Below are 57,671 nucleotides of genomic sequence, written 5' to 3'. Positions count from 1 at the left end.
GCGGTCCGGATCGTCGAGCAGCTCGTTCATCGATCCGGACCGGAACGCCTCGACGGTGAGCGGCACGTCGGGGAATCCGGCCGCGCGGATGGCGGCGGCGAGCCCCTTGTCGGCGCGCGCCCGCTCCACGATGGGCGCGTCGACCTCAAGGCGGACGCCGTCACCCAGGTCACGGACCCGCAGGTCGACCACCCCGTGCGGGTCCAACAGGCGACGGGCGGCCAGCTCGGCCAGCTCCACCCTGGCCAGTCGGGCCGGCGAGATGGGCACCCCGAACGCGATCCGACTCGCCAGGCACGCGGCGGCCGGCTTGGCGGCCGTGTCGAGCCCCCAGAGCCCCGCTATCGCGCGTACCGCCGGCTTGTCGAGCCCGAGGTCCGCGAGCGGCGTGCGGGCCGCGCGCTCGGCCGCGGCGGCGATCCCGGGCCGGAAGCCGGCGGCCAGGTCCGAGGCGTTGGTGCCCGTCACCACTGTCGTGAATCCGAGCCGGTCGGCCAGCTCGCGCACGGTGTCGATGAGCGTGCTCTTGCAGAAGTAGCACCGGCGCGGGCCGTTCTCGCGGTAGCCCTCGACCTCCAACTCGCGGGTGCCGAGCACGTGGTGCGCCACGCCGAGCCGGGCGCAGAAGTCGCGGGCGGCGGCGACCTCGGCGGCAGGGACAGCGGCCGAAACCGCCGTCACCGCAGCGACATCGGCCGGTTCCAGAGCCCGCGCCGCCGCCGCCACGGCGACGCTGGAGTCCACGCCACCGGAGAATGCGACGAGCGTTTTGCCGTATCGTGTGAATTCCGCGACGAGCTGATCCGCGGCCCCCCAGGCCCATCCATCAGGTCTCACAGCTCGACAGTACTGGAAGGAGCGTGAGGTGTCCGCACCGGAATTCATCGACCTAGGATTCGCACGGATGGACGTGGACCGTCTGTCGCGCACCGGCGACCCCGAAGTGGTGTACGGCGCGGGCAAAACTCCTGAACAGGTGACGGGAGCGATGCGCGCGTTACGCGTCGCCCACCCGGACACCCCGATCCTCGCCACCCGGCTCACCGACGCCGCCATGGCCCGGTGCGTCGACGAGTTCGGCGCCGACGTGGTGGATCCGGTGTCCCGGACCGCGGTGGTGGGCCCCGAGCGCACGCCCGTGGGCACGGTCGCCATCGCCTGCGGCGGCACGAGTGACCTGCCGGTCGCCCGCGAGTGCGCGGCCACCGTGGCCGTCTTCGGGTCCCGGGCGGACCTCGTGGTCGACGTCGGGGTGGCCGGCCTGCACCGGTTGCTCGCCGAGCGGGACCGGATCGCCCGCGCCGACGTGGTGGTGGCCATCGCCGGGATGGAGGCCGCGCTGCCGTCCGTCCTCGGTGGACTGGTCGGCAGCCCGCTGATCGCGGTGCCCACCAGCGTCGGGTACGGCTGGCACCTGGACGGCCTGACGGCCTGGCTCGGCATGCTCAACTCGTGCGCCCCGGGCGTGCTCACCGTCAACGTGGACAACGGCTTCGGCGCGGGCGTCGCCGCCGCCAGGATCGCCCGCCGCACCCCGAGCTGCGCAGACGCGAATGGCTGAGCCGCAGGCGGTTCAGGCAGCACGGACCGCTCTCTGGGTCGACCCCAGCAACGGCGCCGCCGGCGACATGCTGCTGGCGGCGTTGCTCGACGCGGGCGCGAGCCTGTCCGTCGTCGAGCAGGGCGTGGCGCGACTCGCCGTGGAGCCGGTGACGCTGAAACTGGAGAGCGTACGCCGACACGGTCTGCGCGCCGCCCATCTGGTCGTCACGGCACCCGACAGCGGCACCCACCGCGACCTGGCCGCGGTGACCGCGATCATCGCCCGGGCGGCGCTCCCGTCGGCGGTGCACGACTTCGCGGTCGCCGCCTTCAGCACCCTCGCGCGGGCCGAGGCGCGGGTGCACGGCGTACCCCTGGCGGACATCCACTTCCACGAGGTCGGCGCCCTCGACGCGGTGGTCGACCTGGTCGGATGCGCGCTCGCGCTCGCCGACCTGGGGCTGCTCGACGCTCCGATCCGGATGGTCGGCCCGGTCGCGGTCGGCTCCGGCATGGTCCGCACCGAGCACGGCCCGATGCCGGTACCCGTGCCCGCCGTCCTGGAGATCCTCTCCGGCGCGGGCGCACCGATCGCCGCCCATCCGGCCGCGATGGAGCTGTGCACGCCGTCGGGCGCCGCCCTGCTCGCCACGCTGGCCACCGGCTGGGGGCCGCCACCGGCGTTGGTGCCCCACGCGGTCGGGGTCGGCGCCGGCACCCGGGACCCGGCCGGCCACCCGAACATCCTGCGGGTGCTGGTGGGCGCCTCGGCGGCCCCGGGCTCCGACGCCACGCCCTGGGAGGGCGAGCCGCTGCACCGGGTCGACACCACCATCGACGACGTGGACCCGCGGATCTGGCCGGATCTGCTGGAACGGTTGCGGGCCGTGGGCGCGGCGGACGCCTGGTGCACGCCGGTGTTGATGCGCAAGGGCCGACCCGGGCAACTGCTCAGCGTGCTGGCCGCACCGGCGCAGCTCGACCTGGTCTGCCGGCTGGTCTTCACCTACACGGGCACGCTCGGGGTACGGGTGTCCACCGTGCAGCGCCGCCGACTGCGCCGCGACCAGATCGCCATGCCGTACGGCGACACCGCCGTACGGGTCAAACGCGGCTACCTTGGTGACCGTCTGGTCAGCGTGCAACCGGAGTACGACGACGCCCTGGCGGTCGCCCAGCGCGCCGACGTGCCGGTCGCCCGGGTGCTCGACGAGGTACGCGCGGTGGCCCGCGGCGTCGGCCCGTCGCCGGATCCCGGTCCGCTCTCGGAGGCCGGCCCGCTACCGAAGGCGACGACCGCGTGATCTGTCTGATGCCGCACTGCGGCTTCCTCTCCGCCACCTCGCGCATGCTGGAGATCTACCGCGCGCTGCGCCAGCGCGGGGTGGCCGCCCGCATCGCCACGCACGGCGGCACCTACGAGCACGTGCTCCGCGACGTCGGCGTCCCGTACGACATCGTCGGTGAGCGGATGACGCCGCAGCGGTGCGAACGGTTCATCCGCGACGAGATCGGCATGGGCTACGTCGGTCAGAGCATGTACACCGACCGGGAGATGCGCGACTATGTCGCCGCCGAGACCGAGTACTTCCGCCAACACGACATCCGTACGGTCGTCACCGGTTTCACGCTGACCACCCTGCTGTCGACCCGGCTGGCCGGCGCCCGGCTGGTCACCGAGCACGCCGGCAGTTGGGTACCGCCGCTGTTCGAGCGCGGGATGCTGCCGGCGCCGAGCCAAGCGCACTTCGGCCTGCTGCCGTCGCCGCTGCTGCGGTGGTTGTCCAACTCCCTGCCGTCCCGGGTCGGCTTCTACTGCGGCGGGTTCAACCGGCTGGCGGCCGACCTGGGCGTGCCGCGCGTACCCAGCCTCGCCGCGCTCGTCCTCGGCGACCTGGCGCTCATCCCGGAGGTGCCGGAGGTGCTGGGCGTGTCCGCCACGGAGGTGGCCGACTGGCGGCCGGACGGTCGGTCCGGCTATCGGGCGGGCACCCGGCTGCGCTGCGTCGGGCCGCTCTACGCCCGGCTCGACCTGCCGTTGCCGGAGCGGGTCGCTCGTTTCCTCGCCGAGCCGGGGCCGATCGTCTACGTGGCGGTCAACTCGGCCGAGGTCGGCTTCGTGCGGCGGGTGGTGACGACCATCGCCACCCTCCCGGTGCGCGTGCTGGTCGCCGGCACCCACCACGACCTGCACGACATGGCCGGCGACCGGGTCATGGTCGGCGGCGTGCTGCCGAGCCACCTGATCATGCCGGAGGTGGACCTGGCGATCACCGCGGGCGGGCAGGGCAGCGTGCAGACCGCGATGGCCGGCGGCACGCCGGTGCTCGGTTTTCCGCTCCAACCGGAGCAGGACCTGAACCTCGCGCTGCTGGAACGGATCGGCGCGGCACGCCTGCTGGCGCCGAGGCACGTGGGCGCGAGGCTGGCGACGCTCGCCGCGGAGATGCTGGCCGACCCGTCCTACCGCGAGGCGGCCGAGCGGGTCCAGCGCTGGTACGCGGCCACCGACGGGCCCGCGAACGCGGCCGAGGCCATCCTCGCCCTGCACGATGCCGGCGAGGCCGACCCGATCGGCCCCGCCGGCGTCCTCGGTTGATCCCTAGGCGGCCGGCGGGGCGCCCGTGCCCGCCGGCCGGACGGCCGGTCCGGTCGACCACTGCTCCTCGTGGTCGGCCTTGCGCAGGAGTTCGTCGGCGCTGTGCGCGACCCGGGACATCGCCAGGCGCAGCAGCGGGGGCGCCATCATCGACGTGACGATGGCGACGAGGGCGATGATCGTGAAGGTGGCGATGTCCAGGACGCCGAGGCGCAGCCCCACCATGGCGACGACGATTTCGACGACGCCCCGGGCGTTCATGCCGGCGCCGACGGCCAGGGACTCCCAGTGGCCGAGCCGGCTGGACCGCGCACCGAGGTAGGCGCCCGTGAACTTGCCGAGGATCGCCGCCGCGAGGACCACGAAGGCGGCGATCGCCACGTCGCGGTCGAGCAGCACGCCGAGGTCCATCCGCAGGCCGGCGGAGGCCAGGAAGATCGGTGCCAGCACGGTGAGCACGACGGTCCGCAGGGGGGCCAGCACCGCCCGCCGATCCCGGATCGCCTGCCCGACGAGGATGCCGGCGACGAACGCGCCGAACACCGCCTCCATGTGCAGTGACTGGGTGATCGCCGCGCCGGCGAGGACGATGATCACGGCCGTGACGATTGTCGGCCCGGTCTCGGTGGACCGGCCGGCGAGCCGCAACGCTCCACTCACCAGCGGCCGGCCGACGACGATCGCGGCGACCACGAACGCCACCAGCAGCAGCAGGGACAGCGCGACCTGACCCGCGCGCACCCCGACGGTCGCCATGGCCGACACGACCGACAACAGGAACCAGCCCACGGCGTCGTCGACCATGCCGGACGTCATGATCAACTGCCCGACGTCGCGGTGGATGAGCTTCATGTCCGCAAGCGTCTTGGCGATCACGGGGATCGCCGTCACGCACATGGCGACGGCGAGGAACAGCGCGAACACCGGGCGTTCGGTGGTGTCCGGCACGAGGACGGCCGGTGCCAGGTAACCGATCAGGATGCCGAAGCCGATCGGGATGAGCAGACCGCCCAGACTGATCCGGAGAGCCGAGGTGCCACGGCGGCGCACGATCCGGGTGTCCAACTCGATGCCGGCCACCCCCACCAGCAGCAGGACGCCGATCTGGGCGACCGCGTCCAGCAGGTGCATCTGCGCCGGGTCGGCGGGGAACAGCCAGTCGTGGACCGCCGGAGCGGCGTGGCCGAGCAGCGACGGCCCGAGCACCACGCCGGCCATCAGCTCGCCGACGATCGGGGGCAGGCCGAACCGCGCCACCAACCGGCCCAGGCCGAGGCCGAGCAGGAGCAAGGACGCGATCTGGACGAGCAGGATCACGACCTGTCCGCCAGCCAGCGGCATGATGGGTGCGTTCATACCGGCCTCATCTCCGTGATCAGGGCCGCCAGTCGGTCGAGCCCCTGCTCGATCTGCGGTGGCTCCAGCAGGCTGACCGACAGGCGGAGCTGGTGACGTCCACCCCCGTCGGCGTAGAAGTGGTGCATCGGCGTCCACAACACACCGAAGTCGCGGGCGGAGCGCTCCAGCAGCGCGTCGTCCACCACGAACGGCACCGTCACCACGAGGAAGAAGCCGCCACCGGGGGTGTTCCAGGAAACGCCGGCACCCGGCCCGAAGCGCGCGGCCAGGCCGTCCAGCACGTGCCGCAGATTGCGCCGGTACGCGCCGGCCTCCCGCTCGTTGGCGCGTGCGAGGCTGCAGTCGTGCTCGAGCAGCTTGCCGGCGATGACCGCCTGCGCCAACGGCGAGGTGTTGACGGTCACCATACTCTTGATCTTGGAAAGCTCGTCGGCCAGCAGGCCTGTTCCTGCGGGGCCGGCCACCGGCTGATCGGCGACCACGTAACCCACCCGGGCGCCGGGCATTCCGGTCTTGGCGAACGAGCCGAGGTAGACGACCCGACACTCGTCGTCCATGGCCTTGAGCGTCGCGGGGCGGTCGCCGCCCGCGTGGAACAACCCGTACGGATTGTCCTCGATGATCAGCAGGTCGTGTTCGGCGGCCGCGCGCAGCACCGCCAGCCGGGTCTCGGTGTCCAGGCTCGCCCCGGCCGGATTGGCGAAGTCGGGCACAAGGTACAGCGCGCGGGGGCGCTGCCCCGCCGCCCGAGCGTCGCGCACGACCCGGGCAAGGTCGGCCAGGTCGATGCCGCGCGAGCCGTCCCGCACCGGCAGCGTGGTCATGTCGACGAGCGACGCGGCCCCGCGAATGCCCACGTAGTTCGGCGAGACGGCCAGCAGCACGTCGCGGGGGTCGGTCCGCAACGCCCGCAACACGAGGAACATGCCCTCCTGCGCGCCCACCGTCACCACGACGGACTCCGGGTCGACGTCCATCCCCTCGTCGACGGACAGGTTGCGGGCCACCAGGTCGTGCACGATGCCCTTGGTCCGCCCGTACTGCAACAGCGTGCGGTTCACCTGACGTTCGCTCAACCCGTGCTCGTCACGCAGGTGGTCGCAGTAGCGGCGCAGGTACCGATGCACCGCCTCGACCTCGAAGAACTCCTCGTAGGGCCGGCCGGCCGCGAACGACACCGCGTCCGGGAAGCGACCGGCGATCTCGTTGAGGAAGGTCATCGAGTCGAGCACCGGGTCGGCCAGCGAACCGTGCAGGTCGGCCAACGCGATCGGCGCTCGGGCGCCCACCGTGGTCGTCCCCGACCGGCCGGTCACGGGGACCATCCCGCGAGGGCGTCACCGGACGCCTGGCCCCGCCTCGTCGACACCGGCCCGCCACCGGCCACGGTGGTGCCGTGGCCCAGCGCCCGCAGGTCGGCGCAGCCCATCATCGCCATCGCATCCTCCAACTCGGCCCGCAGCAACGAGAGCACCCGGCGGGCCCCGGCCCGGCCACCCACCGCCAACCCCCAGAGAGCGGGCCGGCCCACCAGCACCGCGGACGCGCCGAGGGCCAGCGCCCGCGCCACGTCCACGCCGCTACGGACGCCGCTGTCCAGGAGCACCGCGCACCGGTCGGCCACGGCCGCGACCACCGGCTCCAGCGCCGCGATGCTGGGCACCGCGCCGTCGAGCTGGCGGCCGCCGTGGTTGGACACCACGACCGCGTCCGCTCCGAAGTCCGTCGCGCGCACCGCGTCGTCCGGGTGCAGGACGCCCTTCACGACGATCGGCAGACGCGTCCGTCGCCGCAGCCAGTCCAGATCCCGCCAGGACAGCCTCGGGTCGAACGCGAGACCGGTGTGCACCATCAGCGCCGAACTGTGCAGACCGCCGGAGTGCGCGGGCGCGCCGACCTCCGGCGGCAGGTTGGCGGCCACCACGTCGTCGGGCAGCGTGAACCCGGACCGCATGTCTCGCAACCGACGACCCATTCGGGGCACGTCGACCGTCAACATGAGAGCCCGGCAGCCAGCGGCCTCGGCGCGGGCCACCAGATCGGCGACCAGCCCTCGGTCGCGCAGCCAGTAGAGCTGCATCCAGACCTCCGCCTGCGTGGCGGCGATCCGCTCGACCGGCTCGCTGCTGAGCATGCTGGCGACGAAGACCGCGCCCTCGTCCCGGGCCGCCTCGGCGAGCGCCACCTCACCGTCCGGATGCAGGAGCCGCTGGTAGGCCATCGGCGCCACCCCGACGGGCAGACCCATCGGCGTGCCCAGCAACTCCGTGCCGAGGTCGCAGGTCTCCGTACCCACCAGGACCCGTGGGACCAGGTGCACCCGGTCGAACGCGTCCCGGTTGTCGCGCAGCGTCGACTCGGTGCCGCTGCCCCCGGCCACGTAGTCCCAGACGGGCTCGGTCAGCACCCGCCGCGCCGCCGACGCCACGTCGTCGAGGCAGAGCAGGCCGGCGAGGTCGGTTCCCTGGGCCGCGATGGTGGTCACAGGACGTCGTGGGTCTTGGTCCGCTCCGCCTCGACCGCCTCGTACAGCGCCCGGATGTTCCCGCTGCCGAAGGTGCGCGCACCCAGCCGCTCGATGACCTCGAAGAAGAACGTACGGCGCGGATGGGTGGACCTGGCGAAGATCTGGAACAGCTGGCCGTCGTGGTCCTCGTCGACGAGGATGTTGCGGGACCGCAGCTGGTCCACGTCGTACCGGGCGAGGTCGAGTCGCTGGCCGAGCAGGTCGTAGTAGGTCTCCGGCGTGCGCAGGAACTCCACGCCCCGATCGGTCAACGCCGAGATCGCCGACACGATGTCCGGCGAGCACAGCGCCACGTGCTGCACACCGGGGCCACCGTGCCCCTTGAGGAAGTCGTCGATCTGCCCGGCGGCGGCCGAGGAGTCCGGCTCGATGAGCGTGAGCGTGACCAACCGCGACGGGCTCTGCACCACCTTGGAGAACATCGCCTGGCTGCCGACGAGGATGTGCTCCTCGAACGTCATGTCGAAATCCAGCACGGTGCGGTAGAAGTCGACGGTCGTGTCGAGCGTGCCCGCCTCGAGACAGACGGCGAGGTGGTCGACCACGCCCAGCCCCAGAGCCGGCCCCGCCTCCGGCAGGTGCCCGTCCGGAAGACCGGGCGTCAGGCCGGGCAGCACCGGGCCGGCCGACCCCTCGGGTGGCTGGACGAACGTGTGCGTCACGTCGCCGAAGCCGCCGACCGTGGCCGTGACGAACCCGTCGCGGACGGTGGGTTCCACCACCGCCCGCGCGCCGCGGGACACCGCGACCTCGAACGCCGCCGTCGCGTCCGCGGTACGCATCGCCAGGTCGGCCACGCCGTCGCCGTGCTGCTGCACGTACAGGCTGGCCGGGTGCTCGTCGGTGAGCCCCTCGGTGACCACGAGAACTGTCGAGCCCTGCCGCAGTGCCACCGACACGTGGTCCTCGTCGCGGCGCGAACCGACGACGGCGAAGCCGTACTGGGCGGCGAGCTCGCGTGCGGCCCAGACCGCGTCGGTCACGTGGAATTCGACGTGGTGCACAGCCAGATCGCTGAACACACTGCTGCCCACGCTCACTGATGTCCCCCCTACCGGGGCCGCACGGCCCCCTTGTGGTCAGAAGATGGGAGCCGCCGTCGGAGCGGACAGCTCACCGAGATACGGATGCCAGAGGTGTTCGGGGTCCTGCTCAACGGCCCGGATGACGTTCCGCATCTCGACGAGCGCCTTGGGCTCGGCCTCGTCGTACATGTTGCCCTGCAACATCTTCAGCACGTCGAGGCGATACCGCGGGTCCTGGACGAACGCGGTGAACAGGATGTTGAGCCGGTAGTAGGCCGAGATGAACTCGTACCAGTTGCGGACGCCGCGCCGCAGCAGCATCTCGTAGGTGGCGAACCGCTCGCGCTTGAAGTCGCCCGCCTCGGCGGCGGCGATGATGTCGTTACAGGCCAGCCGGGCGCTGTTGAGCGCGATGCTGACGCCGGTGGAGAAGATGGGATCCACGAAGCGGGCGGCGTCCCCGATCATGACGAAGTTGTCGCCGCAGATCTGCTTCATCGCGTAGCTGTAGTCGCCCTCGGCCTTGAACGGCCGCACCTGCTTCGAGCTGCGCAGGGCAGCCTCCAGCTCGGGCCGGCTGCCCACGCACTCCCAGAAGAACCCTTCGAGATCCTCCCGGGCCGCCTCGGCGAACCGGCTCTTCTGGGTGACGACGCCGATCGACGTGACCGTCTCGGTGATGGGGATCTGCCACACCCAGCTGTCGGTCAGCGGCAGGAAGTGGATGAAGATGAAGTCCGACTTCGCCTGCTCGGCCGAGAGCGCCTGTCGATCGAAGCCGTCGAACCAGGTGTGGATCGCGTACTGGTTGAAGACCGAGTCGGCCACCTTCACCTTGAGCTGGCTGCCCAACGTGGTGTTCCGGCCACTGGCGTCGACCACCATGCGCACCGGCACCTCGCGTTGCCCGTCCGCGGACCGGGTGTGCAGCACGGGGTGTTCGCCCTCGAAGTCGACGCGGTTGACCCGCACGCCGTGGTGGACCTCCGCGCCGAGACTCGCCGCGTTCTCCAGCAGGATCTGGTCGAACTTGCCCCGGTCGACGTGGAATGTGTAATCGCGGTCGACGCCGGCCTGATCCCGCTCGTTGAACATGACCTCGGCGAGCCGGAAGTCGTGGGTGAGGTTGGAGAAGCCCATGTGGCTCACCGGTCGCGACTCGGCCGATGTCCACGCCGCGCCGAACTTGCGCGGGAAGCCGGCCGCCTCCACGGCTGCCATCGCCCCGGTCTCCAACAGCACCGGTGTGGTGGCTGGGACCAACGACTCGCCCACGTGCTCGCGGGGGAAGTGCGCGCTCTCGAAGACCACGACGGACAGCCCCGCCTTGGCCAGGTAGGCGGCGGCCGTGGACCCGGCGGGCCCGCCTCCGATGATGCCGATGTCCCACTCTGCTGGCTTGGTGTTCATGGCGCCTCCTCGGCGGGCCTGTCAGGCGCGCGGCAACGACAGGATCAGGTCGGTGATGGTGTCGAGACTGCGGAAGTGCCGGCCCGTGATGTGCGAGGGCGGCACGTCGACGTCGAGCTCCGCCCGGACGAACGCGATGAGCCGAGCCGTGTTCAACGAGTTCAGAACGCCCCACTCCAGCAGTGGCGAGTCGGGCCGCAGGTCGACTCCGGTGACCGCCTCGTCCTGGTCGCCAATCAGCTCGTGGCGCACGTACACCATCAGTTGGCCGAGTATCTCGTCGCGTTGGTCTGTCGGCACAAACCCCTCCCAGGTCGCCGGACGTGGTCTCCCCCGTGGGGCGTCACCCGGGAGGCCGGGAAACCCACCGGCTCTTCCCCCTCTGATGACATCCCTGTTCGATGAATTCTAGAAGCCCACGCGGGTTCGTCAAGGGGATGCCGTGCAGGGATCGACGTCGGCCACTGGCGCGACGACGGTGGAGCCCGCCCGCCGAGGGCGGACCGATCAGGCCAGGACGCCCGTGAGGTAGGTCTGGATGGCCTTGCCCGTGCCCGCGGCCAGAGCGGCGGCGCTGAGCTCGGCGATCGCCGGGACGCGGAAGACGTACCGGGTGGTGGCGAGACCGATCAGGTGCGAGCCGACCATGGCGGCGCGCAGCTCCGGCTGGGAGTGGCCCAGGGCCCGGGTCAGCGGGAGGATCACCTGGTCGCCGAGGAAGCTCCGGACGGCGTCCGCTGCCATGTCGTTGGCCGTCATCGACCGGAGGATGCCGCCGAGCCGAGCCGCCGTGTCGGGCTCGTCCCAGTGACTGAAGAACAGTTCGACAGCACGTCGGCCGACCTGGCCACGCGGGCCCTTCATCGCCCGCTCCACCAGATCCGGCGGCTGCAGGGCGCCACGCACCGCCGCCTCGAACAGGCCTTCCTTGGTGAGGAAGAAGTGGTGCACCAGCGCGCTGTCGACGCCCGCCTCCTGGGCGATGGTGCGCACCGTGGTGCCCTCGTAGCCCCGCTCGGCGAACTGGCCACGAGCGATCTCGAGGATGAGCTGGTGGCTCACCGTCGGCCCGACACGTCGCCCCGTCCGTCGTCGTGGAGCACCGTTCGGGGAGCCCTCCGCGCCCACAGATTCACCTTTCCCAGTTCATCGCATGCCCTATTCATCGTATGGGGGCAAACGCCATAGTATCGCCTTCCTACGTGCGGAAATACGGAGGTTCCACAGGCAGGCAACGACAACAGTACGTAACGATGCCTTGACATGGTGCCCCGCACGCGCCGTAGCATGGCGCAGTGCTACGAACACGGGCCGTCGTCGGAAGTCTCGTCTTCTTTTGCGCCGCGCCGGGCGTGGTTGCCGGCCTCGGTCCATGGTGGATTTCCGACTGGGAGGTCGAAACGCCGTTCGCCTACTACCAGCCGGTTCGAGTCCTCGGCGCGCTGATGCTGGTCGCCGCGGTGGCGTTTCTCCTACAGTCGTTCGTGCGCTTCGTCGTGGAGGGTCTGGGCACTCCGGCCCCGGTGGCGCCGACCGAACACCTGGTGATCGGCGGGCCCTACCGGTACGTCCGCAACCCGATGTACGTCGCGGTGGTGACGGCCATCCTCGGCCAGGCACTGATCTTCGGCCAGGCCGCGCTCCTGTGGTACGGGTTGGCCATCGCCCTCATCCAGGCCGCGTTCGTGCGGTTCTACGAGGAACCCGGTCTGCGCCGACGATACGGCGCCGCGTACGACACCTACCGCGCCGCGGTCCCGGCGTGGATTCCTCGCCTACGGCCGTGGCAGCAGGAGGCCAGCTCACCGCAGGCGTGACCCGATAACCCGCCTCACCAGCCGTGCGGCCGATCGAACGAGCCGCTGACCCGCGAAGGGGCTGCCATGTCGCCTACCCCCGAGGGCTGGTTGCCCTCCGCCCACGACGGAGGGCAACCAGCCGTCTAGGCGACCCGCTGCCGGGTGGGCAGTTCCGCCTGCGTCACCGATGCCTGGCAACTGGCCGTCAACACCGGCAGCCGCCCGGAGACCTCGGCGATCAACTCCCCGCGCAACAGGTCCTCGCCGGCGGGTTCCCCCCAGATGATGAGCCGGCAGTTCACCTGCTCCGCGCGCACCGATGCCGAGGCCGTCCAGATAATGGGCATACGGTGTCGTGCCGCTCCCAGCAATTCCACCGTGACGAACTCGGGAGCCGTCTTGTCGGTGCCGTCGCACTGTTGGAAGCCGACGTGCGCCGTAATCTCACCACTGCCTAGGTAACTTAATTGAAACATTACGCGGAACTCGTGCCCACCTACATCCGCCGGCAATAGTCCCGCTGTCAATAACAGCCCTTCCGGCTCGTAGAAGAGTACCTGGACATCCGTAACCGCCAGTGCTGATGACTTCATATCCCTGGTGGCCCCATCCCCCATTAGCGTACCGCCAGTTCATCGATGGATGTTATCCTGCCGACGGCCGCGCTGTCCCCCCCTAAATGGGTGGGCGATCACGCGGCACCGGTCGGGTTGCGGACCGTTACGGCCCGAATAGGTCTCATCGGGCATCAGGCGCCGGGCAGAGATGTCGCATACGAATGCGAGCACGGCAATCGGCCGCCACCGGCCAACCCGGTTGACGTGCGCCAATGCCGATGTAGCCCTCCACGACCCTGCGGTCCGCGCCGTGACGTCCCGGACCGGGCACGTCGAGCCGGCGCCCGCCGCCTCCGCGACGCAACCAGCTCCCACCATCGCGCCTGCCGACATTGCGACACGAGCTACCGGTGGTCAGCCACCTCACCATCGATGGATTCGATCGCGCCAAGCCCCCCTGGCGCGATCGAGGCCCCGACCGCAGGGCCGGGGCCTCGATTCCCGTGGACCTCTCAGGTCGGGGCGCCCGCCGTGAGGACCTCCTCCTCTTCCTCGACCGCGTGGCCGTGACCCTGTGTCCGCAGGTGCGGAATGAACAGGGCGATGACCGCGCCCGCGGCGAGCGCACAGGCGGCCACCAGGTGGGCCTCCTCCAGGCCGTTGACGAACGTGGCCACGGACTCGTAGCCGCCGTTCGCGCCGAGGATCGCGCCGCCCACCGACACGCCCATCACCGTGCCGGTCTGCCGGATCGCGTTGGACACACCGGACGCCACGCCCTCCAACTCGGCGGGTGCGAACCCGAAGGCCAGGCGGCCGATCGGCGCGAGGAAGATGCCCAGGCCGAGCCCGGTGATCACGAACGGCACCACCAGCTTCGAGTACGTCAGGTCGCCGACCACCGAGCCGATCCAGCCCACGCCGATCGCCTGCATCGTCAGGCCCAGGATCACCAGCGGCTTGCCGCCGATCTTGTCGGTCAGGATGCCCGAGATCGGTGCCGCGATCATCGGCATGGCCGTCCACGGCAGCGTGCGAACGCCAGCCTCCAGTGGGGAGTAGCCGAGAACGCTCTGCAGGTACTGAGTGCCGAGGAAGACGGCGCCGAAGACGCCGAACGGCATGATGATGGTCGCCACCATGGTCAGACTGAAGCCCCGGCTGCGGAACAACGACAGCGGCACCATCGGCGTGCGTGCCCGCGACTGCCAGAAGATGAACACGAGCACGAGGAGACCGCCGACGATGAACCCCGCCAGGATGGAGGGGCTGTCCCAGCCGGCGCTGTTGCCCCGTACGAGGCTGGACACGATGCCGAGCATGCCGGCGGTGACCAGGACGACGCCCACCGGGTCCAGGCGACCGTAGCCGCCACGGCTCTCGCGGACCCGCGTCATCACCGGCAGCAGCAGCAGACCGATGGGCACGTTGACCCAGAAGATCCACTGCCAGGACCAGGCTTCGGTCACCGCGCCGCCGATGACCGGCCCGAGGGCGATACCGAGACCCACCATCGCGCCCCACAACCCGAACGCGTGGCCGCGCTGACGTGCCGGCACCACACTGGCCAACAGCGTGAGGGTCAGCGGCAGGACGACCGCGGCACCCAGGCCCTGCACCGCGCGTGCGGCGATCAGGAATTCGATGTTGTCGGCGAGGCCCGCCAGCCCGGACGCAATGGTGAAGACCAGCAGCGCGATGGTGAAGACCTTGCGCCGGCCGAAGCGGTCACCGAGCGCCGCGCCGGTCAACAGAAAGACGGCGAAGGTGAGCGTGTACGCGTTGACGATCCATTCAAGATCTTCAAGGCTCGCGCCGAGCTCGGTACGGATGACCGGTAGCGTCGTCGTGACGACGAGGGTGTCGATTGCGACCATGAACACCGCGACCAGGGCCGCGACCCAGGTCCATGCGGCGCTGTGGGTCGCTGGTTGGTTCTTGTCCACTCTGTTTCCCTACTCGAGATGGATTGACTGGGAAGGATCGCTGGGACGCTGCCCGTTGCGCTCCTCTCGTCGGTAATGGGGGCGAGAGACCCGGACGTATGTCCCGCGCCAATACCCCAGCGGGAATCGGTCCGGCGCCGTCGCCCCGCCGACGAGACGGCCGAGCACGATGGCGTGATCACCAGCGGTGATCACGTCATGCAGCGCGCACTCGGTGAAGGCGACGGTCGGTTCCAGCCGTGGCATGCCGGCCACGTCGCCGGGACGCCAGGCCACATTGGCGAACTTGTCGCTGCTGTAGCTGGCGAACAGTTCGGAGACCTCGTGGCCGTCGGCGTCGAGGAAGTTGACGGCGAATCCGCCGGTCTCCCGGATCGCGTCCAGGGTCGAACTCACCTGCCGCACGCAGAACAGCAGCAGTGGCGGGTCCTTGGAGACGCTGCAGACCGACGACGAGGTCAGGCCGTGCGGCCGACCGGACGCGTCGATCGCGGTCACCACGCTGACGCCGCTGGCCAGCGAGCCCATGATCGCCAGGAACGTACTCGGTTCCACGTTGACTAGTTCGGTGCCAGTAATGGTCCACCTCCTTCGATCGCCGCCAGCAGCGCGGCTCGATCGGTCTTTCCGTTCGGGGTGAGCGGTAGGCTCGTGGCCGCCTGGACGGAGTCGACGATCATGTAGGTCGGCAGCTGCCCGGCGCACCAGCGCTTGATCTCCAGCAGGCCGGGCCGGCGATCGCCCGCCGGCACCACGACCGCGTGCAGCCGCGCGGCGAGCCCGACGCCGGCGACGACCACCGCGGCCGCCGCGACGTCCGGATGCGCGGCGAGGACGGCCTCGATCTCGCCGGGCTCCACCCGGTTGCCGCGCACCTTGGCCATGTCGTCGCGGCGGCCCAGGTACTCCAGCGTGCCGTCGGGCGACATCCGCCCGAGATCACCCGTTCGGTACGGTCCACGCTGCGGCTCCCGCCCCCAGTAGCCGAGCATCACCGTGGGCCCGTCCGCCACGATCTCGCCCTCCGGGCAGTCGCCACCACCAGCGGCACCTGCCCCGTCGAGGCTCGGCGGGGCCAGGGTCAGCACCGCGCCGCTGGCCGGTCGGCCGATCGGCAACGGGCGGTCGCGCCCCTCGTCGGCGTCGGTCACCTCGTACGACGCGCAGACGTTAGTCTCGGTGGGCCCGTACCAGTTGAGCAGCCGTACGCCCGGCCAGGCGGTACGGAGGTCGTGCACGTACCGGATCGGCATCACCTCACCGGCGAAGACGCAGGCCCGCAGGGCCGGCGGCGGCGGGCCGTCCAGCAACTCGCCGTCCCGGATCATCAGGGTCAGCGCGGACGGCACGGAGTACCAGATGGTGATGCCCTCGTCGCGCACGAACCGCGCCAGCTGCACCGGCGCGTAGGCCAGCTCGGCCGGGACCAGGTGCACCGACGCGCCCGCGCGGAACGCCGCGTAGAGGTCGAAGACCGACAGGTCGAAGTTGAACGGCGCGTGGTTGGCCAGCCGGTCCCGTGGCGACACGCCGAGCAGGTCACCGGCCCACTCGACGAACGCCGCCGCGTTGCGGTGGCTCAGGCAGACACCCTTCGGGGCTCCCGTCGACCCGGAGGTGTAGAGGATGTACGCGGGTTCGTCCGGGGCCGGTCGGTGCACCGGCGGCAGGTCACCCTCGGCTCCCAACCGCTGCAACTCGTCCAACGACACGAGCGGTGGCCCGTCCGGAACGCCGCCCTCGCGTGCGACCCGGTCCGCGGACGGACCGTCCGCCACGACGACGGTCGCCGCGCAGTCGGCCGCGATGCGCCACACCCGGGCGGGTGGGTTCGCCGCGGACACCGGAACGTACGGCGCCCCCAACGACAGCGCGGCCTGCATGACGGCCACCGCGTCGGCCCGCTTGTCGGACCAGAGCACCACCCGGTCGCCCGGGGACACCCCCGCGCGCGCCAGCCCCGCCGCCAGGCGCCGCGCTGCCGTCGCCAGCTCCGCGTACGAGAGCTGACCGTCGTCCGCGATCACCGCCGGCGCGTCCGGTGTACGCCGGGCCCACTCGGCCACGTAGCCGTGGATCCCCGCGCCACCCGGCACGTCGGACTGGTCCACGTCCCGCACGGTCGACACCTCCCTGGTCAAGCCGCGGCCCTCACAGGCCCAGTTCGCGGGCGATGAGCAGCCGTTGGACGTCCGACGTGCCGGAGAAGATCGTGCTGGGGACGGCGTCGCGCAGCATGGTCTCGATCCCGGTGTCGCGTAGGTATCCGAGTCCACCGAACAGGCGCACCGCGTCGAGCGCCCCGGCGACCGCCGCCTCCGAGACGGCCAGCTTCGACAACGCCACGTTGAGTTCCGAGCCGCCGCCGTTGTCCATCTCCCAGCAGCAGCGATAGAGCAACAGCCGCGCCGACTCGGTCCGCAGCTTCATCTCGACGATCCGGTTCGCGACCGCCTGGAAGTCGCTGATGCGCCGGCCGAACTGACGGCGCGAGGTCGCGTGCTCGACGCAGCGTTCCACCAGGCGGTCCAGCAGGCCGACGTATCCGGCGAACAGGCAGGCCCGCTCCCAGCGCATCGAGTGCTGGAAGATCGCGGCGCCCTGACCCGGCTCGCCGAGCACCCGCTGCGCCGGCACGAGACAGTCCTGAAAGGACACCCGACCGGCCGGCGCCGACACGAGGCCCATCTTGTCGAACGGCTCGCTGACCGTCAGGCCGGGAGTGTCCCGGTCCAGCACGAACGCGGTGACACCGAGATGGGCGGCCGCCGGATCGGTGGTCGCGTAGGTCACCAGCACGTCGGCCACCGGCCCGTTGGTCACGAACGTCTTCTCGCCGTTGAGCAGGTAGCCGTCCGCCGTCTCCGTCGCGCTGACGGCGAGCCGCGAGACGTCGGACCCCGCGCCCGCCTCGGTCATCGCGTTGCCGGCCACCACCTCGCCCGAACAGATCCGCGGTAGAAGACCCTTCTTCACCTCGGGTGTGCCGAACCCGGCGATCGGCACCGCGCACGCGAACTGGTGCGCGCTGGCCGCGAACACCAGACCCGTGTCCGCGCACCCCCGACCGAACGCCTCGACACGCAGCGCGGTGTCCAGGGCGCCCAGCCCGCCCCCGCCGTACTCCGCGGGAATGCACAGGCCGAGCAGGCCGAGCCGACCGAGACGCCGCCAGGCCTCGCGGTCGTGCAGCCGGCTGGCGTCGGCGGTGGGCGGGAACGCCCGCTCGGCGCTCGCGCGCACCTCGTCGTAAGCGTCCCGCTGTTCAGGCGTCCAGGCGAAGTCCACGGTGCCCCCTCGGCCGCGCCGTGAACCGGCGCGACGGAATGACCGGCTTGCAGGAGCAACCCGGACCGGACTGACATATCATCAAAGGTCTAGACTCAGGCATTTGATCGGGCCGTGCGCTCGGGCGTACGGGAACTCGTAAGAGGTTGCCTTGACGACGCAGCAGGGATTCGACGGTGGCAGCGGCATCCGGCAGGCGATCCTCGACGTCACCCGGCGGGAGATCTCCGAGTGCGGCCTGACCGGGGTGAGCATCCGCAGCGTCGCCCGACGCGTGGGTGTCGATCCGCGGCTCGTGCGGCACTACTACGGCTCCAAGGAGCAGCTCCTGCGGCACGCGGTGCAGGTCGACGGCAACCCCGTCGAGCTGGCCGAACAGCTGCTGGCCGGCAGCCGTCGCCGGCTGGGTCGGGCCACCGCGACCGCCCTGCTCACCCACTGGGACAGCCCTCGTACGACGATCTCCTACCGGGCCCGGCTGTCCGCCTCGCTGACCAGTGACGAGATCGCCGAGCTGATGCGCGACGAGTTCGTCCGGGCCTTCTTCGGCACGTTGGCCGAGGGCGTCAGCCCCGACCGACACGAGCTGCGGGCGGCGCTCGCCGCGTCCCAGGTGATCGGCCTGGCCCTGTGCCGCTACCTGATCGACGGCACCGAGCTGTCCCGGCACGACCGCGACGATCTGGCCCGGATGATGGGTCGCACGATCCAGCACTACCTCACCGCCGACCTGGCTGAGTGACGCCGGGCGCGTCGGCGGCCGAGCCGTCCGCGCGTTCGACGTCGTGGGCCGCCAGCCGTCCGTCGTCGACCGACGCCCGCCCCCGGGTCGGCGACGGCGCGTCATCCCGCCGGCCGGTCACGTTGTCCTTGGTGAGCAGCCGCTTGAAGTCCGCGGGCGCCACCGTCATGACCCAGGCCACCATGAGGAGCCGACGGGGCATCGTGAAGTGGTAGTACCGCGCGTTCGGGTCGCCGAACCGGTACAGCGGCGGCACGAACCGCGCCCGGCGCAGCTCGCGGAAGATCATGTCCGCCGCCTCGGCCTGCCGCAGCCCACCGGCCCGGACCCGGGCGAACACCTCGAAGAACCAGTCCAACATCTGGCGCAGACCGTCCGGGGTGCGGAACCACAGTCCGCCGTCGGCGAACCGCTCGACCGGATCCCAGCTCCCGGCGGCCAGGGCATCGTTGGTGGCCCGCTTCAACGACAGGTGGCCCAGGATCTGCCAGAGCAGCCAGACCCGGCTGTACGCGTTCCACAACGCGAAGCTCCCGGCGGCCGTGCGGGCAGCGGCCAGGATCTGGTCGTTGAACTCGATCAGGGCGTCCTGGAAGGCCGCCGCCTCGGCCAGCACCACGCCCGCCGCCGGCTCGTCGCGCAGCGCTCGCGGCAGCGCGGCCCCGAGCGCGTGGACCATCTCCGCCGTCATCGTCACGTCCCGGGACAGGAACTCGTCGGTACGGCAGGCCGACCGCTCCATCGCGAACCACCGTGGCCCGTGGGTCACCGCCGCACGGCGCTGCCAGTGGGGCGACGTGGTCCAGCCGCCCTCTGCCGTGGCGGACGCGAACTGCTCCGCCAGGCTCGGGAAGGGCGCGACCAGGGCCCGGAACGCGGCGTCCGGGTCCGCCGGCAGGTCGTCGAAGCGGTCGTGGTCCAGCCCCACCGTCACGCTGCACAGGTCGCTGGCCGCGTCGTCGTGGTTGCGGAAGTCCACCACCTGGATCCAGCCGCCGTCGAAGAGGTGGTGCACGGTCCCCCGCGACCAGGTCGTCGCCCGGTGGTAGTCGGCGAGCCGGCTGCAGTCCTCGAACGGCCGGACGCCGCGCAGGTGGGCGTGCATCATCTTCGACCGCAGCAACAGCGGCTTCGGATCACCCTCGGCGGTCGCCGCCGGCAGTGGCGTCTCCTGGTCGCGGGCGTCCACCACGAACCGCGCGGTCACCGTCCGTCCGGAGCCGAAGGTCAGGTGTACGGCCTCCGGGGCCAGCCGGACCTCGGTGGTGGACGCCCGTTCCGGCAGCACACTCGCGCCGTACCGCACGGCCAGCTCCCGGGCGTACCCGTCGACGACCGGCCGGTAGAGGTGCCACTCGCTGTGCTCGCCCGGCACGTGGAACTGCACGGCGTGCGCCGGGTCGTGCCGGCGGCCCGCCGTGTGGTGCAGGAAGGCGAGGCTCTTCTTGATCCCGCTGGTCTTGCGCACCGCGTCCGGCAGGTCCTCGAAGTGCGCGAAGGAGGCGATCTCCGGCACGTCGAACCGCTCGGCCAGCAGGTGCAGCACAGCGGTCGTGTACGGCACGGTGCTGTCGCCCGACGGCAGCACCGTGTCGTCGGGCGAGCCGACGAGCAGGACCCGCAGGTCCTGCCTGGCCAGTACCGTGGCGAGCAGGCCGGTCGCCAGATGGCTGCCCAGGATCACGACGTCGTACGACACCGGGGCGTCGGGTTCGATGGTGGTCATCCGGTCTCCTAGAAGATCTTCCGGCCCATGAGCTGCTCCTTGCCGGCCTCGCGCAGGAAGCCGAGCATCAGCCGTCGCACGTCCGGCGGCGCCTTGGTCGCGGCCCAGAGCATCGTCCGGCCGATCTTGAGCGGGGTCGGGTTGATGAACCGCAGGTGGCGGTCCTTCCAGCCCCAGTGGTCCGGTACGAAGGGCGCCCGGTTGAGGTGGTCGTAGAGAGCGTCCGCCGCCTCGTCGCCGGTGATCTTGCCGGCCTCGAAGTCACCGCACTGCTTGACCATGTCCTCGAACAGTTCGCCGTAGCCCTCGTGGTCGGACCAGTGCAGCCCCGGGTTCTTCACCTCTTCCAGCTCGTTCAGATGCCGCTCGTCCCCGGTGGAGCGCCACCGGCGGTACGCCTCGTGAGCCCGGAAGGTGCCGGCGTTCGAGCCCCACGCCCAGATCCGGAACACGGCCGTCCACAGCGAGTAGTGCTCGAACGAGGCGTACGCGGCGTTGACCAGCTTGTCGTTGCCGTCGAACAGCGCCTGCTGGCGGGTGTTCACCCCCTCGAACCGGTCGGCCGAGAAGTCGTCGTCCCCCACCGCCCGCAGGATCCGCCAGGCCAGCACGTTGACCGCCTCGCAGGTGTTGGACAGACCGCGGGAGAACAGCGGGTCGATGAACGCCGCGGCGTGGGCCAGCAGCACCCAGCGGTCACCGACGGTGGTCTTGGACGAGTACTGCACCCGGTCCGTGCCCACCCACTCCCGCATCGGTCGGGCGCCCTCGAACTGCGCCGCCATGCCGGGGAACCGCTGCATGTGCTTCCAGAAGTCCTCCTCCGGCGACATGCCGGGTGTCTTCGGGTACATCCGCGGGTCCATCGTGAGGCCCACGCTGCACAGCGGGTTCTTCGAGTCCTTGTGGTTGTTGAACGCGATCACCCACGACCAGCCGCGCGGGAACAGGTGGTGGACCGTGCCCTCGTAGAACGGCACCGGCGGCTTGTCCGCGCCGGTGCGCTGGAACACCTCGTCCGTGGTCTTGAGGTCGATCATGTGGTTCCAGACGGCCCGCGAGTGGTGCTTGTACCGGCACGGGTCCTCGCGCAGCCCGAACTTCTCGGCCAGCGGCGACCGGTAACCGCTGGCGTCCACCACGTACCGGCTGCGGAACTGCTCGCCCCGGGTCGAGCTGACCGTGACGCCGGAGTCGTCGAAGTCGACGTCGGCGATCGTGAAGTTCACCCGCGCCGTGCAGCCGTACTTGATCGCCGCGTGGAACAGGTACGCGTCGGTGTCCTGCCGGTACATGTGCGGTGTCTCGTGCAGCAGGCTCGGGAAGTTGAACATCGTGACCTGCTTCGGGTCCTGCGGCTTGCCTTCCTGGTGGTTGAGGAAGGCGAAGTGGTCCTTCTTGCCGTGCCAGGGCGAAATGATCTTCTGGCAGGCGGTCAGCGTCGCCAGGGTCATCAACTCCGGCACCTTGTACCGCTCGGACATGGTCCGCAGCGACACCAGCATGTTGGGGATGGTCGACTCCCCGATGGCGAACTTCGGGTGTGCCTTGGCATCGACCAGCAGCACCTTCGCGCCGTTGCGGGCCAGGATCGCGCCGAGCATCGAGCCGGCGAAACCCGCGCCGAGGATGGCGACGTCATAGGTGGCCTTCTCGGCCTCGATCAATTCACTCACCGTGTACTCCAATTTCCTCGGGTTACTTCGGCTCGGGGACGCGCAGCCGGGAGCCGAGCACCGGCCAGCCAGCGAGTTTCTGCTTGATCTCCTCGACCGGCTCGAACTCGCCCCGGGCGAAGCGCTTGCGCATGAAGAGGGTCAGACCCTCGTAGGTGAGCTCACCGATCGCCGGCGGCGCGTCCCGCTTCGCCCAGCGCAGGGTGCCGAGCACCTTGGCCGCGGACGCGCCGGTGATCCGGATCGCCGGGTCGGCCAGGCCGAACGCCGGCGGCACGAACCGCGCGCTGGCGAGCTGGTCGCGGATCTGCTTGGCGACGTCCTTCGGCTCCGCCTCCCCCGCGTCGACGGCGCGCATCATCCGGCTGACGCCGGCCAGGAACTCGAGCACCTCGGCGTGGTCCGGGTCGTCGACCTTCGACCGGTCGAACTCGCGCAGCTCCACCCGCCACCACGGCCGTTCCATCCGCCGCAGCACGGCGGGGTCACGGGTCTTGGAGTAGAGCGCGTAGCCCCGGTTGATCTCGAAGGTGGAGAGGATCTGGGTCAGCGCCCACACCCGGAACCAGGCATCCCACAGGTCCCAGTCCCGGAACGCGATGTACGCGTTGTTGACCAGATCGTCGTTGAAGTCGAGCTGACCCTGCTCGAGCTCCTGCACGTACTCGAACCGCTCGACGGCGAAGTCGTCGTCCTTGAGCGCGTCCAGCAGCCGCTGGGTCAGCGCGTTGATGATTTCCATGGTGTTCGACAGGCCACGCGAGAACAGCGCGTCGACGAAGCCCGCCGCGTGCGACATGAGGCACCAGCGGTAGCCGACCGTCTTCTTCGGCGAGTACTGCAGGCGGCCCGTGCGCACCCACTCGCGCACCGGGGTGGCGTTGGTGAACTGCTGCGCGATGCCCGGGTACCGGTCGAGGAACTGGCGGAACTCCTCCTCCGGCGAGCAGTCCGGCACCGGGTACCGGCGCGGGTCGAACTGCACGCCGACGCTGCACAGGTCATTGGTCGACCGGGGGTGGTTGTCGAACGGGATCACCCACATCCAGCCGCCCTCGAAGATGTGGTGCAGCGTCCCCTCGTGCCAGCGGGTCGGGTTGCCGTACGTGCCGCGCGGGGCGAAGTCGTCGAACGGCCGCACGCCGACCATGTGCGTGAACAGCGACCGCGAGTGGTGTTCCAGCCGGGTCGGCTCCTCCCGCAGGTCGAACTGCTCGGCCAGCGCCGAGCGGAAGCCGCTGGCGTCCACCAGGTAGCGGGCCCGAACGGGCGCGCCGGGGCCGACGTCGAGCGTCACGCCGTCGTCGTCGACCTGCACGCCCGCGATGCGCGTCTGCTGCCGGATCACGGCGCCGTACTTCGCCGCCACCGTGAGCATGAAGTTGTCGATGTCCTGCCGGAAGAAGTGGTTCTCGGTGTTCAGGATCTTCGGGATCTGGAACATGTTGGACTCTTCGGGCTGCTGCTTCTCACCCGGCCGCTGATAGACGAAGCCGAAGTTCCTCTTCACCCCACCGGTGGTGTTGATGTGCGCGTACACCGACTCGAAGGTGCTCAGGTACTTGATCTCCGGCACGCCGTACCGCTCGCTGATCAGCCGCATCGCCATCGACGTGTACGGAATCGTCGACTCGCCGACGGCGAAGCGGGGGTGCGTGCCGGCGTCGATCACCAGCGTGTACGCGCCGTTGGCGGCCAGGCACGCCGCCAGGGTGGAGCCCGCCAGCCCGGAGCCGATCACCACCACGTCGAACATCCCGTTGTGCGCGGCCGCACCTTCCATCATGGACTCCTTATCCATTGGATTCACTTCGGCGTCGGGACGCGGAGTCGCTTGCCGACCACGGGCCAGCGCGCGATGAGGTGCTTGAGTTCCTCGCCGACGGCGAACTCGCCGGGCGAGAAGCGCTTCTTCATGAAGAGCGTCAGGCCGTCGTAGGTGAGGTCGCCGACGGCCTTCGGCGCCTTCTTGCGAGCCCAGCGCAGGGTCTTGCCGATCTCGAAGAAGTTGGCGTCGGTCCACTGGTTGTCCGGGTCGGCCAGGCCCCACGCGGGCGGCACGAAGTCCGCCTCACGCAGCAGCCGCAGCAGCTCGGCGGCCGTCTCCCCGGAGTCCGCCCGCCCCTCCTGCACGGCCCGGGTCATGTCGTTGACCTGCTGCAACAGGACCATGACCGCCCCGTACGGCGAGTCCTGCGGGATGACCCGACCCCGCCACCACGGCCGCTCCAGCGGGGCCAGGACCGCCGGGTCACGGGTGTCCAGGAAGCGGGCGTACGCCCGGTTCACCTCGAAGGTGGCGATGAACTGCCCGAGGGACCAGATGCGGAACCAGGCGTCCCACAGCCGCCAGTCACCGAACGAGGTGTACGCGTTGGCGACCAGGTCGTCGTTGAAGTCGAGCAGACCCTGCTCGAACTCCTGCATGTACTCGAACCGCTCGACCGAGAAGTCGTCGTCCTCGATCGCGGAGAGCAGCCGGTGCACCAACGCGTGCATCGTCTCCAGCGAGTTCGACAGCCCTCGGGAGAACAGCGGGTCCAGGAAGCCGGCGGCGTGCGAGGTGAGACACCAGCGGTAGCCGACCGTCTGCCGCGACGAGTACTGCAGCCGGCCGGTGCGGGTCCAGTCCCGCACCGAGCGGGCGTCGGCGAACTGGGGCTCGATGTCCGGGTACTGCGCGATGAACCGGCGGAACTCCTCCTCCGGCGAACAGTCCGGCACCGGGTGGATGCGCGGGTCGAGCTGGAGGCCGACGCTGCACAGGTCGTTGGTGCCGCGCAGGTGGTTGTCGAACGGGATCACCCACATCCAGCCGCCCCGGAACAGGTGGTGCAGCGTGCCGTCGTGCCACGGGCTCGGGTGCCCGTAGCGGGACTTGGGGGCCAGCTCGTCGTACGGCCGGATGCCGACCATGTGGGTGAACAGCGACCGCGACTGGTGTCGGAACCGGGTCGGATCCTCCCGCAGGCCGAACTGCTCGGCCAGGACCGAGCGGAAGCCGCTGGCGTCGACCACGAACTTGGCCCGGAAGTGGCCGCCGGTGTGCTTCAGCGTCGCGCCGTCGTCGTCGATCTCCACGCCGGTGATCCGCACCTGCTGGCGGACCGTGGTGCCGTACTTGGCGGCGACCGTGAGCATCCAGTTGTCGATGTCCTGGCGGTAGAAGTGGCTCTCGGTGTGGGTGACCTTGGGAATCGGGAACATGTGGGTCTCGCGCGGGTCCTGGCGCTCCCCCGGCCGGTGGTAGACGAACCCGAAGTTGCGCTTGACCCCCGACGTCGTGTTGATCTTGGACTGGACGCCCTCGAAGGTGGACAGCCACTTGATCTCGGGAACCCCGTACCGCTCGCTGACCAGCCGCATCATCATCGACGTCGCTGGAATGGTCGACTCGCCGATGGCGAACCGCGGATGGGTCGTACCGTCGACGATCAGCACCTTCGCACCGTTGCGGGCCAGGCAGGCGGCCAGCATGGTGCCGGACAGGCCGGACCCGATGATCGCAACGTCGTACTCCGGCGTGCTGCGCGGATGATCAGTCATGTCGCTCAAGCTCCTTCATCGGCCGCTGTGGGAGCGGGCAGGTAGCCGGTCCGCACCATCCAGCGCAGGTAGGTGTCGAGTAGGTGGTCGTCCAGCGGCGGGCACCGGACGTCGGTGCCCCGCAGTTGTTCCTCGGTGTTGCCGACGGCGTAGTGGACGGCCTCCTCGCCGCCGACCACGAACTCCTGGACCACCGGCATGACCGGGTGCAGTTCGTTCGTGCCGACGGCGTAGGTCGCCTTGAGCGCCTGCCACCACTCCTCGACGGGTACGACCTCGACCGCGAAGCCGTGCCGACGCAGCGCGCGCACCACGTCCGCGAAGAGCGCCTTGTACGGGCTGACCAGGTGGTACGTGCCACCCAGGGCCGGGCCGTACCGGGAGATGTGCACCAGCGCGCCCGCCACGTAGTCGACGGGCGTCATCTCCACCTTGATGTCGATGTCCGGCGCCAACCCGAGCTGCACGCAGCCCTTCATGACCCGGGTGGTGAAGTGGGTGGTCAGGCTCGCGCCGGTGCGGGAGTCGCCCAGCACCCGGCCCGGCCGGTAGATGTCGGCCGGCACGCCGCGCGCGCGGGCCAGCTCGACCAGCCGCTCCGCGGCCCACTTGGTCTGCACGTAACCGGTCACCAGCCGACCGGCCGAGGTGATGTCGTCGTCCTCGCCGACGACGTCGCGGCCGGGGGCCGGCAGGCCCCAGATGCCGTACGTCGAGACGTGGTGGACCGCGGTCGGCCGCCCACGCGCGGCCAACCGCAGGATCTCCTCGGTGCCCGTGACGTTGTCCGGCCGGAGCTGCTGGTAGTTGTAGCCGAAGTGCACCCGGGCGCCGCAGTGGTAGATGCCGTCCAGCAGGTCGGCGAGTTCGTCGAACCGCTCGGCGGACAGACCCAACCCGGGTCGGGCCAGGTCACCCGGCAACACCGTGATCCGGTCGACGGCGGTGGCCGGCAGAGGAAGGTAACGCTCCATGTTGTCCAGCAGCCGCCGCAGGCCGGTCTCCTCGTCGGCGCACCGCACCAGGCACCACACCCGGGCCGTGGTCGATTCGAGCAGGGTGTGCAGCAGGTAGCCGCCCACGAAGCCGGTCGCACCGGTCAGCAGGACGTGCCGGGGATCGCGCACCCGGGCCGGCGGATCACCGACCACCCGGATGTCCGACGCGAGGGTCACGTCGCCGGCGATCCACGCCGGATCACTGGCCGGGTCATCCGCCAGGTCGCCGCCGCCCTGGTCACCGGCGGGCGGGACGCCGTCGTCAGCGGACCCGTCGCCGGACCGCTCGGTCAGCAGCCCGGCGAACAGGTCGGCCCACTGTGCCGGGGTGGCGAGGGTGAGCAGGTCACCGGCGCGCACGGTGAGGCCGAGATCCCGCCGGCAACGCCGGACGGCGTCCATGACCATGAGCGAGTCCATGCCGCTGGCCAGCACGTCGCTCTCCTCGTCGAGAGCCCCCGAACCGGCGCCCAGGACGTCCGTCGCCAACTCGACCGCGTACGCCCCGAGCGTCGCCCGCACCCGGCGCGGGTCGCGCTCGGCGCGCAGGCCGGCCAGCAGTGGCGCCTCCGCGACGTCGTCCTCGGCCGGTTCGTCGGCGGTGATGCCGCGCAGCATCGGCCGCTCCGTGCGGGCCTGCATGACCGGCTTGAACACCGACCAGTCGACCGCGCACACCACCCGCTGCGTGGCGTCGCCGGCCGCGAGCGCCGTGAGCAACCGGATGCTCTGCTCGGCCGGCAATGGCCGCAACCCGGTGGCCTTCAGGAACGCCATCACCTCCTCGCCGAAGAGAGCGGAGGGCAGGTCCCACGGACCCCACGCGACGGACAGGGCCGGCAGGCCGGCGGCGTCGCGGTGCCCCGCCAGCGCGTCGAGGAACGCGTTGCCGGCCGCGTAACTGGCCAGGTGCTGCGAGCCCCAGGTCGCGGCGATCGACGAGAAGCCGACGAAGAAGTCCAGCTCCGCGTCGCGCGTGAGTTGGTGCAGCAGCCAGCCGCCGATCACCTTCGGTCGCCACACCCGCCGGTACGCCGCGTCGGTGGCCGTACGGGCGAACTCGGGCTCGGACACGCCGGCCGCGTGGACGACACCGCGCAGCGGCCGGGGATCGCCCGCCAACGCGGCGAAGACGTCGGTCATCGCCGCCTCGTCGACCACGTCTGCGGCGACCACGTCGACGGTGGTCCCCAACCGCTCCAGCCGCCGCACCGCGTCGATCCGCCGCGCGGCCTCCCCGGTCGCGTCGGCCCAACCGTCCCGCTCAGGCAGCGGGGTGCGGGCGAGCAGCACCAGGCGACCGGCGCCGGCGCGGGCCAGCCATTCGGCGACGGTCAGGCCGATTCCGCCGAACGCCCCCGTGATCAGGTACGTGGCCTCGCCGTGCACCGGCGGCCGACGGCGCAGCGCCTCGGGTGGCAGTGGTGGCGCGGGGGTCAGGCGCAGCGCGTACCGACGGTCGGCGCGAAGCGCCTGCTGGTCGTCGTAGCCGTCCTGCGCGTCGGCCGGGCCGACGCCGGACGGGTCGGCGGGGATCAGCCCACCCGTGGTCAACGCGGCCAGCAGCAGTCGGTCCTCGTCGGGTCGGCGCTGCGGGTCCAGGTCGATCGCGCCGCCCCACCGGTCCGGGTGCTCCAGCGCCAGCACCCGGCCCAGGCCCCACAGCGTGCCGGCGACCGGGGCGACCGCATCCGGGACGGCGGTCTCCGTGCTCACCCGCAGGGCGGCGCGGGTGACGAGGCTGAGCCGGGCGTCGGCGCACGCCGGATCGTCGAGCATCGCGCGCAGGAGGGCGAGGGTCGTCAGGTCCGCGCGCCCGGCGTACTCCTGCAGGCTCGCGGCGTCGCAGTCCTTGGACGCGGGCGCGTCGAGCCCGGTCAGGACCACCGCGAGCCGGGGACGACCCGGGCCGGCGGACCAGGCGGTCACCAGCTCCCGGACGGCTTCGACGTCCGGCCGGCAGTCCGGCCCCTGGCCCACCACCGGCGGCGCCGCCACCGTCACGGCGGCGTCGCGCTCCCGCAGCAGCGCGGCCAGCCCGGTCACCAGGGCGGCATCCGAACCCGTCGGGTCGGCCACCAGCAGGTAGCTCTGTCCGGCCAGGTCGGCCGGCGGCTGCGGGAACGGCCCGGGCAGGGGCACCCAGGTCTGCTCGTAGAGCAGGTCGGCCGGGTCCTCCCAGTGCGCCGGCGCGGGCACCGGCGCGACGGTCACGTCCTGCGCGTACCCGATCGGGACGCCGCCGGCGTCGAGCAGGTCGACGGTCCCGGTCAGCGCGTCGCCGACCGCCCGCAGGGACCCGACGCGGACCCGCACCGCCCGTACGCCGCCCGGGGGCACGACGTCACTCGACGTCGTGGGCGTGCCAGCGAGCGCGCCGCAGCCGGCCAGCGTCGACCTGACGTCTGGATCGACCGCGCCCGCCGCCGTCACCGCGACCCGCGCGGCGTCGAGCACCTCGTGCCAGCCCGCGCCGTCCGGCACCGGGATCTCCGGTGCGGTCTCGACGTCGGTGTCCTCGTCGGGGTACGGGCGGTCGGCCGGCCACCGGCGCCGCAGCACCCCGCTGGCGTGGCGGATCCACGGCGCGGCCAGCGCCTCGCGGGCCGCGGTGGCCCCGACCAGCTCCCAGTCGGCCGAGCCGTCGTCCCGCGCCGTGACGGTGAGCCGCAGCTGACCCCGGTCGCCGGTCGGGACCATCGCGTGGACGCGCAGATCCTCGGCGCACCGCCACGCGCCACCGAGGCAGTCGGTGGCGGCCCGGACCGCCACGTCCAGCGCCGCGCCGAGACCCGGCGACTCGCCGGGCAGCGCCTCGGGCGTCACCTCGTACGCCGGCACGGGTCCGGGCAGGCGGCGGCCGACGCCCGGGATGTCGCCGGCCACGACGGCGGCCCCGGTCTCCTCGGCGGCGGTCGCGACCGGCGCGGCGACCGGCCCGACCTCGCGGAACCAGTAGTGCGCGCCGCGCCACGGCGTCGTCGGCAGCGGTACCGCGCGCACGTCCTCGCCCTCGTGGAAGGCCCGCCAGTCGGGGCGCGCGCCCCGCAGGCTCACGCTGCCGACCGCGCCGAGCACCTCACGCAGGTCCTCACCGCCCCGCCGCAGGGTGGGCACGAACGCGCAATCCGGCTCGCCGGCGAGCGAGCGGGCCGCGAGGGCGGTCAGCACGGGCGCGGGCCCGAGTTCCACGAAGGTGCGTACGCCCGCGTCGTGCAGCGCGCGCACCCCGTCGCGGAAGCGGACCGCGCCGGCCGCGTGCCGCAGCCAGTAGTCCGGACCGAGGTCGTCCTCGCCGAGCAGTCGACCGGTGACGTTTGACGCCAACGGAATGCGCGGCGGGCGGAACGACAGCCCGGCCAGCACCGACCGGAACGGCTCCAGCATGGGTCGGATCAGCGGCGAGTGGAACGCGTGCGACACGGCCAGCCGCCGGGTGCGGACGCCGTCGGTCGCCAGCCGTTCCAGGACGGTGGCCAGATGCGCGGCGTGACCCGAGATCGTGACGTCGCCCGGCCCGTTGACCGCGGCGACGGCGACCGTGTCCGCGTACCCGTCGATCGCCGCGACGGCCACCTCCTCCGGGCACCCCGCGGCGGCCATCGCGCCGCCCGCCGGCAGCTCGGCCATCAACCGCGCCCGCGCGGCCACCAGCGTCGCGGCGGCGGGCAGGTCCAGCACACCGGCGACGCAGGCCGCGACCAGCTCGCCGACGCTGTGGCCGGCCACCGCGGACGGTCGCAGGCCCCAGGAGAGCCACATCTGGGCCAGGGCGTACTCGACGGCGAACAGCGCCGGCTGCGTGTACCGGGTGTCGTCGAGCGGCGTCGGACCGTCAGCCCACAGCACGTCCGCCAACCGGCGGGGCAGCTCGGTGTCGAAGAGCGCCGCGGCCTCCTCGAAGGCGGCGCGGAAGGCGGCGTTCCCCAGCAGGCCCCGGGCCATGCCCGGGTACTGGGCGCCCTGGCCGGTGAAGAGCCAGGCGACCTTGCGATCGCGGCGGCGGGGCAGCGCGGCGACCGTCAGCCCGCGCGGGTGGCGGCCCTGCGCGTACGCCGACAGGACGTCCGCCAGCTCGTCGGTGTCGGCGGCGGTGACCGCGAGGCCGTGCGTCTGGACCGCTCGGCCGACGTGCGTCGTGTAACAGGCGTCGCCGAGGGACACCGCGTGCGGACCGCGGAGCCACCGCGCGTGCCGGTCGGCCATCTCGCGCAGCGCCTCCTCGGTACGCGCGGAGGCCAGGAACAACCCGTACGGCGGTTGGGCACCGGCCCGAACGGCACCGGCCGGCGGCGCCGCCAGCACGACGTGCGCGTTCGTCCCGCTCGCCCCGAAGCTGCTCACCCCGCCGGTGCGCGGGTGGCCCCGATCCGGCCACGGCGTGCAGGTCACGGGCACCCGCACGTGCAGGCCGGACCAGTCCAGGTTCGGGTTGGGCTCGCTCAGGTGCAGGTGCGGTGGGATCTCGCCGTTCGACATGGCGAGCACGACCTTGAACAGGCCGGCCATGCCGGCGGCCGGCTCCAGGTGCCCGATGTTCGTCTTCACCGAGCCCACCAACAGCGGGTCGTCGGGCCGGCGGTGCCGACCGATCACGGCTTCCAGCGAACGCAGCTCGATGGGATCGCCAAGCGAGGTGCCCGTCCCGTGCGCCTCGACGTAGTCCACGCCGTCCGGCCCGACACCGGCCTGGCTCATGGCCGCGCCGACCACATCCTGCTGCGCGAGCGGGTTCGGCACGGTGAGGCCGCTGGAGCGACCGTCGTGGTTGACCGCCGAGCCACGGACGACCGCGACGATGGGGTCGTTGTCGGCAAGCGCGGCGGACAGTCGCTTGAGCACCACGACACCGGCGCCCTCCCCGCGGGCGTAGCCGTCGGCCGACGCGTCGAAGGTCTTGCACCGCCCGTCGGCGGACAGCCCGCGGAACTTGCTCATCATCACGAAGCCGTACGGGGACAGCAGCAGGTTCACCCCGCCCGCCAGCGCCAGGTCGCACTCCCGCAGCCGCAGCGCCTGGCACGCCTCGTGGAGCGCGACCAGTGACGACGAGCAGGAGGTGTCGACGACCTTGCTCGGCCCCCGCAGTCCGAGCAGGTACGAGATGCGGCCGGCCAGGAAGCTGGGCTCGCCGGTGAGCTGGTAGAAGTCCACGTCGTCGATGTCGCCGACGCTCTGCCGGGCGCGTACGTAGTCGGTCGTGCTCAGTCCGAAGTAGACGCCGGTGCGTGAGCCGTCGAGCCGGTCGGGCGCGTAGCCGGCGCGCTCCAGCCCCTCCCAGCAGATCTCCAGCGCGATGCGGTGCTGCGGGTCCATGCCCAGCGCCTCGCGCGGGGAGATCCCGAACGCCTCCGGCTCGAACCGGTCGACCTGGTCGAGGAAGGCCCCCCGGATCGTGTACGCCTTACCCGGCGCCTCCGGGTCCGGGTCGTGGTACGCGCGGGCGTCGGCGCGCTCCGCCGGGAACTCCGAGGTCGTGTCCACCCCGTTGCGCAGCAGGGTCCAGAACTCCTCCGGTGAGTGCGCGCCGCCGGGGAACCGGCAGGCCATCCCGACGATGGCGATCGGTTCGTCCAACCAACCGTCACGGCTGTCGGCGAGGCGGCGGCGCAGGTCCTCGATGGTGCGCAGCGCGTCGGCCATGAGCCGGCGGCTGTCCGGTGTACGCGAAGCGGTCGTCGACATCTCAGCCCCCCTCCGCGAGCGCGGCCGACAGCCGCGCGATCAGTTCGTCCTCGGACATCGCCGCCAGGTCGTCGTCGGCGTCGTCGGGCACGCCGGTCGCCGTGGTGGCCGGCCCGATGGTCGCCGTGGTGCCCGGCGTGGTGGCGGGCGTGCCCGACCGGGCCGGAGCGGCGGCCGGATCGAGCAGCGCCAGCAGGTGATCGGTGAGCGCCGCCGCGTTGGGAAACTCGAACGTCAGCGTCGCCGGCAGGTCCACTCCCAGCGCGCGTTCCAACCAGCCGCGCAGGCTCAGCGACATCACCGAGTCCATGCCGAGGTCGAAGAATCCCTGGTGGGCCAGCACGTCCACTCCGGACGCCTCGCCCAGCACCTCGGCCACCGCGTCGAGCACCGCCTCCAACAGGCGCTCGGCCCGCTGCTCGGCCGGCAGCGCCAGCACGACGGCGGCCAGCGGCGCGACCGGCGGCCCGGCCTCCTGGGATCGGCCGTCGCGCGCCACGGACTCGACGCCCACCTCGGCCAGGAACGCGCGGTCGGCCCGCTCCCGGCACACCCGCGCGTACCGGGGCGCGTCCACGTCCGCCACCGTGAACTGGGTCAGACCCGCCCGGAGCGCCATCTCGAAGGCCTCGCCCACCTCCGCGCCGGCCAGCGGCCGCAGACCGCTGTCGACCATCACCATCCGATCCCGGCGGGACAGCTCGGCCGGGTCGTCGACGGGCATGAACCGCACCACCTGGACGGGTAGACCGGCCTGCTCCCGCGCCGTGGTCACCGCGTCGACCGCGCCCTCGGCGGCGGCCCGCGCGGCCATTCCGGTGGCCCCCCAGACCGCGGCCGCCGCGCCGGTCACGCAGAACAGCGGCGGCGCGAGGTCACGGGTCGCCAGGTCCAGCCGGTGTACGACCTCAGCCCAGCGCACGGCCGACGCCACCGCGCCCTCGTCGAGGGTGTCGAGAGGGGCGGCCGGCGCGGGCATCCCGACCAGCAGCACGCCACCGAGCGGGGCGCCCAACGCGTCCGTCGTCAGGTCGGCCGCGAGATCGGCCGCGCGGTCTGCCGCCGATCGTTCGTCCGCCCTACGGTCCGCCGCCGCGAGGTCGATCCGTCGCACCTCCACGCCGGCCGCTGCCAGCTCGGTGAGCCGTACGTTCCCCGGGGACGCGCCGTCGGACGGGGTGGCGTCGAGCGGGGTCGCGTCGAGCGGAGTGGCTTCCCCGACGATCAGCCGACGCAGGCCACGGCGTACGAGCACGTCCACGAACGGTCGGCTGGCCGGGTGCAGCGCGTCGGTCACCAGGTACCAGGCGTCCGGATCACAGTCGAACTCGGGCAGCGCGGTCGGCAGCGGGTCCGCCGTGGACAACCGTCCGGCGTACCAGGCTCCTTCGCGCAGGAGCAGCTCGTCCTCGGCCGGGTCGGTCGCGGGCCCACGCGGCGCCGTCAGCGCACCGGCGAGTCCGGCAGCGTCGCCGGGAGTCCAGCCGGCGTCCCGCTGGCCCGGCTCGTCGTCTGCCGGGTCCGCCTCGTCGTCCGCCGGAGGCGGCGCGGTGCCGAGCAGGCACGGGTCGACATCGACCAGACCGCCCCACCCGGGCGCGGCCTCCATGGCGAGCACCCGCCCGGCCGCCCACACCGCCGCCTGCGCCGGGTCCGCCTCGCCGGCGCCGGTCGGCTGGTACGCCCCGGCGGTGACGACGCGCAACCGCCCGGGCGGCACGTCGAGTCCGGCGCGAAGCTGACGGGCTGCCCGCACGACACCCGCTACCAGGACCTCGACCGGCACACTGCCGGGTGCGGCCGCCGCGACCAGCACGATCCCGTGGTCCGGCGAAACATCGGCCCACGGCGGCAGGTCGCCCTGCCCCACGCCGGCGGTCGGCCTACCTCCCCGGTCGTCGTCGGGGCCCGAGCCGGCGGACGGTGGCCGCCAGGTCACCTCGACGCCGGCCAGCCGCAGACCGTCGACCACCCGCTGACCCGCCTCGACGGACGCGCCCGTGAGCGGCACGACGAGCCACCGCCCGGCCGCCGCCTCCGGGGCGGGCGGCAGGACGCGACGCCAGCGGACGGTGAACGTCCGCGCGGCGCAGCGTTCCCGGACGTCGTCGGGCAGGGCGACACCGACGGTTCCGCCGGCCGCCACCTCGGGCACGACGTTCAAAGTGGCGGTGGCAGCCGGCACAGTCGCGACGGCCGGCGTCGTGGTCGCGGAGGCCGACCGCACCGCGACGGGTGTCGAACCGGTAGTCGGGTCCGACGTGTCCGCCCAGTGCCGGCGTCGCTGCCACGGGTAGCGCGGCAGCACCGCCCGGTACGGTCGATGGCCGAACAGCCTCTCCCACTGGATGCCGACGCCGACCACGTGGAGCTGGGCGACGACGTCGAGGAATCCCTCCGGACGGCCCAGATCCGCTCCGACCGCCAGGAGGCTCGCCTCCCCACCCGCGGCGACGGCCGCGGCGTCCGACCCGCCGTCGACCGCGAGCCACACCCGCTCCCCCGCCGCCGCGAGCGACGCGGCCAGCGCGTCCCAGCCCGACGCCGGTGACCGCGCGGGCACCGGGTGCGGCCCGGACACCGGCCCGCCCGCCGAGGCCAGCCACAGCACGGGCGCCGAGGGGTTGTCGGTGGGTGCCGCCACGGTGACGGTCGTGCCGTCGAGCGCCGCGCCGATCGCCCGCTCCCGGTCGAGCGCACCCGCCGCGCACGCCGCCGCCAACTCACCGACGCCACGTCCGACGACCGCGTCGGGCCGTACCCCGTACGCCTCCCAAACGGCGGTGAGCGCGAGTTGGACGGCCAGCACGGCGGCCGGCTCGCCGCGATCCGCTTCGCCGGCGGTCAGCGCCGTGCGCAGCGCGCCGCTGTCGTCGAGCGCGTCCAAGGTGGCCCGGAAGGCGGGCTCGTCGCGATCGAGGGCACGCCAATCGACCGGCGCGCGGTCCCCGTAGACGAGGACCAGGCGCTCGGCCTCGTCAGACGCCGCGCCCTGGTGCGCGCCGTCGCCGCCGGACAGCCCGGCGGCGAGGTCGGCGATCCCGCGACCGACCACCGCCAGCCGGTGCTCCAGGTGAGCGCGGCGGGTCGCCGCGGTGTGGCAGATGTCGGCGATGTCCTCGCCGGCCCGCGCGGACAGCACGTCGGCGAAGCTCTCCCGCGCGGCGGCCAGGGCGCTGTCTCCGGCGGCCGACAGGACCAGGAGGTGAGCCCGGCCGGAAATGATCGCGCCGGCCCCGGACGACGCGGCGACGCCCGGTGTCCGGTGCCCGTTCTGCGACGCCGGGGTCGCTGGCCCGCTGAGCACCACGTGGGCGTTGGTCCCGGTGAATCCGAACGCGCTCACCCCGGCGACCCGGGGCCGCCCGCCGGTGGCCGGCCACGCCGTCGTGGACGTGGTGATCCGGACCGGCAGCCGCGCCCAGTCCACCTGCGGAGTGGGGCGGGTGACGTGCAGGTGCGCGGGCAGTTCGCCGTGTCGCAGCGCCAGCGCGGTCTTGATCAGCCCGGCGATACCGGCGGCCGCCTCCAGGTGACCGATGTTGGTCTTGACGGACCCGACCAGCAGCGGCCGGTCCGGCTGCCGCCCGCCGCCGAGCGCACGCGCCATCGCCCGCAGCTCCACGGCGTCGCCGAGCACCGTGCCGGTGCCGTGCGCCTCCAGGTAGTCCACGTCCGACGCGGCGACGCCACCGGCGGCGAGCGCCGTGCGGATCAGCTCCTCCTGTGCCTCGCCGCCGGGCACGGTCAGGCCGCCACTCGCGCCGTTGTGGTTGACCGCGCTGCCCCGGATCACGGCGTAGACCCGGTCACCGTCGCGCTCGGCCTGCGCGAGTGTCTTGAGCACCACCACGCCGGCGCCCTCACCGCGCCCGTAGCCGTCGGCGCTGGCGTCGAACGTCTTGCAGCGACCGTCGGTGGACAGCGCGCCCGCGGCCGACATGGCCAGGTGCACGGTGGGCCGGACCATCACGTTCACCCCGCCGGCGAGCGCGACGTCGGCCTCCCCGGCGCGCAGGCTCTGCACGGCCAGGTGCACCGCGACCAGCGACGACGAGCAGGCCGTGTCGATCGCCAGGCTGGGGCCGCGAACGTCCAGGAAGTACGACAACCGGCCGGCCGTGCCGCTGAAGGAGTTGCCCGTGCCGTAGTAGAGGTCGACGTCGCGGGCTCGCCGGGTGAGCAGTTGCTGGTAGTCGGTGGTGTTCATGCCGACGAAGACGCCGACCCGGGCGGATCGCCGGTGCTCCCGCGTGACCCCGGCGTCCTCGAGCGCTTCCCAGGCCACCTCCAGGAAGAGGCGCTGCTGCGGGTCCATGGCCCGGGCCTCCCGGGCCGAGATCCGGAAGAACGCGTTGTCGAACAGGTCGACCCGGTCCAGGAAGCCGCCACGGCGGGTGACCACGGTGCCGGGGGCGCCGGGCCCGGCGCCGAGCAGCGCCTCGGCGTCCCACCGGTCCGCCGGCACGTCGCCGGTGGCGTCGACCCCGTCGGACAGCAGCCGCCAGAACTGCTCGGGACCGTCGGCCCGCGGCAGCCGGCAACCGATGCCCACGATGGCCACCGGCTCGGCCGCCCCGCGTACGACCGGCTCGGCCGGCCCGCGTACGACCGGCGCGACCGGAACAGCCACCGGCGGGGCGGTCGGCGGTGGCGCAGCCGGGCGGGGCGGCTCCGTTGGTTCGGCGGGAGGTGGCGGCCCGGCCGGGAGCGCCTCGGCGACGAGGTGGTCGGTGAGGGCGTCGATGGTCGGGTGCTCGATGCCGACGGCAGCCCCGAGGGCGGTGCCCAGCTCGCGTTCGAGCCGGCTGACGAGCGCGACCAGGGCGAGCGAGTCCATGCCCAGCTCGAAGAAGCCGCGACCGCGTGCCAGACGGCGGCCGGGCTCGTACCCGAGGGCCTCGGCGACGGCATCGTTGACCAGGGCGGCCATCCGCTCCCGCTCCCCGGGAGTGCGAGCGCGGGCGCCGGCCCCGTTGGTGGCTGCGCGGTCGCCGATGCCGCTCCCGCCACCGCCGGCACCCGCGCCCGCGGCACCCGTACCGCCGACGGTCGCGCCGTTGGCCGCCGCACCGCCGACCGCCTCGCCACCCTGGCCACCGCCGCCGTTGGGCGCGGTGGTCGTCGGCACGCCGACCCCGGCCAGCGTCTGCACGACGGTGCCGTCCGGCGCGATGAGGCGTACCTCGGCCCGCAGCTCGCCCAGCGCCACGCCCGCGACGCCAGGGGCACCCTGCGCGGAGCCGACGGAGCCTCCCCGCACCGCCGGCGGCGACGCCGGGGCCACGGACTCGGGGGTCGGCAGCCAGTACCGCTCCTCGGAGAGCCGGACCGGCGGCAGCGGCAGGTACCGCCGCCCCTCGCCGTGCACCGCCGCCCAGTCCACCGCGACGCCGGCGGTGTACGCCTCGGCGAGGGCCCGGGTCAGGGTCTCCACCGGCGGACGGCCCCGCACCAGGCTGCCGATCGCCGCCCCCCGACGGGAGCGGGCCACGAGTGACGCCGCCAGCGGCCCGGTCAGGACCGGATGCGGACCCAGCTCCACGAAGACCGCCGGCCGCCGGGACAGCAGCCGGTCGATCGCCGGCCAGAACAGCACGGGTTCGCGCACGTTACGGCCCCAGTAGGCCGGCCCGAACTCCGGCACGACGCCGGTCGGGTCGACGCTGGACAGCATCGGCAAGCGCGGCTCGGCGAATGTCAGCCCGTCGAGTCGGCGCTCCAACTCGTCGCCGTACGCCGAGACCGCCGGGCTGTGGAACGCGTAGTCGCCGGCCAGCGGCACGCACCGCACCCCGGCGGCGGTCAGGTCGGCCAGCAGCCGGTCCACGGCGGCCGCCGGGCCGGCGACCACGACCGAGCGAGGCCCGTTGACCGCGGCGATCACCACCTCGGCGTACCTCTCGATGGCGGCGGTGACCTCGTCGGCGGACAGCGCGATGGCGGCCATCCGTCCGCTGCCGGACGCCGGCTGCAACAGCTCTCCCCGCAGCACGATGACCCGCAGCGCGTCCTCCAGCGCCAGCGCGCCGGCCGCGCAGGCCGCGGCGACCTCCCCCATGCTGTGGCCGACCACCGAGTCCGGCGGAACACCCCACCGGGCCCAGAGCCGGGAGAGCCCGATCTGGATGGCGAAGATCGCCGGTTGGGCGAACCGGGTCTCGGACAACCGGCTGCCGGTGCGGCGACCCAGCTCCTCCAGCAGCGACCACCCGGCGATCCGCCGGGTCAACGCGTCGCACTCGTCGAGCGTGTCGCGCATCGTCGGGTCGGCGCGGTAGAGGTCGAGGCCCATGCCGGGGTACTGCGAGCCCTGGCCGGAGAACACCTGCACCACGTACGCCGGACCGTCGTGCAGCAGTTCGCCGCTCACCGCGCTGGCGGACCTCTCGCCGGCCTGGTGAGCGGTTAACGCGCCGCGCAGGTCGGCGGCGCTCGCGCCGGTCACGGCGAGCCGGTGCGTGTGGTGACTGCGCCGGGCGCCGGTGCTGAACAACAGGTCGCCGAGCTGGTCGGGCTCCGCCGTCGGGAGGTCGTCGAGCAGTGCCGCGTGCCGGGTGACCTGGTCGGCCAGGGCCGACTCGGAGGGGCCGGACAGCACCAGCACCGGCCACGACACGGGCGGCGACGGCTGCGCGGCGCGCTCCTTCGCGGGCGCGGCGAGCACGACGTGCACGTTGCTGCCGGACAGACCGAACGCGCTGACGCCGGTGAGGCGGTGGGGTGCGTGGGGCAACGCCGTGCGGGTGGTGGGGACCGCCAACCCGGAATCGGACCAGCCGAACCGTGGCGTCGGCTGCGCCAGCTTGATCTGCGGCGGCACCACCCCGGTACGCGCGACCAGCAGGCCCTTGAGCAGGCCGAGAATGCCGGCGGCGGAGTCGAGGTGGCCGAAGTTGGCCTTGTGCGAGCCGACGAGCAGCGGGCGCTCCGGAGCACGTTCGGGACCGAAGACCGCCGCCAGAGCGCTGAGCTCGATCGGGTCACCCAGCGGTGTGCCGGTGCTGTGGGCCTCGACGTATCCGATGTCGGCGGGCGACACGTCGGCGTCGCGGAGCGCGTCGCGCAGCAACTGTTCCTGGGCCAGGGCGCTGGGCGCGGTCAGGCCGGCGCTGCGGCCGTCGTGGTTCGTCGCGCTTCCCTTGATCACGCCCCAGATCCGGTCGCCGTCGGCGACCGCGTCCGCGTACCTCTTGAGGACGACGACCGCGCCGCCCTCGCCGCGCACCACGCCGTCGGCGTCCGCGTCGAACGGGCGGCACAGCCCCTGCGGTGACAGCGCCTGAATGCGTCGCATGTAGAGGGTCAGCTCCGGACCGACCATCAGGTTGACCCCACCGGCCAGCGCGGTGTCGCAGTCGCCCGCCGCCAGGGCACGCGCGGCGAGGTGCACCGCCAGCAGCGACGACGCGCAGGCGGCGGTCAGGGTCATGCACGGCCCGTTCAGACCGAACGTGTACGCCACCCGGCCGGACCCGAAGCTGAACTCCTTGCCGCTGGCGTAGTGCGCGCCCACGTGGTCGACGCCGAGGGTGCGGGCGTGCAGGACGGCGTAGTCCATCGCCAGGATGCCGAAGTAGACCCCGGTGTTGCTGCCCTCCCAGGCGGACAGCGGCACGCCGCTGTGCTCCATGGCACGCCAGGCGAGCGTCAGCAGAAGCCGCTGCTGCGGGTCCATCTCGCGTGCCTCGTGGGGCGAGACACCGAAGAACTCGGCGTCGAACAGGTCGATGTCGGGCAGGAACCCGCCGGTGCCGACCGTTTCGAGCGAGGCGGCGCCGGGCCGGCCGGCCGGTACGCGGCCGGTGACGTCGCGCCCCTCGTCCAGGACGCGCCACAGCGAGTCGAGGTCGTCCACTCCACCGGGGAACCGGCAACCGACGCCTACCACCGCGATGTCGGTGGCACCTGCCCTGGCGGCTGAGCGACGGTCGCGGCGCATCCCCACGGCACCCCCCACGCGCATCCGTTCGGTGAACTGTAGCGGCCATTCCCCGCCTGATGATTTCCCTGTACGTTGAAGTACATCGGACGAGAAGCGAGATGTCAATGCTGATAGATCACGTCCTGGTTGCCGAAGAAACACGGGAGAACGGCCGTTCGGGCCCGCCGTCGTTGACGGTGTTCGGCTTTCCGGCCGCGGGCGGCTCGGCGTCGCATTTCACCAGGTGGAGCCGGTGGCTGCCGGCCGGGGTGGTCGTCGAGCCGGTGGAGCTGCCCGGCCACGGCACCCGCCGGCAGGAGCCGGCCATCGACGACTGGCCCCGGCTGGTGACCGCCGCGTGCGACGCGGTGCGCGACCGCCTGTCGGGTCCGTACGCCCTGGCCGGGCAGAGCTTCGGCGCGCTGCTGGCGTACGAGGTGGCCGCGACGCTGCCGCGCACCGGCCCGGGCCCCGAACTGGTGATCGTCGCGGGACGCAACGGACCCGCCGCCGGTCTCGCCCACCGCCCCCTGCACGCGTTGGACGACGACCGGCTGATCGAGTCGCTGGGACGTCTCGGCGGCACCCCGGCCGAGGTCCTCGCCGAACCGGCGCTGATGCGGCTCGCCCTGCCGGTGCTGCGGACCGACCTGCGGCTGGCGGAGACCTACGCCCGCCCACCCCGGGCGGCGTTGGGGTGTCCGATCGCCGCCCTGGTGGGCCGCCACGATCGGATGGCCGACGCGGCGGGGGCGCTGGCCTGGCAGCAGGAGACGACGCAACGCTTCGACCTGACCGTCGTGGACGGCGGGCACTTCATCCTCGACCATCCGCAGGTCGTCGACGTGGTCACGGGGCGAATCACCGAGCTGGTTCGGCGGGTGGATCGATCCGGGGCCGGTACCACCAGCGGTTGACCCGCCCGGCCACCACCACGGCCAGCACCGCGAGAGCTGTCCCGGCCAGCAGATCGACGGCGTAGTGCTTGCGCAGGTACAGCGTGGACAGCACCAGACCCAGGCCGATCGGCAGGTACCACCAGAACAGCCGCCGGGCGTCGCGCCACAGGTACACCATCAGCACCACCGTCATGGCGGTGTGCAGGCTGGGAAAGAGATCCCGCGCCGGACCCTGGACGGCGGTGATGGCGTCCAGCGCGCCGCCGATCGATCCCTCGTGACCGGGGAGCGGGTCGGCGTAGACGTCGGTCTGGTAGATGTGCGGACCCACCCCCGGCACCAGCACGTAGCCGGCGTAGCCGACCACCGCCGTGATCGAGATCGCGAGCGCGAAGTCGTGGTACTCGCGCGCATGACCCCGCACGTACGAGGAGATGGCGTACGCCGCCTGGGACAGGCCGTAGCTCAGGTAGCAGATCGCCATGAACAGCGTCAACGCGGGTGAGCCGAGGGTGTCGTTGAGCCAACGGCTGACGTCGCCGCCGAAGACCGTGCGGTCGAACTCGATCAACGCGGGGTCGACGAGGGGGAAGTCGAGTTCCGGGGTGATGTCGCGCAGACTCGAGTAGATCACCAGGCAGGACAGGAACGGCACCGCCGTCCTGGCCACCCCGCCGGCGAGCCGGGCCAGCCTCGCCGGACCGCCCGCCGGCACCGCCGCGCCGGACGCGGCGGTACGCCTGCGCCGCGACAGCGCGAACCCGGCGATCGACGCGCCGACCAGCACGGCCGACGCGGCGATCAGCGCCCAGGAGACCGCGCCCGTGACAAGGGCGAGCCCGGCGACGAGCGTGAGGGCCACCGCGAAGAGGCACTCCTCGGGCCACAGCAGCGGATCGCGCCGGCTGTCGCCCCGGTCCCGTGCGACTGCCACGGGCCGGGGCGTGCCAACGGTCATGCCGTCTCGCTCTGGGGGGTCGAGGAGCGCCAGAGAACCGGACAGTACTGCGGGTCGCTGTAGTCGGGCAGACCCGCCTCGTCACGGCGTACCAGGGAATCGTGGTTGTAGACGACGAGGTCGCCGTCGGAGCGGTGGAACCGTCGGTAGCGGTTGTCGCCGTCCTGCAGGTGCAGGGAGATGGCGCGCCGGGGGCGCGGACTCCGGTTGGCCCCACTGCCGTGGTACGTACGGCAGTGGTGGAAGCTCATGTGGCCCTTGGGGATGCGCATCGGGATCTTGTTGACCTGCGCGCCGTTGTACTCGGCGTTGTTGACGAGCAGATCCTCCAGCTCGGAACGGTCGCGCTCGGCGAAGTGCCTCGTGGTCTTGTCGTCGCCGCCGACCTCCTTCCAGGTGTGGCTGCCGTCGACCATCGTGATCGTGCCCATCTCCTCGGTGCACTCGTGCATCGGGATGAAGGCGGTCAGCATCCGCTCGGAGGTGCAGGTCTGCCAGTAGTGACGGTCGAAGTGCCAGGGCACGATGTTGGTCGGCTCGCCGGGGCTCGGCGGCTTGAGGATCAAGGTGCTCTGGAACACCCGGATCTCGGCCGCCTCCGCCAGCCGCGCCGCGACCGCGCCGATGATCGGCTTGCGCAGGATCGCGGCGACCTCGTCGCTCTCGTAGTGCACGTAGTCGTTGTGTCGCTGCACGTCGCCGTGTTCCGGCTCCCAGTAGGCCAGCTTCGCCGGCCGCCGGGGCAACCGCCGGTCGCGGTGACCCGCGTAGAACCGCTCGCTGGCCTCGACGAGCGTGTCCACCTCGTCGTCGGTGAGCAGCTTCTGGCTGAGGTACCAGCCCCGCTCGGCGTACGACCGGACGTCCTCGTCGGTGGGCAGCGCGGCCCGCTCCTCGTCGGTCAGCGTGAATTCCGTCGTTGTCATCGCGCTCCTCTCATCGTTGATCCGTGGTGATGACCGCCGCCGCCGGGTCCGCCTCCCGGACCCGCGCCGTGGAGGGCGGGCCGAACATCAGGCTGACGTTGTGTCCGCCGAACGCGAAGGAGTTGGACAGGACCGCGCGGGGCCGGACCGGACGCGCCTGACCCCGCACGTGGTCGAGGTCGCAGGCCGGGTCCGGATCGTCCAGGTTGTTGGTCGGCGGCAACATCCCGTAGGTGACCGCCAAGGCCGTCGCTGCCGCCTCGACGGCTCCGGCGCTGCCCAGCAGGTGCCCGGTCACGCCCTTGGTGGAGCTGACCGCCGGGGCGTGCGTGCCGAATGCGCTGTGGACGGCGCGGGTCTCGGCCAGGTCGCCCCGCTTGGTGCTCGTGCCGTGGGCGTTGATGTAGTCGACGTCGGTGGGCGCGACGCCGGCGTCGGCGACCGCCCGGCGCATGCTCTGCGCGGCGCCGGCGCCGTCCGCCCGCGGCGACGTGGGGTGGAAGGCGTCGGTGGTGGCGCCCCACCCGATGATGTCGGCGTAGCCGGCAACCCCGCGCGCGTCCGCGTGCTCGGCGCGCTCGACGACCAGGATCCCGGCGCCCTCGCCGAGCACGAAGCCGTTGCGTCGCCGGTCGAACGGGCGGCTCGCCTGGGTCGGGTCGGACCAGCCGGTCGCGAGCGCCCGCGCGTTGGCGAAGCCGGCGGTGCCGGTCGGCCCGAGCGGCGACTCCGCCCCGCCGCACACGACCACGTCCGCGTCGCCGGACCGGATGAGTCGCAGCGCCTCCGCCACGGCGTGCGCGCTGGCCGCGCAGGCGGTCGCGATGCACGAGCTGTAACCCTGGATGCCGTACCTGATGGCGATGCGGGCGGCGGCCATGTTGGGAAGGAAACCCGGATAGAGGTACGCGCTCACGGCGGTGCGGCCACGCTCCTCGCGGGCCTTGGCCTGCGCCTCGTACGTGGTGAGACCACCCGCGCCGCTGGAGACGACCACGGCGACCCGCAGTGGGTCGACGTCGCGGCCGACCTCCAGGCCGGCATCGCGCATGGCGTCGTCGGCGGCGGCCAGACCCATGATCAGGAACCGGTCGGCGGCCAGCACCTCGTTGGGCGGCAGCACGGTGGTGGGGTCGATGTCCGGGGCGATCCCGACCACCTCCGTCGCGGCGGCCGCGCCGTGCCCCTCGGGCGGGCGCACCAGCCCGGAACGCCCGTTGCAGATCGCCGCGAAGAAGTCCGTCACCCCCCGCCCGACGGGCGTCACCAGCCCCATACCGGTGATGGTGGCCGAGGGTCTGGTCGATCCGGTCATGTCAACCGCCTTGTCCGCCGCCGGTCGGCGGCCTGGTCATCTCGTGGTCCGGCGTGAGCAGCAGGGCCGTCGCGCCGGAGGGCTGGGCCGGGTCGGTGTCGTGCTCGACGACGATCACCAGCGCCTCCGCCGCGTCCCCGTCGGCGAACAGGCCCTCCGCCACCGCGCGGCCCTCACTGAAGGGATCGCCGCTCGGGCTGAGCGACACGACCGGTCCGGTCAGGGCCCACTCGGTGGCGACGTGGCCGAGGACCGAGTTCGGCACCGATTGGAAGAAGTACATCGGCGACACCCGCCGGCCCCCGTCCACCTCGCCGGCGATGGCCGCCGCGGTGGCCTGGTCGGCGTACGCGCTGACCAGGACGACGGCGGTCGGCCCGACGGCACCAGCGCCGGCACGCCGTTGCAGGCAGCGGCCGGCGACGGCCACGACGAGCGGGGGGAACGGCGAGGCGACGAACCCCCGGACCGCGGGTGGCCGGCCGGCGTCGCCGGGCTCGGGCCACGCCGCGCGGGCCAGCTCACGGACCGCGCCTCCGGCGGTGTCGAGGCCCGTCACACCGCCCCCAGCACCAGAGCGGTATTGGCGCCACCGAAGGCGAAGTTGCAGCTCAGGGCGTACCGGCCCACCATCGGGCCGGGCTCGCGCACCACCCGTACCGGGCACTGCGGGTCCGCCTCGGTGAAGCCGGCGTTGACCGGCAACCGGCCGGCGTCGAGAGCCAGCGCGGTGACCGCGAACTCCAGCAGGCCGGACGCCTCCAGGGCGTGCCCGTGCACGGACTTGGTCGAGCTCACCGCCACCGACTCGGCCGCCGCGCCGAGGCCGACGCGCAACGCGCTGCTCTCGGACGCATCGGCACGTGTCGTGCCGGTGCCGTTGGCGTTGACGTACGCCAACTCCTGCGGCGTCACGCCGGCCCGGGCCAGGCCGGCGCGGATGGCCGACGCCATCCCGGCGCCACCCGGATCGGGCTGGCAGACGTGGTAGGCGTCGCCGGCCCGGGCCCAGCCGGCCAGCCGGGACCGCACCCGGCCGCCCCGCCCCTGGGCGGCGGCCGCCGACTCCAGCACCACGGCGACGACCGCGTCGCCCAGCAGCATGCCGCGCCGGCCGTTGCTGAACGGGCGGACGGCGCCGTCGTCAGACAGGGCCCGACCGGCGTCGAAGAGGGCCTGGTGGTCGGCGTCGACGAGGAAGCCCCCGGCGACCACGGCCCGCTCGCACCGACCCCGGGCGATCATCGAGGCGGCCTCGGCCAGCGCGGTGCTGCCCGCCACACACGCCGACGTGTAGACCCGCGCGATGCCGCCGAGCCCGCTTCGCCGCGCCACGGTGGCGGCCAGCGCGGCCGGCCCGTTGCCCGATCCTCCGGCGCGGACGACGCTGGTGCCCGTGCCGGTGGCGAAGTACAGCGGGCAATCGCCGCGCCGGTGAGCCAACCCGGCGTCGTCGCAGGCGTCCGCCACGACGGCGACCACCTCGGCGGCCAGGTCGCCGGTGTCGGCGAGGGTGGCCGCCGCTCGTACCCGGCTACGGCCCGGGTCGAAGCGACGGACCTCGCCGAACGCGGACTTCCCGGCCAGCACCGCTGCCAGCAGCGGCGCGGGGCCGCGGCCGTGGGCCGTCAGGAGGCCCAGTCCGGTGACCACGACAGTCGAGCGGGTCACTCCGACTCCGCCGCCGACAGGGTAAGACGACTGAGGATCTCCGCCGCACCGGTCACCGTGGACATGGCCGCCAGCTCGTCGTCGTCCAGGTCGAGGTCGAGGCCGTAGCGCCGCTCTATCTCGTAGACCAGCCGGGCGAGCTCCAGCGAGTCGATGCGCTCACGCGAGGCGTCGACGCTCCGGTAGCCCACGTCGGCGAGGATCGACAGGATCTCGTCGCGGCGATCGCTGTCGCCCACCGTCACTCCGCCGAGGTGGCCGGTGCGACGGGGGCGCTCCGCGCCGGTTCCGCGCGCCCGGCCACCTCGGCGGCGAACCGGTCGAGCGAGTAGTCGGCCAGCTTCTCCAACTCCTCGTCGGTGAACTTGACGCCGAAGGTGTCCTCGACGCGGACGGCGAGTTCGGCGACGGCCAGCGACTCCAGGTCGAGCCCGGCGGGACCGAGCACCGTGTCGCCGGTGACGTCATCGACGTCGTAGTTCATCTGGGCCAGGGCATCGACGATGGACTGGCGAACCTCATCTGACATTGCTTGACTCCTCCCATGGAATGGGTCGTGGTGCGGATTGCGACGATCACCGGCGACCCCAGGGGCCGGGCGTCGGAGCATCTGGTCGGCACCGCTGCCGACCTGCTCGGCGTGCCGGCCGCCGACGTTGGCGTGGCACGGGACCAGACCGGCCGGCCGAGGCTCACCGGCGCGGCGCGCGGGCTGCACGCGAGCATCAGCCACGGTCGCGGTGTGGTGGCGGTGGCCGTCTCCGCGATGACTCCGGTCGGTGTGGACGTCGAGCGCGAACGCGCGCTACCCGGCGCGGCGTTGGCCCGGCGCTGGATGGCGCCGGCCGACGCCGACTGGCTGACCGACCAGCCGGGGCCGCTGCACACCAGCGCGTTCCTCTGGCTGTGGACCCAGAAGGAGGCCATCGGCAAGGCACGCGGCACCGGCCTGCGCGGCGGCGGCCTGCGGCAGCCGCTGGTGCTGCCGACCGTCTGGCCGGACCCGCCGGGGTCACTGCCGTTGCGCCCCGTGCCCGGCAGCCGGGCGGGTGTGGCCTGCGGCACCCTCCCGGAGGGCCTGGTGCTGGCCGTCGCCGGCCAGGACCGACCGGGCCAGGGTGACACCGGCGGCGGCATCCGGCTGCTCATCGGCCCACCGGAGGCGCCCGTGTCATGACGGCCGGTCGACGTCCGCGCCACCCACGTCCCGTCTCGGGGCATCATGACGACGTCGGCTCGGCCGACGCGCGGCGCAGCACGGCCACGTCGCGCACCAGCTTGCCGCTGGACGTGCGCGGCAGCCGTTCCAGGATCTGCCACCGCAACGGCCGCTTGTACGGGGCCAGGACATCCTCCAACGCGGCGTCCAGCTCACGGCCGGTCAACGGCTGGTCGACGGCCGTGTACGCCTCGATGGCGCCGCCGTCGAACGTCACGACCGCCTCGGTGACGCCGGGCAGGTCGAGGATGGCCTGTTCGACTTCGGTGAGGTCGACCTTGAGACCCCCGATGGACACCTGCGAGTCGAGGCGACCGCGGATCGTGACGAGCCCCGTGGCGGGGTCGAGTGTGGCGGCGTCACGGGTGCGCAGCCAGCCGTCGGACCAGCGGCTCTCGTCGACGAGCCCCACGTACGGCGTGACGGGCCGGCGGACCTGGAGCTCACCGTCGACGACCCGGACGTCGATTCCGGGCGCCGGGCGCACCCCGGGCCGGTGCGCGCCGAACAGGTCGGTGGCGATGACGCCGACCTCGGTCATCCCGTACATGTTGCCCAACACGGTGTCGTAGCACTCCGCGAAGCGCTCGGGAACGCCGGGCCGGACCAGCTCGCCCGCCGTGGTCATCCGTACGAACTGCGGCAACGGCCCGGCGGGACGGCCGGCCATCAGCATCTCGAGATGGACGGGCACGCCGATCACCGTGGTCGGCGTGGAGTCCCCCGCGATGACGCCCAGCACGCCGCCCACCGTCATCCGCTCGGGCAGCGTGAGCGTGACGCGGGCGTGCAGGGCGTAGAGCAGGCCGCCGACCAGACCGAGCACGTGCGCCATCGACGCGAGCAGCACGAGCCGCTCGCCAGGCTGGGGCACGCCGTCGGTCAGCGTGTAGCGCTCGATCTCGGCGACGAGGTCGTCGACGGTGCGGCCGATGACCTTCGACGGGCCGGTGGACCCGGAGCTCAGCTGGATGAGGGCGTGCGGCGTCGACGCCGGCCGGCCGGCCGGGCGCGCGATGACCGTCTCGTCGACGGTCACGAAGCCGCGCAGGGGCGGGAGCACGGCGTCGGCGGGTTGGACGAGGAACTGCGCGCCGACGCGTTCGAGCGCCCGCTCGACCTCGCCGCGCGACAGTCGGTGGTCGAGCAGCGTCACCTGGGCCCCGATCCGCCAGGCGGCGAGCAGGTTGGCCACGTACGCCAGCGAGGAGGGCAGTCGCAGCGCTATCGCGCCGCCCGGACGCAGCCCGGCGTCGGTGAGCCGGGCCTGCCGGGAGGTCACCTCGGCGCGCAGCTGCGCCCGCGTGATCGGCATGCCGAGGACGAGGCAGATCTCGTTGCCGGGCCCGGCGAGCAGGACGTCGTCGACCCAGCCCGTGCCGTGCGCGGGCAGATCGTGCCGGACAGCCGCCAGCGGCGAATCTATAGTGGACACAAGGCCTCCACGCTGCTCGAACGGCGGGCCGGCTCGACTCGACGGGTATGTACGCGCCGAACGGAGGAGTTTCCTCATCTGATGACATCCCGGTTCGATGAATTATATCGGCGCGGTCTCCACCGTCAAGCGCTCGCCGGACGGTGGCCCCGACGGTGACGCCCGAGGTGTCGCCGTCCCGGGCCTGGGCCGTCCTCGTCACGCTCTCCCTGGCCGCGTTCGCGTTCGTCACGACCGAGCTGCTGCCGGTCGGCCTGCTCACCCACATCGCGGTTGATCTCGACCGGTCCCGCTCACGGGTGGGTCTGCTGGTCAGCGGGTACGCCGTCGTGGTCGTGCTGGCGTCCGTCCCGCTGGCCCGGCTGACCCGGCGGATCCCCCGCCGTCACCTGCTCGGCGTCACGATGTTCCTGTTCGCCGCCGCGAACGGCACCGCCGCGCTCGCGCACACGTACGCCATGCTGGCCGGCGCCCGGCTCGTGACCGGTGTCGCCCAGGCGCTGTTCTGGTCCATCGCCACGGCGACAGCGATCGGGCCCTTCCCTCTCGCGGTCCGGGGCCGGGTGGTGGCGCTGTTCGGGGCCGGAGTGACGCTCGCACCGGTGCTCGGCGTACCCCTGGGCACCTGGATCGGTCAGCAGGCCGGTTGGCGCGCGTCGTTCGCGGCGCTGGCGGGGATCGGCCTGGTGATCGCCACCGCGGTGCTCGTCCTGGTGCCCACCTACCCACCGGAGGCTGGCGGCGCGGCCCGGGGCACCGCACCGGACGGGCGGCGCTTCGCCGTGCTGCTGACCGCCACCGCCCTCGGCGTCGGCGGCTTCCTGACCCTGCAGACCTACATCGCGCCGTTCCTGCTGGACGTCAGCGGCTTCACCGACGCGACCCTGACGCCGCTGCTGTTCACCGCCGGTGTGGCGGCCGTCGTCGGCACCCTGCTCTCGGCCCGGACCCTGGATGCCCGGCCGATCGCCTCGCTGCTGACGCCGCTGAGCATCGGTACGGCCGCGCTGTTCGGCATGTACGGACTCGGCGTGTTCCGACCCGGCGCGGTCGCGTTCCTCGCCGGGCTCGGCCTCGCCTACGCGGCGTTCGCCTCCGCCGTGCAGAACCGGATGCTGCACCTGGCCCCCGGCAGCACCGACATCGCGTCGGCCGGCGTCAGCACCGCCTTCAACGTCGGCATCGCCGGCGGTTCCCTGCTCGGCGGCGCCCTCCTGCCCACGTCGGGGGCGCGCCTGCTCGCGCTCGTCGGTGGACTGCTGACGCTGGCCGCGCTCCTGCTGCTCACCCGGGACGCGAGAACGGCCGCCCGGTCCGACAAACTTCAGAAGGTGTCAACTGGCTGACGCCAGGATGTCCCCGCACGGCATTCCACCGCGAGGACAAGGCTCCATGACCACGTCAGACAACAGCACCCGGCTCCAGTCGGCGCATCCCGCCGTCCACGACGGTCCGGACGAAACCCAGCAGAACGCTCCAACGCTGCGGGCTCCCGCCGCTCGGCCCGGTCCCCGCCCGGCACTGACCCTCCTCGCGCTGGCGCTGGGCACCTTCGCCATCGGCACGGGCGAGTTCGGCAGCAACGGGATCCTGCAACTCTTCGCCGCCGACCTGGGCGCGTCCATCCCGGTCGCGACGTACGCGATCAGCGCCTACGCCTTCGGCGTCATGATCGGCTCACCGGCGATCACGCTGCTCGCGGCGCGCGCCAACCGCCGTACCCTCCTGCTGGGTCTGATCGTGTTGTTCCTGGTCGGCAACGTCCTGTCCGGCCTGGCCCCGAACATCGCGACCCTCGTCGTCTTCCGCTTCATCACGGGAAGCGTGCAGGGCGCGTTCTTCGGCGCGGGGGCGGTCGTCGCCGCGTACGTCTACGGTCCCGGCAAGGGTAGCCGGGCCTTCGCCACCGTGATGGGCGGCCTGACGGTGGCCACCATCCTCGGGTCGCCGCTCGGCACCCTCGTCGGCCAGCAGGCCGGGTGGCGGGCGACCTACTGGAGCGTGGTCGGCCTGGGGCTGCTGGCCGGCGCGGCGCTCCTGGTGTGGCTGCCGCGCACCGACGACCTGCACGGCAGCTCGGTGGCGCACGAACTCGCCGCCCTCCGGCGACGCGAGGTCGGGCTCATGGTCGCCGTCGCGGCGCTCGGCATCTCCAGCATCTTCGCCGTCTACACCTTCATCGGTCCGTTCGTCACCGACGCGGCGCGGGAGAGCGCGTCGCTCATTCCGGTCGCCCTGGCCGTCTTCGGCCTCGGCATGGCGTTCGGCAACTACTTCGGTGGCCGCGCCGCCGACCAGGACGGCAGCCGGCCGCTGATCTACGGCTTCAGCTGCGTCCTGGTGCTGCTCGTGGCCATCGCATTCGCCGGCCGGGAGATCCTGATCCTCATGCCTGCGCTGTTCGGCGTCGGGGCGACCATGATGTTCGCCATTCCCGCCATCCAGGTACGGCTGACCCAGTTCGCACCCGACGCGCCGACCCTCATGGGCGCGCTCAACCTGGCGGCCCTCAACCTCGCCAACTCGCTCGGCGCGATCGGCGGCGCCGTCGCCCTCGGCGTCGGTTGGGGAACCCTCTCCACGGTGTGGGCGGGATTCGTCCTCACCAGCGCCGGCCTGGTCCTCTACCTCACCACCGTCGGTCGGGCCAGGCAGACAGTCTGACCCCGGGGGTCGTCGGCGACCCGATCCGCACCCCGCCCGGCCGGCGTCGGCTCCAAGGCGTTAGGAAGGGCCCCCTCCTATACCTGAGGCGTTAGGAAGGGGCCCTTCCTTACACCTCAGCAGCCCGACTCCACGGGCGGCCCTGTTCGCCCGGGAGCCGGGTCGTGGCGAAGCGCTTGTCGATCTCGGCGAGCTGCTTCTGCGTGGGGTTCGGGCCGAGACCGCCGAGTTCCTCGAAGAGTTGCTCGTTGCCGGCCGGCGCGCTGACGAAGAGCAACTTCCCGCCGGTCGGGGTGACGAACGTGTGGTAGGCGCCCCGGGGCACCACCACCGTGGTACCCGGGCCACCGGAGAATTCGGCGTTCCCCACCCGGAAGTGGTACTCGCCCTCCAGGACGTAGGCGATCTTCGTGAAGTCGTGGTGCGCGTGGGGCGGGTTCTCGGCGATCACATCGTGATGGAACAGGAAGGCACCCAACGCCCCATCCGCCTCGGCGCCCCGAACGAGGATCTCCGGTCGGTGTGGACCGCCGAGCTCGATCAGCTCACCCTCGCCCGGCTGCACCGCCCCAGCAAGTTACCGCCGGCCGCAGCAGTCTTGACGGGGAAGCCGCGGAAGCCACCCGCCCGGCGCTGTCGGGGTAAGTCAGTGTCGGTCCAGTTCCCGTCAACACCGGGCACCTACTCTTCGATGGTGAGCACCGGAGACGCCGACGGTCCTGTCCTCGACGCGGAGCAGTTCGACCGCCTCGCCAGCTACGGCGCCGAGGAGGAGGTCCGCCAGGGCCAACACCTGTACGCCGCCGGCGACAGCACCTACGACTTCTTCCTGCTGCGTACGGCGACTGCCGAGGCGGTCCGCAACGCGACGGCGCTGGAGCCCGAACGGCTGATCTACCGGCGTGGACCGGGCGAGTTCCTCGGCGAACTGAGCCTGCTGACCGGGCAGCAGGTGTTCCTCACGGTCCGCGTCGTGACGGCCGGGACGGTCGTCCGGATCACCGCCCCCGAGCTGCGCCGCGTGCTCGCCGACCAGGTCGACATCGCCGACGTGCTGATCGAGACCTTCCGGGCCCGGCGCGAGCTGATGCGCGGCGCGGCCGGCAACGCCCTGGAGATCGTCGGTCGGCCGCACGTGGCCGAGTCGCTGGAGCTGCGGACGTACGTGAACCAGATGCTCCTCCCGCACGCCTGGCTCGACGCGTCATCGCTGCCCGGGCGGGCACTCATGCGGGCAGAGGGTATCGGCGAGGACGAACTCCCGGTCGCCGTCACCAGCAACCGCGTACTGCGTCACGCCACTCCCGGCACGGTCGCGGAGGCCCTCGGTCTGACCTACGTCGCCACGGCGCGCGACCCCGACCTGGTCGTGGTCGGCGCCGGGCCGGCCGGCCTGGCCGCGGCGGTGTACGGCGCGTCCGAGGGGCTCATCACGGTACTGCTGGACGGCACCGGCCTGGGCGGTCAGGCGGCCAAGAGCGCCCGCATCGAGAACTACCTCGGCTTCCCCGAGGGGGTCAGCGGTGAACAGTTGGCCCGGCTGGCGATGCTCCAGGCGCTGAAGTTCGGCGTTCAGATCTACGCGCCGTGCGCGGTGGTCGGCCTCGACGTCTCCGACCAGAGGCGTCCTGTCGTGGAGTTGGCGGACGGCACCCGGATCGGGACGTCCGCGGTCATCGCGGCCACCGGAGCGCGGTACCGCCGCCTCGACATCGAGCGGTGGGCGGAGTTCGAACAGAGCGGCTGCGTCCGGTACGCGGCCACCGAGCTGGACGTGCGTGGGTACGAGTCCCAGCCGGTCGCCGTGCTGGGCGGCGCCAACTCGGCCGGGCAGGCCGCGCTCTCCCTGGCCGCGCGCGGCTGCTCCGTACACCTGGTGGTGCGCGCGGCCGACCTCGGGGCCAAGATGTCGGCGTACCTGACCGATCGGATCCGGGCCGATCCCAGGATCACCGTCCACACCGGCAGCACCCTCCGGGAGCTGCACGGCGAAGACAGCCTGACGGCGATCGTCGTGGCGAAGGGGGGTGATCCCACGCGGTTGGACTGTCGGGGGCTGTTCTGCTTCATCGGCGCCGAACCGGAGTCCGGGTGGATGAAGGGCGTCGCGACGGACGACAGCGGTTTCGTGCTGACCGACGGCCGACTGCCTCCCGGCACGCACGACGCGCCGCTGCCGTTCCAGACCAGCGCCGCACGCGTCTTCGCGGTGGGCGACATCCGCTCCGGCTCCACCAAGCGGGTCGCGACCGCCGTCGGCGAGGGGGCCGGCGCGGTCTCCGCGGTGCACACCGTGCGGGCCCGCTGAGGCCGTGGACGGCGTCGCCACCTGACGGTGCCGTCCGGCGGGTGATCACACCCGCCGGACGGAGGTCACGGCCGCTACCCGTCGCTACGGCCCACCAGGGACATCAACCGATCCGCCGCCGGCCCTGAGGACGCCGGGTTCTGGCCCGTGACGAGCAACCCGTCGCTCACCACGTACGGCTCGAAGTTACCCGCCGTGGAGAAGTCGGCACCCTTCGCGACCAGCTCGTCCTCGACGAGGAAGGGCACGACCTTCGTCAGGCCCATGTACTCCTCCTCGCTGTCGGTGAAGCCGGTGACCCGCCGGCCGGCGACCAGAGGCTCGCCGTCGGGCGTCACGCAGTGCCGCAACACCCCCGGGGCGTGGCACACCAGCGCGATCGGCTTGCCCGCCGCGACAACCTGCTCGATCAGCCTGATCGAGGTGTCGTCCTCGGCGAGGTCCCACAGGGGTCCGTGGCCGCCCGGGTAGAAGACGGTGTCGTAGTCCGCGACGGAGACCGAGTCGAGCCGCACGGTCGTAGCGAGCTGGCGTTCCGCCTCGGCGTCCGCCGTGAAGCGGCGGGTCTGGTCGGTCTGGAAGTCCGGCTCGTCGCTCTTCGGGTCCAGGGGCGCCCGTCCACCCTGGGGCGAGGCGAGCGTCACCTCCCATCCGGCGTCCCGGAAGCGGTAGTAGGGCGTGGCCAGCTCCTCCAGCCAGAACCCGGTCTTGCGGCCGGTGTCACCCAGCTGGTCGTGCGAGGTCAACACCATCAGAACCTTGGTCATGTCCCACTCCTTGAATCATCAGGCCGGCACCGCCGTCCGTCGCGTCGGCGGTCATACCCACGGTTCGGCGGCTCAGACGCCGAAGGCGACGACCTCGAGCTGGATGTTGTCGATGTCCCGGAAGACGACGGTCGAGTAGAGGAACGGCTCCCGCGCGGTCTGGATACCGGAGTGCGCGACGCCCAGGCTGTCGAGCCAGGCGGACCAGGCCTCCAGTCCCTCGCGCGTCTCGACGTTGAGGGAGAAGTGGTCGAGGCCGGTACGGACCTCGTTGAACTCCTCGCCCTGGTTGCCCTCGTTGTGGTGCAGACCGATGGAGAAGCCGGTACGCGGATCGATGACCAGCTCGGCGTACCCGGTCCACTCCCGCCCGTAGTGCGGAAGCTTGCCGTCCGCGAGCGTGGCCTGGAAGACCTTCTGGTACCAGGCCACGCTGGCTTCGAGGTTGCGAACGGTGAAAGCGACGTGGTGCGCGCCGCTGAACGACGGTGCGGTGACGTCGGCCATGAGGACTCCTTCGTGCTAGGTGATGACCCCGTGCACCTGGAGTTGTAGGCAACGCGAGTTGAGGAGCACTGGACAGGAGGTGCATTGACGGTGAGCGATTGACTGAGCGTCCAGGATGCCTCTATAACCGATGTCCACCGCCCGCGCTGCGGGCTCAGCTGCACGGCCCGCGGCGACCCGCCCCTCGGAGACGGCATGACACGTCAGGACCCCGCCCGCCCCGCCCTGCCCCTACTGCTCATCCTCACCCTCGTCGTCGGCGTGTTCGCCGCACCGACCCGACCGGCCCAGGCCGCCCCGGCCAGGACGCCGCCACTGACCACCCCGTGGACCAGCCAGGCGCTGGCCGGAACGCCCCTGCCGGAGTACCCGCGACCACAGATGACGCGTCCGGACTGGCTCAACCTCAACGGGGAGTGGCAGCTACGGCAGTCCGGCACCGACGACGCCCCGCAGTTCAACACCGACCTACCGGAGCGGGTCAACGTGCCGTTTCCCGTGGAGAGCGCCCTCTCCGGTGTCCAGCGGGCCGCCAACGACAACCGCAACTACCTGTTCTACCGACGTACCGTCACCGTCCCACCGAACTGGTCGGGCCGGCGGACCCTGCTGCACTTCGGCGCCGTGGACTGGCAGAGCACGGTCTGGGTCAACGGCGTACGGGTCGGCGCGCACACCGGCGGCTACGACGCCTTCACCTTCGACGTGACCGCGCAGCTCAACGGCGGCGCGAACGAGATCGTGGTGAAGGTGTGGGATCCGACCGACACCCGGCAGAACGGCAGCCTGCCCCCGATCGGCAAGCAGACCAAGCAGCCCGGCGGGATCTTCTACACGCCCAGCTCGGGCATCTGGCAGACGGTGTGGATGGAGCCGGTGCCCGCGGCGTCGATCAGCAGCGTGGACGTCTATCCGAACCTGAGCGCCAACACCCTGCGGGTCCGGGTCTTCACCCGGGGCGACGTGAGCGGGCACAGCGTGCTCGCCGAGGCGTTGAACGGAAGCACCGTCGTCGGCTCGGCCACCGGCGGCTTCACCGACTTCAGCGTCCCGGTGCCCAACGCCCGCCGCTGGTCGCCCGACGACCCGTTCCTCTACAACCTGCGAATTCGGCTGCGCAACGCCGGCGGCGCGACGGTCGACCAGACCACCCACTACTTCGGGATGCGGGAGATCACCACCGGCGTGGTCAACGGGGTGCTCCGACCCAAGCTCAACGGCCAGTTCGTCTTCCAGGTCGGCACCCTCGACCAGGGCTTCTGGCCGGACGGCCTGTACACCGCGCCGACCGACGCCGCCCTCGCCTTCGACCTGCAGAAGCACAAGGACCTGGGCTTCAACATGGTGCGCAAGCACATCAAGGTCGAACCGCAGCGCTGGTTCTACCACGCCGACCGGCTCGGCCTGCTCGTCTGGCAGGACATCCCGTCGCTCACCGCGCAGAACATCGACCCCACCGACGCCCAACAGGCGCAGTTCGAGACCGAGGCTCGCGAGATCGTCGACGAGCACCGCAGCTCCCCCGCGGTCGTCGCCTACACCCCCTACAACGAGGGCTGGGGCGAGCGCTCCCTGGCCGACACCCGCCGCGTGGCGCAGAACATCAAGAATCAGGACCCGACCCGGCTGGTCAACCCGCACAGCGGCTACAACTGCTGTCAGTCCCTCGGCAACCCCGGCAACGGCGACATCGACGACTGGCACGTCTACCTCGGTCCGGACTCACCCTCGCCGTCGAGCAGCCGGATCGCGGTGCTCGGCGAGTTCGGCGGCCTGGGCCTGCGGGCGCCCGGCCACGAGTACAGCCCAAACGGGCAGTTCTTCGCGTACGAGTGGCAGCCCACCTCCGGCGCGCTCACCGACCGGTACGTGGGGCTGGTCGAGGGCGCGCGGAACCTGATGCTCGGCAAGGGTCTCAGCGCCTCGATCTACACCGAGATCGCTGACCAGGAGGGGGAGTTGAACGGCTTCCTCACCTACGACCGACAGGTGGTCAAGATGGACCAGGCCCGGGTCCGCGCGGCCAACACCGCCCTGGTCGACGCGTCCAGGACGATCGGCAGTTCCTCCCCCGTCGCCCTGCCGGTCGACACCCGACGGTCGTTGCAGGTGACCACCCCCGGCTACACGAACCGGTACCTGCGCCACCAGAACAGCCTGGCGTACACGGAGGTCGTCGACGCGGGCAGTTCGGCGCTGCTCAAGAACGACGCGACGTACACGATCCGGCCCGGCCTGGCCGACGGCGCCTGCTACTCCTTCGAGTCGGTCAACTATCCCGGTCAGTACCTGCGGCACCAGGATTCCCGGGTCCGCAACTCGCCGAACGACGGGTCGGCGCTCCTGCGGGCCGACGCCACCTGGTGCGCCCGCGTGGGGTTGACCGGAAGTGGCGTGTCGCTGGAGTCGTACAACTTCCGCGGAAAGTACCTCCGGCACTACAACTCGGAGGTCTGGCTCAGCAACGGCACGGGCGGTGAGGCCTACAACAGCCCCACCCTCTGGACGGCCGACAGCACCTGGAACGTCGCCGCCCCCTGGGCCCCCTGACCGCGACGGACCGCGCTCCGATGATCGGTGCGGGCCGGCACAGCCGCCGGCCCGCACCGGGTCACTTGTCGGCCTGCGCGTCGCACAGCACGTCGATGTGCAC

41 protein-coding genes and 1 pseudogene (2 of these 42 only partly in view) are annotated in these 57,671 nt (G+C 72.2%); 11 read left to right on the top strand and 31 right to left on the bottom strand.

Features of this window, described 5'->3' with window-relative positions:
• Window positions 1–885, bottom strand: partial view of an ATP-dependent sacrificial sulfur transferase LarE gene (larE, locus tag ABZ272_RS01660; protein WP_355047945.1) — the 5' portion only. It extends 9 nt beyond the left edge of the window; 885 of the gene's 894 nt are visible here — the first part of the coding sequence; it begins with the start codon at window positions 883–885; its stop codon lies off the left edge, out of view.
• Between larE and larB the strand changes: the two genes are divergently transcribed.
• Genes larB through ABZ272_RS01645 form a run of 3 tightly spaced genes read left to right on the top strand, consistent with a single transcriptional unit; the run spans window position 866 to window position 4,141 of the window.
• Window positions 866–1,561 (top strand): nickel pincer cofactor biosynthesis protein LarB, encoded by a 696-nt coding sequence (gene larB / locus ABZ272_RS01655; protein ID WP_355047944.1) that lies wholly within the window; start codon window positions 866–868, stop codon window positions 1,559–1,561. The two genes, larE and larB, sit on opposite strands and share 20 nt — an antisense overlap.
• Window positions 1,554–2,846, top strand: coding sequence for a nickel pincer cofactor biosynthesis protein LarC (larC, locus tag ABZ272_RS01650; RefSeq protein WP_355047943.1), 1,293 nt, complete (start codon window positions 1,554–1,556; stop codon window positions 2,844–2,846). The genes larB and larC overlap by 8 nt, the downstream gene beginning before the upstream one ends.
• Complete coding sequence (locus ABZ272_RS01645; protein ID WP_355047942.1) at window positions 2,843–4,141, top strand: nucleotide disphospho-sugar-binding domain-containing protein; 1,299 nt, start codon at window positions 2,843–2,845, stop codon at window positions 4,139–4,141. Before larC ends, ABZ272_RS01645 begins: the two co-directional genes overlap by 4 nt.
• A gap of 3 nt (window positions 4,142–4,144) precedes the next feature.
• On the opposite strand, the gene ABZ272_RS01640 is transcribed toward ABZ272_RS01645, so the two are convergent.
• The 7 genes and pseudogenes from ABZ272_RS01640 to ABZ272_RS01610 all read right to left on the bottom strand — a co-directional run bounded on the left by ABZ272_RS01640 (window position 4,145) and on the right by ABZ272_RS01610 (window position 11,524).
• Window positions 4,145–5,497 (bottom strand): cation:proton antiporter, encoded by a 1,353-nt coding sequence (locus ABZ272_RS01640; protein ID WP_355047941.1) that lies wholly within the window; start codon window positions 5,495–5,497, stop codon window positions 4,145–4,147.
• Window positions 5,494–6,720: a PLP-dependent aminotransferase family protein gene (locus tag ABZ272_RS01635; protein ID WP_355048245.1), complete on the bottom strand. Its 1,227-nt coding sequence runs from the start codon at window positions 6,718–6,720 to the stop codon at window positions 5,494–5,496. The genes ABZ272_RS01640 and ABZ272_RS01635 overlap by 4 nt, the downstream gene beginning before the upstream one ends.
• 185 nt (window positions 6,721–6,905) lie before the next feature.
• Window positions 6,906–7,946, bottom strand: a pseudogene (locus ABZ272_RS01630) (alpha-hydroxy acid oxidase); the annotation flags it as partial.
• A 35-nt stretch (window positions 7,947–7,981) separates the two neighbouring features.
• A complete protein-coding gene (hppD, locus tag ABZ272_RS01625; RefSeq protein WP_355047940.1) occupies window positions 7,982–9,061 on the bottom strand; it encodes a 4-hydroxyphenylpyruvate dioxygenase in 1,080 nt (359 codons plus the stop codon).
• A gap of 45 nt (window positions 9,062–9,106) precedes the next feature.
• Window positions 9,107–10,462 (bottom strand): NAD(P)/FAD-dependent oxidoreductase, encoded by a 1,356-nt coding sequence (locus tag ABZ272_RS01620; protein ID WP_355047939.1) that lies wholly within the window; start codon window positions 10,460–10,462, stop codon window positions 9,107–9,109.
• Between the two features lie 21 nt (window positions 10,463–10,483).
• Window positions 10,484–10,762 (bottom strand): phosphopantetheine-binding protein, encoded by a 279-nt coding sequence (locus ABZ272_RS01615; protein ID WP_355047938.1) that lies wholly within the window; start codon window positions 10,760–10,762, stop codon window positions 10,484–10,486.
• 207 nt (window positions 10,763–10,969) lie between these two features.
• Complete coding sequence (locus ABZ272_RS01610) at window positions 10,970–11,524, bottom strand: TetR family transcriptional regulator (RefSeq protein WP_355047937.1); 555 nt, start codon at window positions 11,522–11,524, stop codon at window positions 10,970–10,972.
• Between the two features lie 233 nt (window positions 11,525–11,757).
• Between ABZ272_RS01610 and ABZ272_RS01605 the strand changes: the two genes are divergently transcribed.
• On the top strand, window positions 11,758–12,279 hold the full coding sequence (locus tag ABZ272_RS01605; RefSeq protein ID WP_355047936.1) for an isoprenylcysteine carboxylmethyltransferase family protein: 522 nt from the start codon (window positions 11,758–11,760) through the stop codon (window positions 12,277–12,279).
• 125 nt (window positions 12,280–12,404) lie between these two features.
• Here ABZ272_RS01605 and ABZ272_RS01600 read toward each other — a convergent pair whose 3' ends face one another.
• From ABZ272_RS01600 to ABZ272_RS01580, 5 genes are all read right to left on the bottom strand, one after another.
• Window positions 12,405–12,608, bottom strand: coding sequence for a hypothetical protein (locus ABZ272_RS01600; RefSeq protein ID WP_355047935.1), 204 nt, complete (start codon window positions 12,606–12,608; stop codon window positions 12,405–12,407).
• 722 nt (window positions 12,609–13,330) lie between these two features.
• Window positions 13,331–14,764, bottom strand: coding sequence for an MFS transporter (locus ABZ272_RS01595; RefSeq protein WP_355047934.1), 1,434 nt, complete (start codon window positions 14,762–14,764; stop codon window positions 13,331–13,333).
• 9 nt (window positions 14,765–14,773) lie between these two features.
• Window positions 14,774–15,319, bottom strand: a complete 546-nt coding sequence (locus ABZ272_RS01590; protein ID WP_355047933.1) for a flavin reductase family protein — start codon at window positions 15,317–15,319, stop codon at window positions 14,774–14,776.
• A gap of 5 nt (window positions 15,320–15,324) precedes the next feature.
• Window positions 15,325–16,884, bottom strand: a complete 1,560-nt coding sequence (locus ABZ272_RS01585) for an AMP-binding protein (protein WP_355047932.1) — start codon at window positions 16,882–16,884, stop codon at window positions 15,325–15,327.
• A gap of 31 nt (window positions 16,885–16,915) precedes the next feature.
• Window positions 16,916–18,052, bottom strand: coding sequence for an acyl-CoA dehydrogenase family protein (locus ABZ272_RS01580; RefSeq protein ID WP_355047931.1), 1,137 nt, complete (start codon window positions 18,050–18,052; stop codon window positions 16,916–16,918).
• A gap of 151 nt (window positions 18,053–18,203) precedes the next feature.
• Between ABZ272_RS01580 and ABZ272_RS01575 the strand changes: the two genes are divergently transcribed.
• On the top strand, window positions 18,204–18,794 hold the full coding sequence (locus ABZ272_RS01575; RefSeq protein WP_355047930.1) for a TetR family transcriptional regulator: 591 nt from the start codon (window positions 18,204–18,206) through the stop codon (window positions 18,792–18,794).
• Here ABZ272_RS01575 and ABZ272_RS01570 read toward each other — a convergent pair.
• The 6 genes from ABZ272_RS01570 to ABZ272_RS01545 are packed head-to-tail and all read right to left on the bottom strand — an operon-like array spanning window position 18,772 to window position 40,367.
• A complete protein-coding gene (locus ABZ272_RS01570) occupies window positions 18,772–20,520 on the bottom strand; it encodes a hypothetical protein (RefSeq protein ID WP_355047929.1) in 1,749 nt (582 codons plus the stop codon). The genes ABZ272_RS01575 and ABZ272_RS01570 overlap by 23 nt on opposite strands.
• 8 nt (window positions 20,521–20,528) lie before the next feature.
• Window positions 20,529–22,196, bottom strand: coding sequence for an NAD(P)/FAD-dependent oxidoreductase (locus ABZ272_RS01565; RefSeq protein ID WP_355047928.1), 1,668 nt, complete (start codon window positions 22,194–22,196; stop codon window positions 20,529–20,531).
• Between the two features lie 22 nt (window positions 22,197–22,218).
• Complete coding sequence (locus ABZ272_RS01560) at window positions 22,219–23,979, bottom strand: tryptophan 7-halogenase (protein ID WP_355047927.1); 1,761 nt, start codon at window positions 23,977–23,979, stop codon at window positions 22,219–22,221.
• A gap of 23 nt (window positions 23,980–24,002) precedes the next feature.
• Window positions 24,003–25,742, bottom strand: coding sequence for an NAD(P)/FAD-dependent oxidoreductase (locus tag ABZ272_RS01555; RefSeq protein ID WP_355047926.1), 1,740 nt, complete (start codon window positions 25,740–25,742; stop codon window positions 24,003–24,005).
• Window positions 25,743–25,747: 5 nt separating this feature from the next.
• Window positions 25,748–32,425, bottom strand: coding sequence for a thioester reductase domain-containing protein (locus ABZ272_RS01550; RefSeq protein WP_355047925.1), 6,678 nt, complete (start codon window positions 32,423–32,425; stop codon window positions 25,748–25,750).
• Window position 32,426: 1 nt separating this feature from the next.
• The gene (locus tag ABZ272_RS01545; protein ID WP_355047924.1) at window positions 32,427–40,367 is read right to left on the bottom strand and encodes a beta-ketoacyl synthase N-terminal-like domain-containing protein; all 7,941 of its coding nucleotides are present in this window, start codon (window positions 40,365–40,367) and stop codon (window positions 32,427–32,429) included.
• A gap of 101 nt (window positions 40,368–40,468) precedes the next feature.
• Between ABZ272_RS01545 and ABZ272_RS01540 the strand changes: the two genes are divergently transcribed.
• Entirely contained in the window at window positions 40,469–41,266 is a 798-nt protein-coding gene (locus ABZ272_RS01540) for an alpha/beta fold hydrolase (RefSeq protein WP_355047923.1), read from the top strand.
• On the opposite strand, the gene ABZ272_RS01535 is transcribed toward ABZ272_RS01540, so the two are convergent.
• Genes ABZ272_RS01535 through ABZ272_RS01505 form a run of 7 tightly spaced genes read right to left on the bottom strand, consistent with a single transcriptional unit; the run spans window position 41,211 to window position 46,647 of the window.
• A complete protein-coding gene (locus ABZ272_RS01535; protein WP_355047922.1) occupies window positions 41,211–42,182 on the bottom strand; it encodes a phosphatase PAP2 family protein in 972 nt (323 codons plus the stop codon). The genes ABZ272_RS01540 and ABZ272_RS01535 overlap by 56 nt on opposite strands.
• Before the next feature lie 20 nt (window positions 42,183–42,202).
• Complete coding sequence (locus ABZ272_RS01530) at window positions 42,203–43,132, bottom strand: phytanoyl-CoA dioxygenase family protein (RefSeq protein WP_355047921.1); 930 nt, start codon at window positions 43,130–43,132, stop codon at window positions 42,203–42,205.
• 10 nt (window positions 43,133–43,142) lie between these two features.
• Window positions 43,143–44,447, bottom strand: a complete 1,305-nt coding sequence (locus tag ABZ272_RS01525) for a beta-ketoacyl-[acyl-carrier-protein] synthase family protein (protein ID WP_355047920.1) — start codon at window positions 44,445–44,447, stop codon at window positions 43,143–43,145.
• A gap of 1 nt (window position 44,448) precedes the next feature.
• Entirely contained in the window at window positions 44,449–45,006 is a 558-nt protein-coding gene (locus tag ABZ272_RS01520) for a beta-ketoacyl synthase chain length factor (RefSeq protein ID WP_355047919.1), read from the bottom strand.
• The gene (locus ABZ272_RS01515) at window positions 45,003–46,118 is read right to left on the bottom strand and encodes a beta-ketoacyl synthase N-terminal-like domain-containing protein (protein WP_355047918.1); all 1,116 of its coding nucleotides are present in this window, start codon (window positions 46,116–46,118) and stop codon (window positions 45,003–45,005) included. The genes ABZ272_RS01520 and ABZ272_RS01515 overlap by 4 nt, the downstream gene beginning before the upstream one ends.
• Entirely contained in the window at window positions 46,115–46,357 is a 243-nt protein-coding gene (locus ABZ272_RS01510; protein WP_355047917.1) for a hypothetical protein, read from the bottom strand. The genes ABZ272_RS01515 and ABZ272_RS01510 overlap by 4 nt, the downstream gene beginning before the upstream one ends.
• Before the next feature lie 2 nt (window positions 46,358–46,359).
• Complete coding sequence (locus ABZ272_RS01505) at window positions 46,360–46,647, bottom strand: acyl carrier protein (RefSeq protein ID WP_355047916.1); 288 nt, start codon at window positions 46,645–46,647, stop codon at window positions 46,360–46,362.
• A 15-nt stretch (window positions 46,648–46,662) separates the two neighbouring features.
• Between ABZ272_RS01505 and ABZ272_RS01500 the strand changes: the two genes are divergently transcribed.
• Window positions 46,663–47,295 carry a 4'-phosphopantetheinyl transferase superfamily protein gene (locus ABZ272_RS01500; protein WP_355047915.1) on the top strand — a complete coding sequence of 211 codons (633 nt, stop codon included), beginning with the start codon at window positions 46,663–46,665 and terminating at the stop codon, window positions 47,293–47,295.
• A 43-nt stretch (window positions 47,296–47,338) separates the two neighbouring features.
• On the opposite strand, the gene ABZ272_RS01495 is transcribed toward ABZ272_RS01500, so the two are convergent.
• Window positions 47,339–48,652: a class I adenylate-forming enzyme family protein gene (locus tag ABZ272_RS01495; RefSeq protein WP_355048244.1), complete on the bottom strand. Its 1,314-nt coding sequence runs from the start codon at window positions 48,650–48,652 to the stop codon at window positions 47,339–47,341.
• A 275-nt stretch (window positions 48,653–48,927) separates the two neighbouring features.
• Here ABZ272_RS01495 and ABZ272_RS01490 point away from each other — a divergent pair, with 275 nt between their 5' ends.
• Window positions 48,928–50,118 (top strand): MFS transporter, encoded by a 1,191-nt coding sequence (locus tag ABZ272_RS01490; RefSeq protein WP_355047914.1) that lies wholly within the window; start codon window positions 48,928–48,930, stop codon window positions 50,116–50,118.
• Window positions 50,119–50,164: 46 nt separating this feature from the next.
• The gene (locus ABZ272_RS01485) at window positions 50,165–51,436 is read left to right on the top strand and encodes an MFS transporter (protein WP_355047913.1); all 1,272 of its coding nucleotides are present in this window, start codon (window positions 50,165–50,167) and stop codon (window positions 51,434–51,436) included.
• A 109-nt stretch (window positions 51,437–51,545) separates the two neighbouring features.
• On the opposite strand, the gene ABZ272_RS01480 is transcribed toward ABZ272_RS01485, so the two are convergent.
• Window positions 51,546–52,001: a cupin domain-containing protein gene (locus ABZ272_RS01480; protein WP_355047912.1), complete on the bottom strand. Its 456-nt coding sequence runs from the start codon at window positions 51,999–52,001 to the stop codon at window positions 51,546–51,548.
• A 129-nt stretch (window positions 52,002–52,130) separates the two neighbouring features.
• Here ABZ272_RS01480 and ABZ272_RS01475 point away from each other — a divergent pair, with 129 nt between their 5' ends.
• Window positions 52,131–53,744, top strand: a complete 1,614-nt coding sequence (locus ABZ272_RS01475; RefSeq protein ID WP_355047911.1) for an FAD-dependent oxidoreductase — start codon at window positions 52,131–52,133, stop codon at window positions 53,742–53,744.
• A gap of 74 nt (window positions 53,745–53,818) precedes the next feature.
• On the opposite strand, the gene ABZ272_RS01470 is transcribed toward ABZ272_RS01475, so the two are convergent.
• Window positions 53,819–54,511: a type 1 glutamine amidotransferase domain-containing protein gene (locus ABZ272_RS01470; protein WP_355047910.1), complete on the bottom strand. Its 693-nt coding sequence runs from the start codon at window positions 54,509–54,511 to the stop codon at window positions 53,819–53,821.
• Window positions 54,512–54,583: 72 nt separating this feature from the next.
• Window positions 54,584–55,018 (bottom strand): VOC family protein, encoded by a 435-nt coding sequence (locus tag ABZ272_RS01465; RefSeq protein ID WP_355047909.1) that lies wholly within the window; start codon window positions 55,016–55,018, stop codon window positions 54,584–54,586.
• A gap of 195 nt (window positions 55,019–55,213) precedes the next feature.
• Here ABZ272_RS01465 and ABZ272_RS01460 point away from each other — a divergent pair, with 195 nt between their 5' ends.
• Window positions 55,214–57,568, top strand: coding sequence for an AbfB domain-containing protein (locus ABZ272_RS01460; RefSeq protein WP_355047908.1), 2,355 nt, complete (start codon window positions 55,214–55,216; stop codon window positions 57,566–57,568).
• A 61-nt stretch (window positions 57,569–57,629) separates the two neighbouring features.
• Here ABZ272_RS01460 and ABZ272_RS01455 read toward each other — a convergent pair whose 3' ends face one another.
• On the bottom strand, window positions 57,630–57,671 hold the 3' portion of the coding sequence (locus ABZ272_RS01455; RefSeq protein ID WP_355047907.1) for a hypothetical protein. Its footprint extends 423 nt past the window's final position; only the last 42 of its 465 coding nucleotides appear in the window; the start codon falls outside the window, past its right edge — the gene reads right to left on this strand; the stop codon is at window positions 57,630–57,632.

Source organism: Micromonospora sp. NPDC005979, assembly GCF_040614415.1.
Taxonomy (GTDB): Bacteria; Actinomycetota; Actinomycetes; order Mycobacteriales; family Micromonosporaceae; genus Micromonospora.
Note: the sequence above shows the minus strand (reverse complement) of the source record. Positions and strands in the feature narration are given on the sequence as shown.

What these genes read in the sequence shown, in the direction of transcription:
- larC (WP_355047943.1), top strand. Translation starts at nt 1,554, where the DNA reads ATGGCTGAGCCGCAGGCGGTTCAGGCAGCACGGACCGCTCTCTGGGTC.
- ABZ272_RS01640 (WP_355047941.1), bottom strand. Translation starts at nt 5,497, where the DNA reads ATGAACGCACCCATCATGCCGCTGGCTGGCGGACAGGTCGTGATCCTG.
- ABZ272_RS01635 (WP_355048245.1), bottom strand. Translation starts at nt 6,720, where the DNA reads ATGACCTTCCTCAACGAGATCGCCGGTCGCTTCCCGGACGCGGTGTCG.
- ABZ272_RS01620 (WP_355047939.1), bottom strand. Translation starts at nt 10,462, where the DNA reads ATGAACACCAAGCCAGCAGAGTGGGACATCGGCATCATCGGAGGCGGG.
- ABZ272_RS01600 (WP_355047935.1), bottom strand. Translation starts at nt 12,608, where the DNA reads ATGCCCATTATCTGGACGGCCTCGGCATCGGTGCGCGCGGAGCAGGTG.
- ABZ272_RS01570 (WP_355047929.1), bottom strand. Translation starts at nt 20,520, where the DNA reads ATGACCACCATCGAACCCGACGCCCCGGTGTCGTACGACGTCGTGATC.
- ABZ272_RS01560 (WP_355047927.1), bottom strand. Translation starts at nt 23,979, where the DNA reads ATGGAAGGTGCGGCCGCGCACAACGGGATGTTCGACGTGGTGGTGATC.
- ABZ272_RS01555 (WP_355047926.1), bottom strand. Translation starts at nt 25,742, where the DNA reads ATGACTGATCATCCGCGCAGCACGCCGGAGTACGACGTTGCGATCATC.
- ABZ272_RS01550 (WP_355047925.1), bottom strand. Translation starts at nt 32,425, where the DNA reads ATGTCGACGACCGCTTCGCGTACACCGGACAGCCGCCGGCTCATGGCC.
- ABZ272_RS01545 (WP_355047924.1), bottom strand. Translation starts at nt 40,367, where the DNA reads ATGCGCCGCGACCGTCGCTCAGCCGCCAGGGCAGGTGCCACCGACATC.
- ABZ272_RS01540 (WP_355047923.1), top strand. Translation starts at nt 40,469, where the DNA reads ATGTCAATGCTGATAGATCACGTCCTGGTTGCCGAAGAAACACGGGAG.
- ABZ272_RS01530 (WP_355047921.1), bottom strand. Translation starts at nt 43,132, where the DNA reads ATGACAACGACGGAATTCACGCTGACCGACGAGGAGCGGGCCGCGCTG.
- ABZ272_RS01525 (WP_355047920.1), bottom strand. Translation starts at nt 44,447, where the DNA reads ATGACCGGATCGACCAGACCCTCGGCCACCATCACCGGTATGGGGCTG.
- ABZ272_RS01505 (WP_355047916.1), bottom strand. Translation starts at nt 46,647, where the DNA reads ATGTCAGATGAGGTTCGCCAGTCCATCGTCGATGCCCTGGCCCAGATG.
- ABZ272_RS01500 (WP_355047915.1), top strand. Translation starts at nt 46,663, where the DNA reads ATGGAATGGGTCGTGGTGCGGATTGCGACGATCACCGGCGACCCCAGG.
- ABZ272_RS01495 (WP_355048244.1), bottom strand. Translation starts at nt 48,652, where the DNA reads ATGCCGATCACGCGGGCGCAGCTGCGCGCCGAGGTGACCTCCCGGCAG.
- ABZ272_RS01485 (WP_355047913.1), top strand. Translation starts at nt 50,165, where the DNA reads ATGACCACGTCAGACAACAGCACCCGGCTCCAGTCGGCGCATCCCGCC.
- ABZ272_RS01470 (WP_355047910.1), bottom strand. Translation starts at nt 54,511, where the DNA reads ATGACCAAGGTTCTGATGGTGTTGACCTCGCACGACCAGCTGGGTGAC.
- ABZ272_RS01465 (WP_355047909.1), bottom strand. Translation starts at nt 55,018, where the DNA reads ATGGCCGACGTCACCGCACCGTCGTTCAGCGGCGCGCACCACGTCGCT.
- ABZ272_RS01460 (WP_355047908.1), top strand. Translation starts at nt 55,214, where the DNA reads ATGACACGTCAGGACCCCGCCCGCCCCGCCCTGCCCCTACTGCTCATC.